53 protein-coding genes (1 of these 53 only partly in view) are annotated in these 55593 nt (G+C 70.4%); 29 read left to right on the top strand and 24 right to left on the bottom strand.

Annotated elements, in window-relative coordinates; genetic code table 11:
- From CS062_RS04480 to CS062_RS04470, 3 genes are all read right to left on the bottom strand, one after another.
- On the bottom strand, positions 1–163 hold the 5' end (the start) of the coding sequence (locus tag CS062_RS04480) for a tRNA-uridine aminocarboxypropyltransferase (RefSeq protein ID WP_099860287.1). The gene continues 506 nt to the left of window position 1, outside the view; only the first 163 of its 669 coding nucleotides appear in the window; it begins with the start codon at positions 161–163; its stop codon lies off the left edge, out of view.
- Positions 164–195: 32 nt separating this feature from the next.
- Positions 196–1041 (bottom strand): ProQ/FINO family protein, encoded by an 846-nt coding sequence (locus CS062_RS04475; RefSeq protein ID WP_099860286.1) that lies wholly within the window; start codon positions 1039–1041, stop codon positions 196–198.
- 129 nt (positions 1042–1170) lie between these two features.
- Entirely contained in the window at positions 1171–1374 is a 204-nt protein-coding gene (locus tag CS062_RS04470; RefSeq protein WP_091728034.1) for a hypothetical protein, read from the bottom strand.
- A 200-nt stretch (positions 1375–1574) separates the two neighbouring features.
- On the opposite strand from CS062_RS04470, the gene CS062_RS04465 reads away from it, so the two are divergent.
- A complete protein-coding gene (locus CS062_RS04465; protein ID WP_099860285.1) occupies positions 1575–2135 on the top strand; it encodes a thymidine kinase in 561 nt (186 codons plus the stop codon).
- 37 nt (positions 2136–2172) lie between these two features.
- On the opposite strand, the gene CS062_RS04460 is transcribed toward CS062_RS04465, so the two are convergent.
- Positions 2173–2412, bottom strand: a complete 240-nt coding sequence (locus CS062_RS04460) for a hypothetical protein (protein WP_091728029.1) — start codon at positions 2410–2412, stop codon at positions 2173–2175.
- A 298-nt stretch (positions 2413–2710) separates the two neighbouring features.
- Between CS062_RS04460 and CS062_RS04455 the strand changes: the two genes are divergently transcribed.
- On the top strand, positions 2711–3268 hold the full coding sequence (locus tag CS062_RS04455) for a GAF domain-containing protein (RefSeq protein WP_143742250.1): 558 nt from the start codon (positions 2711–2713) through the stop codon (positions 3266–3268).
- Positions 3269–3325: 57 nt separating this feature from the next.
- Here the strand turns inward: CS062_RS04455 and CS062_RS04450 are convergent, their stop codons facing one another.
- Positions 3326–4084, bottom strand: coding sequence for an enoyl-CoA hydratase/isomerase family protein (locus CS062_RS04450; protein WP_099860283.1), 759 nt, complete (start codon positions 4082–4084; stop codon positions 3326–3328).
- A 265-nt stretch (positions 4085–4349) separates the two neighbouring features.
- Here CS062_RS04450 and CS062_RS04445 point away from each other — a divergent pair, with 265 nt between their 5' ends.
- Genes CS062_RS04445 through CS062_RS04435 form a run of 3 tightly spaced genes read left to right on the top strand, consistent with a single transcriptional unit; the run spans position 4350 to position 7954 of the window.
- Positions 4350–5384: a branched-chain amino acid ABC transporter permease gene (locus CS062_RS04445; protein WP_099860282.1), complete on the top strand. Its 1035-nt coding sequence runs from the start codon at positions 4350–4352 to the stop codon at positions 5382–5384.
- A 22-nt stretch (positions 5385–5406) separates the two neighbouring features.
- Positions 5407–7221, top strand: a complete 1815-nt coding sequence (locus CS062_RS04440; RefSeq protein ID WP_099860281.1) for a branched-chain amino acid ABC transporter ATP-binding protein/permease — start codon at positions 5407–5409, stop codon at positions 7219–7221.
- 1 nt (position 7222) lies between these two features.
- Positions 7223–7954: an ABC transporter ATP-binding protein gene (locus CS062_RS04435; RefSeq protein WP_099860280.1), complete on the top strand. Its 732-nt coding sequence runs from the start codon at positions 7223–7225 to the stop codon at positions 7952–7954.
- 52 nt (positions 7955–8006) lie between these two features.
- On the opposite strand, the gene CS062_RS04430 is transcribed toward CS062_RS04435, so the two are convergent.
- Positions 8007–8480, bottom strand: coding sequence for a VOC family protein (locus tag CS062_RS04430; protein ID WP_099860279.1), 474 nt, complete (start codon positions 8478–8480; stop codon positions 8007–8009).
- A 171-nt stretch (positions 8481–8651) separates the two neighbouring features.
- Here CS062_RS04430 and CS062_RS04425 point away from each other — a divergent pair, with 171 nt between their 5' ends.
- The gene (locus tag CS062_RS04425; protein ID WP_099860278.1) at positions 8652–9776 is read left to right on the top strand and encodes an HDOD domain-containing protein; all 1125 of its coding nucleotides are present in this window, start codon (positions 8652–8654) and stop codon (positions 9774–9776) included.
- Between the two features lie 15 nt (positions 9777–9791).
- Here the strand turns inward: CS062_RS04425 and CS062_RS04420 are convergent, their stop codons facing one another.
- Both CS062_RS04420 and CS062_RS04415 read right to left on the bottom strand, forming a co-directional pair.
- Positions 9792–11375, bottom strand: a complete 1584-nt coding sequence (locus CS062_RS04420) for a glycine betaine ABC transporter substrate-binding protein (protein WP_233217908.1) — start codon at positions 11373–11375, stop codon at positions 9792–9794.
- Positions 11372–12268, bottom strand: coding sequence for a LysR family transcriptional regulator (locus tag CS062_RS04415; RefSeq protein ID WP_099860326.1), 897 nt, complete (start codon positions 12266–12268; stop codon positions 11372–11374). The genes CS062_RS04420 and CS062_RS04415 overlap by 4 nt, the downstream gene beginning before the upstream one ends.
- A 214-nt stretch (positions 12269–12482) precedes the next feature.
- On the opposite strand from CS062_RS04415, the gene CS062_RS04410 reads away from it, so the two are divergent.
- Together CS062_RS04410 and CS062_RS04405 are read left to right on the top strand one after the other, a co-directional pair.
- Entirely contained in the window at positions 12483–13466 is a 984-nt protein-coding gene (locus tag CS062_RS04410) for a DMT family transporter (protein WP_368372847.1), read from the top strand.
- 136 nt (positions 13467–13602) lie between these two features.
- Entirely contained in the window at positions 13603–14175 is a 573-nt protein-coding gene (locus CS062_RS04405; RefSeq protein ID WP_099860276.1) for a hypothetical protein, read from the top strand.
- A 70-nt stretch (positions 14176–14245) separates the two neighbouring features.
- Here the strand turns inward: CS062_RS04405 and CS062_RS04400 are convergent, their stop codons facing one another.
- Positions 14246–14791, bottom strand: coding sequence for a proline racemase family protein (locus CS062_RS04400; protein ID WP_099860275.1), 546 nt, complete (start codon positions 14789–14791; stop codon positions 14246–14248).
- Positions 14788–15453 (bottom strand): GntR family transcriptional regulator, encoded by a 666-nt coding sequence (locus CS062_RS04395; protein WP_099860274.1) that lies wholly within the window; start codon positions 15451–15453, stop codon positions 14788–14790. The genes CS062_RS04400 and CS062_RS04395 overlap by 4 nt, the downstream gene beginning before the upstream one ends.
- Before the next feature lie 216 nt (positions 15454–15669).
- Between CS062_RS04395 and yajC the strand changes: the two genes are divergently transcribed.
- The 4 genes from yajC to CS062_RS04375 all read left to right on the top strand — a co-directional run bounded on the left by yajC (position 15670) and on the right by CS062_RS04375 (position 21530).
- Positions 15670–15999, top strand: a complete 330-nt coding sequence (gene yajC, locus CS062_RS04390) for a preprotein translocase subunit YajC (RefSeq protein ID WP_099860273.1) — start codon at positions 15670–15672, stop codon at positions 15997–15999.
- Between the two features lie 158 nt (positions 16000–16157).
- Positions 16158–18062, top strand: coding sequence for a protein translocase subunit SecD (gene secD / locus CS062_RS04385; RefSeq protein WP_099860272.1), 1905 nt, complete (start codon positions 16158–16160; stop codon positions 18060–18062).
- Between the two features lie 39 nt (positions 18063–18101).
- Positions 18102–19136, top strand: coding sequence for a protein translocase subunit SecF (gene secF / locus CS062_RS04380; protein ID WP_099860271.1), 1035 nt, complete (start codon positions 18102–18104; stop codon positions 19134–19136).
- 33 nt (positions 19137–19169) lie between these two features.
- Positions 19170–21530 (top strand): DUF1631 family protein, encoded by a 2361-nt coding sequence (locus CS062_RS04375; RefSeq protein ID WP_099860270.1) that lies wholly within the window; start codon positions 19170–19172, stop codon positions 21528–21530.
- 85 nt (positions 21531–21615) lie between these two features.
- Here the strand turns inward: CS062_RS04375 and CS062_RS04370 are convergent, their stop codons facing one another.
- The 3 genes from CS062_RS04370 to CS062_RS04360 all read right to left on the bottom strand — a co-directional run bounded on the left by CS062_RS04370 (position 21616) and on the right by CS062_RS04360 (position 24471).
- The gene (locus CS062_RS04370) at positions 21616–22068 is read right to left on the bottom strand and encodes a Smg family protein (protein ID WP_091727970.1); all 453 of its coding nucleotides are present in this window, start codon (positions 22066–22068) and stop codon (positions 21616–21618) included.
- A 78-nt stretch (positions 22069–22146) separates the two neighbouring features.
- Positions 22147–23271: a DNA-processing protein DprA gene (gene dprA / locus CS062_RS04365; protein WP_099860269.1), complete on the bottom strand. Its 1125-nt coding sequence runs from the start codon at positions 23269–23271 to the stop codon at positions 22147–22149.
- Positions 23272–23313: 42 nt separating this feature from the next.
- The gene (locus CS062_RS04360; RefSeq protein WP_099860268.1) at positions 23314–24471 is read right to left on the bottom strand and encodes a LysM peptidoglycan-binding domain-containing protein; all 1158 of its coding nucleotides are present in this window, start codon (positions 24469–24471) and stop codon (positions 23314–23316) included.
- A gap of 226 nt (positions 24472–24697) precedes the next feature.
- Between CS062_RS04360 and def the strand changes: the two genes are divergently transcribed.
- The 9 genes from def to CS062_RS04315 all read left to right on the top strand — a co-directional run bounded on the left by def (position 24698) and on the right by CS062_RS04315 (position 33207).
- Positions 24698–25210, top strand: a complete 513-nt coding sequence (gene def, locus CS062_RS04355; RefSeq protein ID WP_099860267.1) for a peptide deformylase — start codon at positions 24698–24700, stop codon at positions 25208–25210.
- A gap of 26 nt (positions 25211–25236) precedes the next feature.
- Complete coding sequence (fmt, locus tag CS062_RS04350; protein ID WP_099860325.1) at positions 25237–26193, top strand: methionyl-tRNA formyltransferase; 957 nt, start codon at positions 25237–25239, stop codon at positions 26191–26193.
- 298 nt (positions 26194–26491) lie between these two features.
- Positions 26492–27337 carry a zinc metalloprotease HtpX gene (gene htpX, locus CS062_RS04345; protein ID WP_099860266.1) on the top strand — a complete coding sequence of 282 codons (846 nt, stop codon included), beginning with the start codon at positions 26492–26494 and terminating at the stop codon, positions 27335–27337.
- A gap of 169 nt (positions 27338–27506) precedes the next feature.
- Positions 27507–27959 (top strand): hypothetical protein, encoded by a 453-nt coding sequence (locus CS062_RS26755; protein WP_233217907.1) that lies wholly within the window; start codon positions 27507–27509, stop codon positions 27957–27959.
- A gap of 135 nt (positions 27960–28094) precedes the next feature.
- The gene (locus tag CS062_RS04335) at positions 28095–28874 is read left to right on the top strand and encodes a head GIN domain-containing protein (protein ID WP_099860265.1); all 780 of its coding nucleotides are present in this window, start codon (positions 28095–28097) and stop codon (positions 28872–28874) included.
- An 81-nt stretch (positions 28875–28955) separates the two neighbouring features.
- A complete protein-coding gene (locus CS062_RS04330; protein ID WP_233217906.1) occupies positions 28956–29717 on the top strand; it encodes an AzlC family ABC transporter permease in 762 nt (253 codons plus the stop codon).
- Positions 29714–30043 carry an AzlD domain-containing protein gene (locus CS062_RS04325; protein WP_099860263.1) on the top strand — a complete coding sequence of 110 codons (330 nt, stop codon included), beginning with the start codon at positions 29714–29716 and terminating at the stop codon, positions 30041–30043. The genes CS062_RS04330 and CS062_RS04325 overlap by 4 nt, the downstream gene beginning before the upstream one ends.
- A 156-nt stretch (positions 30044–30199) precedes the next feature.
- The gene (locus tag CS062_RS04320; protein WP_099860262.1) at positions 30200–31393 is read left to right on the top strand and encodes a phosphoglycerate kinase; all 1194 of its coding nucleotides are present in this window, start codon (positions 30200–30202) and stop codon (positions 31391–31393) included.
- Between the two features lie 155 nt (positions 31394–31548).
- Positions 31549–33207: a M48 family metallopeptidase gene (locus CS062_RS04315; protein WP_099860261.1), complete on the top strand. Its 1659-nt coding sequence runs from the start codon at positions 31549–31551 to the stop codon at positions 33205–33207.
- Positions 33208–33228: 21 nt separating this feature from the next.
- Here CS062_RS04315 and pstS read toward each other — a convergent pair whose 3' ends face one another.
- Complete coding sequence (gene pstS, locus CS062_RS04310; protein WP_158238664.1) at positions 33229–34332, bottom strand: phosphate ABC transporter substrate-binding protein PstS; 1104 nt, start codon at positions 34330–34332, stop codon at positions 33229–33231.
- A gap of 349 nt (positions 34333–34681) precedes the next feature.
- On the opposite strand from pstS, the gene CS062_RS04305 reads away from it, so the two are divergent.
- The 3 genes from CS062_RS04305 to CS062_RS04295 all read left to right on the top strand — a co-directional run bounded on the left by CS062_RS04305 (position 34682) and on the right by CS062_RS04295 (position 39318).
- Positions 34682–37000, top strand: a complete 2319-nt coding sequence (locus CS062_RS04305; RefSeq protein ID WP_099860259.1) for an NADP-dependent malic enzyme — start codon at positions 34682–34684, stop codon at positions 36998–37000.
- Between the two features lie 118 nt (positions 37001–37118).
- Complete coding sequence (gene pyk / locus CS062_RS04300) at positions 37119–38549, top strand: pyruvate kinase (protein ID WP_099860258.1); 1431 nt, start codon at positions 37119–37121, stop codon at positions 38547–38549.
- A 16-nt stretch (positions 38550–38565) separates the two neighbouring features.
- Complete coding sequence (locus CS062_RS04295; RefSeq protein WP_099860257.1) at positions 38566–39318, top strand: substrate-binding periplasmic protein; 753 nt, start codon at positions 38566–38568, stop codon at positions 39316–39318.
- 28 nt (positions 39319–39346) lie between these two features.
- Here CS062_RS04295 and CS062_RS04290 read toward each other — a convergent pair whose 3' ends face one another.
- The gene (locus CS062_RS04290) at positions 39347–40366 is read right to left on the bottom strand and encodes an STAS-like domain-containing protein (protein ID WP_099860256.1); all 1020 of its coding nucleotides are present in this window, start codon (positions 40364–40366) and stop codon (positions 39347–39349) included.
- Between the two features lie 356 nt (positions 40367–40722).
- On the opposite strand from CS062_RS04290, the gene fba reads away from it, so the two are divergent.
- The 4 genes from fba (at position 40723) to CS062_RS04270 (ending at position 44417) form a co-directional block, all read left to right on the top strand.
- Positions 40723–41787, top strand: coding sequence for a class II fructose-bisphosphate aldolase (fba, locus tag CS062_RS04285; protein ID WP_091727920.1), 1065 nt, complete (start codon positions 40723–40725; stop codon positions 41785–41787).
- Between the two features lie 46 nt (positions 41788–41833).
- Entirely contained in the window at positions 41834–42259 is a 426-nt protein-coding gene (locus tag CS062_RS04280) for a gamma-glutamylcyclotransferase family protein (RefSeq protein WP_099860255.1), read from the top strand.
- Positions 42260–42376: 117 nt separating this feature from the next.
- Positions 42377–43273, top strand: a complete 897-nt coding sequence (locus tag CS062_RS04275; protein WP_099860254.1) for a phosphoribosylaminoimidazolesuccinocarboxamide synthase — start codon at positions 42377–42379, stop codon at positions 43271–43273.
- Between the two features lie 7 nt (positions 43274–43280).
- Complete coding sequence (locus CS062_RS04270; protein WP_099860253.1) at positions 43281–44417, top strand: hypothetical protein; 1137 nt, start codon at positions 43281–43283, stop codon at positions 44415–44417.
- On the opposite strand, the gene CS062_RS04265 is transcribed toward CS062_RS04270, so the two are convergent.
- The gene (locus CS062_RS04265; protein WP_099860252.1) at positions 44407–45477 is read right to left on the bottom strand and encodes an extracellular catalytic domain type 1 short-chain-length polyhydroxyalkanoate depolymerase; all 1071 of its coding nucleotides are present in this window, start codon (positions 45475–45477) and stop codon (positions 44407–44409) included. The genes CS062_RS04270 and CS062_RS04265 overlap by 11 nt on opposite strands.
- A gap of 131 nt (positions 45478–45608) precedes the next feature.
- Between CS062_RS04265 and CS062_RS04260 the strand changes: the two genes are divergently transcribed.
- Complete coding sequence (locus CS062_RS04260; RefSeq protein ID WP_099860251.1) at positions 45609–46436, top strand: ferritin-like domain-containing protein; 828 nt, start codon at positions 45609–45611, stop codon at positions 46434–46436.
- A gap of 16 nt (positions 46437–46452) precedes the next feature.
- Here the strand turns inward: CS062_RS04260 and CS062_RS04255 are convergent, their stop codons facing one another.
- The 8 genes from CS062_RS04255 to CS062_RS04230 form a co-directional block, all read right to left on the bottom strand.
- Positions 46453–48339 (bottom strand): M48 family metallopeptidase, encoded by a 1887-nt coding sequence (locus CS062_RS04255; RefSeq protein WP_099860250.1) that lies wholly within the window; start codon positions 48337–48339, stop codon positions 46453–46455.
- 139 nt (positions 48340–48478) lie between these two features.
- Positions 48479–50272 carry a glycoside hydrolase family 15 protein gene (locus tag CS062_RS04250; RefSeq protein ID WP_099860249.1) on the bottom strand — a complete coding sequence of 598 codons (1794 nt, stop codon included), beginning with the start codon at positions 50270–50272 and terminating at the stop codon, positions 48479–48481.
- Positions 50273–50401: 129 nt separating this feature from the next.
- On the bottom strand, positions 50402–51412 hold the full coding sequence (locus CS062_RS04245) for an ABC transporter ATP-binding protein (RefSeq protein ID WP_099860248.1): 1011 nt from the start codon (positions 51410–51412) through the stop codon (positions 50402–50404).
- Positions 51403–52215 carry an ABC transporter permease subunit gene (locus CS062_RS26110; protein WP_158238663.1) on the bottom strand — a complete coding sequence of 271 codons (813 nt, stop codon included), beginning with the start codon at positions 52213–52215 and terminating at the stop codon, positions 51403–51405. Before CS062_RS26110 ends, CS062_RS04245 begins: the two co-directional genes overlap by 10 nt.
- On the bottom strand, positions 52212–53060 hold the full coding sequence (locus CS062_RS26105) for an ABC transporter permease (protein WP_158238662.1): 849 nt from the start codon (positions 53058–53060) through the stop codon (positions 52212–52214). Before CS062_RS26105 ends, CS062_RS26110 begins: the two co-directional genes overlap by 4 nt.
- On the bottom strand, positions 53051–53197 hold the full coding sequence (locus CS062_RS26100; protein WP_158238661.1) for a hypothetical protein: 147 nt from the start codon (positions 53195–53197) through the stop codon (positions 53051–53053). The genes CS062_RS26105 and CS062_RS26100 overlap by 10 nt, the downstream gene beginning before the upstream one ends.
- Positions 53194–54288, bottom strand: coding sequence for an ABC transporter substrate-binding protein (locus tag CS062_RS04235; RefSeq protein ID WP_099860247.1), 1095 nt, complete (start codon positions 54286–54288; stop codon positions 53194–53196). Before CS062_RS04235 ends, CS062_RS26100 begins: the two co-directional genes overlap by 4 nt.
- The coding region (locus CS062_RS04230; protein ID WP_099860246.1) for an alkaline phosphatase D family protein at positions 54288–55593 on the bottom strand (1306 nt) is incomplete at its 5' end. The genes CS062_RS04230 and CS062_RS04235, both read right to left, overlap by 1 nt.

Below are 55593 nucleotides of genomic sequence, written 5' to 3'. Positions count from 1 at the left end.
TCTGTTCGGCCTCGTCCGGATCCTGGAGGATCAGCAGCGGGGTGAGGTTGTCGACCGGTCGCACGCAGGCGCACCAGCAGCCGACCAACGGTCGGCCGCAGCCATGGCAACGGGCACGACGCCCGGCGAGGCCACCGCGCTGGGGGCGCTCGTCGGCAGCCATCGTGGTGGGCGCGTCAGCGCGTGGTCAGCCGATCAGCGCGGCTGGCGCGGAGGCTTTCGGCCTTCGTTCGGACGGCCGTCACGGCGTGGGCCATCGCCGCGCGTGGCCTGGCCAGGACCGCCAGGACGTCCTTCACCACGAGGGCCGCCACGGCGATGCTCCTGGCCTCTGGGCGGCCGGTCGTTGCGCTCCTGGCGCGGCGGCTGTTGCGCCTCTTCCTCGCGTGCCAGCTTCAACTGGGTGTCGAGCTGCTCCTGCGTCAGGCCCTTGAGCGCGCAGAAGTTCGCAGGAGTGAGCGTGGTGCGCGAGAAGTCGCGCAGCAACTGTGCGCGCTCCTGGCGGCCGCGGTCTTCCTCGGCGCGGCGCGCCTCGGTGATGCCCCGTCGGCGAGTCAGCTCTTCCTGCGCGGCGTTGCGGTGCTCGTCGCTCAACTCGCCGGCGGGTTGGCCGTCCAGGTCGAAGCGGGTCTTGGCACGGGTCAGCGCGATCAGGTAACCGGTGCCGCCGGTGTAGCGCCGCAGGAAAGCCGACAGCTGTGCCTTCGTGAACTGACCTGGCGCACGCTGCTGGATGTCGGCCTGGACCCGCAGCTTCAGTGGCTTCGCGCCGCCGCCGAACAGGGCAGGGAAGAGTTCCTTCAGCTTGGCGGCGACCGCCTGCACGTCGACGCGTCCGCCTTCGGCGGGTTTGGCCGAACTCGACGGGGCGCTCGCATCGGACGGGCTGGCCTCGGCGGCTGCATCGCCCGCTTCCGGGGAGGGCTCGGCGTCAGCTTGCGGCGCGGTCAGCGCGGCGTCAGTCGTCTCGGCGACGGGAGCCTTCGGGTCCGGGATTTCGGGGGAGGTCACTTCGCCTTGCGGCGGGGTGCTGGAGGACATGCATCAAGCGGCGCGGGGCCGGCCTTCGGGAAAAAGGGGGATTGTGCCCATAGCCGCGCGGGCGTGGCAATTCGCGCCGATCGACGGCGGCCGTCCGTCCTGCCTGAGAACAGCCGCCGGGAAGGGGAATCAGGTCTTCGGTTCGCAGGCGGGCTTGCAGACCAGTTCGGTCCGGCCCAGGATGCGCTTGGACTGCAGGCTGCTCGGAGGACGGTGCCGACCGCACTTGAAGCAGGAACGGGTCTGGCCGCTACCCTGAAACGGCGACCCTCCCAGCTTGGAGGCGTAGCGCAGGCCGTCTTCCCGAACGGCGGTGCTGGTGTCTTTGCTCATGGTCTCGCTTCGCTTGGCGCTCTTGTTCGCACCGGCGGGGTCGTGTCCCGGCGGTGCATCGATTCCCTCGCGATCCATATTAGGTGGGGCGTATGACGCCCCGCTACATCGCTTGCCCGGGGGTGAAAGCACCGGCCGACGAACGGTCGCAATTGCGCCGACAATCGCCCGCTCCCGGGCGGGCCCGGTGTTCGAGGACCATGGCCAAACTGTTTTTCCGCTACGCCGCGATGAATGCCGGCAAGTCCACCGCCCTGCTGCAGGTGGCGCACAACTATGAAGAGCGCGGCCATGCGGTGCGCCTGTTCACCGCCGGCGTCGACGACCGCTATGGCAAGGGCTTCATCACCTCGCGGCTGGGGCCGCAGCGCGTGGCGGAGGTGTTCACCGCCGAGACGGACTTCCGCGCGCTGATCACGCAGTCGCCGGGCATCGCCTGCATCCTGCTGGACGAGGCGCAGTTCCTCACGCAGGACCAGGTCTGGTCGCTCCATGAGATCGCGCACATGCGGCATGTGCCCGTGATCTGCTACGGGCTGCGAACCGACTTCCGGGGGGCCTTGTTCACCGGTTCCGCGGCGCTGCTGGCGCTGGCCGACGAGATGGACGAGATGAAGACCATCTGCGACTGCGGCCGCAAGGCGACGATGAACATGCGTGTCGACGCCGCCGGCCGGAAGCTGACCGAGGGCGCGCAGGTCGAGATCGGCGGCAACTCCCGTTACCGCGCGGTCTGTGGACGCTGCTTCAGGGCGTCCTGAGGACATGGCGTCCTACGGACGCCGGGTAAGCCTGGGCTTACTTCTTGGTCGCCAGCTGCTCTTCCAGTTCCTTGCAGGACGGAGCGCAGACCGGCTGGGACTTGCCCAGCAGCTTGCGGGACTTCAGCAGCGCACGGGGGCGATGCTTGCCGCAAAGGAAGCACGACATGGTCGCCGCGCCAAATGACGAGGTCGCCGCGAAGGGCGAGCCGGGAGCTTTAGAGCGATAGCGCAGACCATCGGCTTCGATGGTCGTCTTGGTCGTATCCTTGGCCACGCTGATCCTGATCCTGATAAGAGTTTGAAATGCCGCGCCGACCGTCCCAAGTTCCCCCCAGGGACAGACGGCGAAACCCGTATTTTCCTATAAGCCGGACCCTCCCCGTACCGGGGCATCGCTAATGACCTCGCGCGAAGGTCGCCCGAATCGGTTGCAAGAGACATTCGTCGCACCGGCGGGCCTGTAACACAGGCTCGGGGCCGCTTGGCAGCGTTTAGGGAAAACACCTAGAATGCCGCCCGCGCCGTTCACCGTGGCGTCAATCACAAGGACACATGAGGGAGCGAGCGCAGCGATGGAAAGGATCGAGGGGCTGTTTGCCGCCATGCGGGCGGCAAGTCAGGAACTGGAATGGCCGGCGACCGAAGCTCGCGACAGCGGCCTGGAGACCGCCGGCGATCTGGCCGAGCGCTACGCGCTGGCCATCAGCGAGGCCCTGTGCGGTCACTTCCGCAGTTCGCACGCGAGCCTCTGGCTGCTCGACGGCGAACCGGGCGCCTACCGCCTGCGCTGCCTCGGCGCCCACGCGATCGACGGACCGAGCCGCCAGCCGCCGGTTTGCGAGCAGCGCGCCTATCCCGGCTATTTCGACGCCTTGCTGTCCGAAGGCGTCTTCAACTGCGCCGATGCGCGCGTCGACCCCCGTTTGAGCGCCCTGCAGCCCCCGCCGACCTGGCGCGCGATGCTGGACGTCAGCGGCCAGATCAACGGCCGGACCTTCGGCGTGATCGCGCTGGGGGAGCGAGATGAGGCCCGGGTGTGGACCAAACGTGAGGAACTCGACCTACGCCGCGCCACCGCGAAGGTCTGCCTGCACCTGCACACCTGGCGCCACGAGTTGGAAACGGTCTGACGGCCGCCTGACGCAGGCGGCGACCATCCTGCCCTCGTGCCCCCGTCAGGGCGCCGATCAGCGGCCCTTGAATTTGGGCGCGCGCTTTTCCTGCCAGGCGCGGACGCCCTCCGCCAGATCCTCCGACGCGTTCGATACCGCGATGTCCGCCAGCAGCGCCTCCGCGTCGAGTCGGCCGTTGGCGATCGCGTTCAGATGGCGTTTCATGCCGGCCAGCGCCAGCGGCGCGAAGCCGCAGAGCCGCTCGCACAAGGCCTGCACCGCCGCATCGAGCGCTTCGCCGTCGTCGAGCAGTTGATCCAGGAAGCCGCTGGCGCGCATCGCCTCGGCGTCCAAGGTTTCGCCGGCCAGCAGCACCCGCTTGGCCATCGACAGCCCCAGCCGGTTCACATACCGCTCCATGCCGCCGCGATAGAAGTGCAGCCCCAATCGCGCGGCGGGTACGAACATCTCGCATCGCTGCACGCCGAGCCGGAAATCGCAAGCCAGGGCGAGGTCGGTGGCGCCGCCGTAGACACCGCCCTGGATCGCAGCGACGGTCACGGGCCGGGCCTGTTCCCAGGCGTCGGCCAGCGATTCGAACAAGGCGCCCGCGTCCACGCCGGGCACCGCGTCGATGTTGAAGCCGCTGCAGAAGTGCCGGCCCTCGGCGCACAGCAGCAGCACGCGGACCGTCGGCGTGGCCTCGACCTCGCGCAGGTGGGCCTGCAGCGTCTGCAGGTCGATCAGCTCGAGCCGGTTGGCGACATGCGGTCGACGCAGCGTCACCCGGGCGAGCGGGCCGTCGATCTCCAGCGCGGGCAGGTATTGGGGCATGGCGGCGCAGTCTAGCGAAGCGGCGCCTAGCACAAGCCGTCCTCCCGAGCCTCAACTTCGACCGACCGGTCGGATTAATCAATTGCGAAATGTCAATGCGGCATCCACTGACAGAGCGCTGGGGGCTTCCCGCTAGAGTCGGTCGCCACACGTCGCATGAACGACCAACCCCCGGGCGATGGCCTTCGGAGCGGTCGCGACGCCCCCGGCAAGCATCGGTGGCGCGCGATCAACGGCCTCGCCCGGTACCACGACAGGAGACAAGGTGGACGGGGCGATTGCAAGCATCCTGGTGCTGGACGGGGTCACCAACGGCGCGGTCTACGCGCTGCTGGCACTGGCCCTGGTCCTCGTGTTCGCGGTCACGCGGGTGATCTTCATTCCTCAGGGGGAGTTCGTCGCTTTCGGCGCGCTGACGCTGGCGGGACTGCAGCTCGGCCACACGCCGATGACGATCCACTTCCTGATCGCGATGGCGTTGCTGGCCGCGGTGCTGGACCTGATCGCCGCCGCGCGCGCCGGCCGCCTCGGGGCGGAACTCGCGCCGATCGCGCTGCGCGCCTTGCCCGGCGTGGCGATCGGGCTGTGCGCGCTCTGGCTGGCGCCGATGAAGCTGCCGCTGGTGGCGCAGGCGCTGCTGACGCTGGCGGTGGTCACGCCGATGGGCGGGCTGTTGTACCGCCTGGCCTACCAGTCGCTGGCGGACGCCTCGGTGCTGGTGCTGCTGATCGTGTCGGTCGGGGTGCACTTCGCGCTGACCGGATTGGGCCTGGTGTTCTTCGGCGCGGAGGGCTCGCGCAATCCGAGCTTCTGGGACGCGAGCTACGCAGCCGGGCCGCTGATGTTCTCGGGCCAGACGCTGATCATCGTGATGGCCTCGGCGGCGCTGATCGTGGCGCTGTGGTTGTTCTTCGACAGGAGCCTCTACGGCAAGGCGCTGCGCGCGACCGCGGTGAACCGGCTCGGCGCGCGGCTGATGGGCATCTCCAGCACCTCGGCCGGGCGGCTCTCGTTCACGCTGGCGGCCTTCATCGGCGCGCTGTCCGGCATCCTGATCAGCCCGACCACGACGATCTTCTACGACAGCGGCTTCCTCATCGGCCTGAAGGGCTTCGTCGCCGCGGTCTTCGCCGGACTCTCGAGTTATCCGGGCGCGGCCCTGGGCGCGCTGCTCGTCGGCCTGATCGAGTCCTTCAGTTCCTTCTGGGCCAGCGCCTTCAAGGAGGTCATCGTCTTCACCACCATCCTGCCGGTGCTGCTGTGGCGCAGCTGGCGCGACCCGCACCATGAAGAGCATTGACGTGACCTCCGATCGAGCCGCCATGAATGCCTCGTCCCCTGCGTCCGCCGCGGCGCGTCCGTGGTCGCGTCGCCTGGCGCCGGTGCTGCTGCTGGCGGTCCTGGCGGTGCTGCCGCTGTTGCCGGTGCCCGAGTTCTGGATCACGCAGCTGAACTACATCGGCATGTTCGCGCTGGTCGCGCTCGGCCTGGTGCTGCTGACCGGCGTCGGCGGGCTGACCTCCTTCGGCCAGGCCGCTTTCGTCGGGGTGGGCGCGTACACGACGGCGCTGCTCAGCGCGCGCTACGGCCTGTCGCCCTGGCTCGGCCTGGCCGCGGGCCTGGCGGTCACGCTGGCGATCGCGCTGGTGCTGGCGCTGATCACGCTGCGGATGTCCGGCCACTACCTGCCGCTCGCGACCATCGCCTGGGCGCTGAGCCTGAACTTCACGATCGCCAACATGGAGTCGCTGGGCAAGTACGACGGCCTGCTCGGCGTGCCGGCGATCGAGCTCTTCGGAGTGAGCCTGGCCGACGGCCGTGCCATCTACTACCTGATCTGGCTGTTCGCGATCCTCGGCGCGCTCGCCGTGCGCAACCTGCTGGATTCCCGCCCCGGGCGGGCCATCCGCGCGCTCGGCGGCGCGACGGTGATGGCCGAGTCGATGGGTGTCTCCACCTTCCGCTACAAGGTCGTGATCTTCCTGATCGCGGCGCTGCTGGCCTCGGTGTCCGGCTGGCTGTTCGCGCATGTCCAGCGCACGGTGAACCCCAGTCCCTTCGGGCTGAAGATGGGCATCGAATACCTGTTCATGGCCGTCGTGGGCGGCGTGTCCAGCGTCTGGGGCGCGTTCGTCGGCGCGGGCGTGTTCAAGATCATCGAGGACCAGCTCAAGGAGCTGCTGCCCGCGCTGCTCGGCAGCAACGGCAACTTCGAGATCATCGTGCTCGGTGTCGTGCTGGTGCTGATGCTGAAGTACGCGCCCAAGGGGCTGTGGCCGTCCCTTCAGGGGCTGCTGTCGCGCTGGTGGCCGCCGGCTCGCCGCGAGCGGGACTGGGAGGGCGCCGCCGCGCTCGAGGCGCGGCCCAAACCGCAGGCCGGCTCGGTGCTGCTGCGGGTCGACAAGCTGCGCAAGCAGTTCGGCGGGCTGGTCGCCGTCAACGACGTCAGCTTCGAGCTGCGCGCGGGCGAGATCATGGGACTGATCGGCCCCAACGGCGCCGGCAAGTCCACGACCTTCAACCTGGTGTCCGGCGTGCTGCCGGCGACCAGCGGCGAACTGCGCTTCGCGGGCGAGTCGATCACCGGACTGCCCGCGCGCCAGATCGCGCGTCGCGGCCTCTCCCGGACCTTCCAGCACGTGAAGATGATCGCGGACATGACGGTGCTGGAGAACGTCGCGCTGGGTGGCTATCTGCGCTCGCACAGCGGCACGGCGAAGGCGATGCTCCGGTTCGATCGCGCCGAGGAGCGGCGCCTGTTCGCCGAGGCCGAATCGCAGCTGCGCCGCATCGGCATGCAGGACCACCTGCACGAGCTGGCCGGCAACCTGGCGCTGGGGCCGCAGCGGCTGATGGAGATCGCTCGGGCGCTCTGCGCCGACCCGTCGCTGCTGCTGCTCGACGAGCCGGCCGCCGGCCTGCGCCACAAGGAGAAGCAGGCGCTGGCGGCGGTGCTGCGGCAACTGCGGACCGAGGGCATGAGCATCCTGCTGGTCGAGCACGACATGGACTTCGTGATGGGCCTGACGGACCGCATCGTCGTGATGGAGTTCGGGACCAAGCTGATCGAGGGCACGCCCGCCGAGGTGCAGGCCAGTCCCGAAGTGCGCGCGGCCTACCTGGGAACGGAACACTGAGATGAGCGAGTTGTTGAAGGTCAACGGCCTGCATGCCGGCTACGGGCGCGCGGAGGTGCTCACCGGGCTGGACCTGCGCCTGCGCCAAGGCGAGGTGGTCACCGTGATCGGACCCAACGGCGCCGGCAAGAGCACCACGCTGAATGCGCTGATGGGCGTGCTGCCCGCGCGCGGGCAGGTCCTGTTCGACGGCGAGGAGGTGAATGGGCTGGGCCTGGAGGAACGCGTGATGAAGGGCCTCGCGCTGGTGCCCGAGAAACGCGAGTTGTTCACGACGATGTCGGTCGAGGACAACCTGGTGCTCGGCGGCTTCCGGCCGATGCGTCTGGGCGTGAAGGACTGGCGGGATGAGCTGGAGCGCGTCTATGCGTTGTTCCCCCGCCTGAAGGAACGCCGCGCGCAGCTGGCCGGCACACTGTCCGGTGGCGAGCGGCAGATGCTGGCCGTCGGGCGCGCGCTGATGGCGCGCCCCAAGCTGCTGATGCTCGACGAGCCCAGCCTCGGGCTGGCGCCGCTGATCGTCAAGGAGGTGTTCCGCATCGTCGCGCAGCTGCGCGAGGCCGGCGTGTCCATCCTCCTGATCGAGCAGAACGCCCGGGCGGCGCTCGAGGTGGCCGACTATGGCTATGTGCTGGAGACGGGCGAGATCGCTCTGGAAGGCAAGGCCGCGGACCTGGCCAAGGATCCGCGGGTCATCGAGACCTACCTGGGCGCGAGCCGCAAGCAGCACTGAGCCGGCGGCGCGCCCGCGGACCGGGCGCGGCGGCGCATGCCGACCGGCTGTATCAGCCCGGCTGGCCCTCGGCGAACATCTTGGCCATGCGCGCCTTGAGCTCGGCCTCGGAGACGTCCTCCTTGTGGGTGGCGATCATCCACTTGTGGCCGAACGGATCGGCGATCACCCCCATGCGGTCGCCCCAGAACTGGTCGGCCACCGGCATCTCCACCTTGGCACCGGCGCCCTCGGCCGTCTTCACCGTCGCGTCGACGTCAGGCACGTAGATCACCACCGTCGTGGCGCTGCCGTTCAGGCTCAGGGGGCTCAGCGCGCCGCAGTGGGAGCGCTCCTCGGTCAGCATGAACTTCGCGCCGCCGACGCTCAGTTCGGCATGCATCACGCCATCCGGCGCGTCGAGCCGCAACTCGAGCCTGGCGCCGAAGGCGCGCTGGTAGAAGTCGATCGCGGCGCCGGCGCCGCGGATGGTGAGGTAGGGCGTCGCGCCGTTCGCGGCGGGGACGGCAGGTACGGAAGCAGTCATCGCAATCTCCTTCAGTCGAGGGTGGGTCACCTGCAGACGACGAACGGCCCAAGCCGGAATCGACACGCGGCATCGGCGGCGTGCCCGGCCCACTCGAATCGGGGGGCGTGGCGTGACCTGGCCGAAACATGAGCGCGGGGGCTGCCCACCATAATCCGCCGACATCCCACCATGGCGCTGCTGTCCTCCCTCCGCAAACTGCTGTCCGGCTCCGGCGATACCGCGCCGGCCGGCCGACCTACCGCCGCCGCTGGCACGCCCGCGCGACCGGCGGAGCCGTCCGCCGCACCGGCCGGACCGGGCGCGGCCGCCACACTGCCGTCGCAGCCGCTGGCGTCGGTGCACTCGCACGGGCCCAGCCAGTTGTCGACCCAGACCGCCGTCTACACCGGGGGCGAGATCGTCTTCCCCGCGCTCGAGGCCTCGCCGGAGTGGCTGCAGTTCAGCGCGCGGCTGCTGGGCCTGTCTCGGCTCAAGGACGTGCGGCCGTCCGCTGGCGAACAGGGGCTGATGCAGCGCCTGCAGGCGCTGCGCGGCTCCCAATGGGCCGACCAGCTGCCGCGCCTGCCAGCGGTTCTGCCGCAACTGATGCGGCTGGCGCGTCGGCCGGACGTGGCAAGGGCCGAACTGGTGCAACTGCTGTCGCGCGACCCCAGCCTGGTCGGCGAGCTGATGCGGCTGGCCAACTCGCCGCGCTACCGGACCGAGCGCGAGATCACCGATCTGTCCGGCGCGGTGACGGTGCTGGGCCAGCAGGGGCTGGATCAGCTGGTGATGGGCGCCGCGATGCGGCCGATCTTCCATCAGGGCAAAGGCCGCTACGGCAGCCGCGCCGGCACGCTGCTGTGGGACTTGAGCGAGCGCACCGCGTTCGCCACACGGCAACTGGCCAATGCCGGGGACGACGAGTTCGCCGCCTACCTGGCCGGGCTCAGCTCGCAGCTCGGCATGATGGCCCTGCTCCGCGTGCTGGACGGCATGTCCGCCCCGTCCGTCCCGCCGCTGGACCGCGAAGGGCTGCATCGCCAGCTGCTGCCGCTGACGGCCACCTGGTCGGCGCAGATCGTCGAGCACTGGGGCTTTCCGCCCCAGGTCGCCGAGGCGCTGGCGCCTCGGCCGGGGCGCGGCGCGGAATCGGCCGTCCTCGCGCATCTGGTGCGGCAGGCCCAGGCCGTCGCGCTGCGCCAGCTGATGCAGCCGGGGCTGCAGCCCGCCCAACTGGGCGACTGGTCCGCCGCGCAGCAGCGCTGTTATGCAGCCATGGACCGCGAGTTCGCCACCGGCACGCCGCCTTGAGCGCCCGGTCGTGGATCAGCCGCGACGGCGCCTCGCCAACCACCAGCCCATCACGCCGAACCCGCCCTCGAGCGCCAGCGCCAGCGCCGCCGCGGGCAGCGCGCCGGCGAGCAGCAAGGCCTGATCGTTCAGCGCCAGGCCGGTGACGATGCGCTCGCCATAGCCGCCGGCGCCGATGAAGGCGGCCATCGTCGCGGTGCCGACCGAGAGGCTGGTCGCGGTGCGCAGGCCCGCCAGCATGACGGGCAGCGCCAGCGGCAGCTGGATCGAGCGCAGCACCTGCCCACGGGTGAGGCCGAGCGCGCGCCCCGCGGTGGTGAGCCCCTGCGGCACCTCGCTGAGCCCGACGGTGCAGTTGCGCAGCACCGGCAGCAGCGCATAGAGCGTCAGCGCGACCAGCGCCGGCACCGGCCCGATCCGGTCCATCGCCCAGATCAGCAGCGCCAGCATCGCCAGCGATGGCACCGTCTGCAGCAGCGCGCAGGCGGCCAGCAGCGCTTCGCGCCAGCGCGGCCATGGATGCAGCGCGACCGCGAGCGGCACGCCGACCAGCGCGGCGAGACCGACGGCGCCCAGCACCAGCGTCAGGTGCTGCACCGTGAGCCGGCCGAGATCGGGCCCCGCGATCCGAGCCCACAGGCCGGACGTCGATCGCGTGGTGGCCGGCTCGAGCGTGGCCGAGGACGTCGACGAGGACGCGGCAGCGGGCGCACCGCTCGCCGGGCCGCGCGGCTTGGCGAGGAAGCCTCGTGCGATCGCGTCGAACGGCTGCCGCTGGATCTCCGCCTGCGCATTCATCGCGATCATCGCGGCCTCGTCGATCCGTCCCCGCAGCGTCTGCAGCGCCGCCCAGGCGCGCGGATGCCGGCGAGGCAGGTCGAGGCGATACAGCAGCACGGCGTCATAGCGCGGGAAGAAGCCGGCATCGTCGTCGAGCACCGTCAGGTCGAGCGCCGCGATCTGCGCATCGGTCGTATAGACATCGGTGAGGTCGATCTGGCCCTCCGCGAGCGCGCGGTAGGCCAGCCCGTGATCCAGTCCGGTCGGCGTCTGCGGCAAGGCGTAACGCCGCGACAGGCCGGGCCAGCCGTCGGCGCGCCCCAGGAACTCGTTGCTGAGCCCCAGCCGCAGCGCCGCTTGTCCCTTCAGCTGGGACAGTGCCCTGAGCCCGAGCGCACGCGCCTGGGCCGATCGCATCGCCAGCGCATAACCGTTGTTGAAGCCCAGCGGCACGTCGATCGCCAGCCCCAGGGGGCGCAACTCCGCCTGCAACTGCGCCAGCGGCGCGCCGGTCGTCGCATGGCCGAGGATCTCGCGCTCGATCGTGCCGAGGTACTCGGCGTAGACGTCGATGCCGCCGGTCCGGAGCGCCGCATGGACGATGGCCGTGTTGCCCAGCCCCTGCTTCACCTCGACTGCGGCGGCCGGGTCGCCGGTCCGCGCCGTCTGCGCGAGGATCTCGGCCAGGATGTAGCTTTCGGTGAAGCGCTTCGAGCCGATCCGCAGCGGCTCGGCTGCCCAGGCGCGGGATCCGGTCGCCAGCGCCGCGCCGGCCAGCAACAGGAAGAGGAGCGGCCGCAGCCGGCGGAGCAGCATCATCGGCGCAGCATAGTCGAGCCGCTCCGGCTGCGCGCCAGCGTGCGCAAGACCTGGCTCGCGAAGGCGTCCGCCGCCGCCGATCCGGCCGAGGCCTTGCTCCGCATCAGCACCACCGACATCGCCGGCAGCGAGGTGGCCGGCGGCATGCCATGGCGCTCGTCCAGCAGCTCCATGCCGTCCGGCACGCTGCAGCGCGTGAACAGCGCGATCGCCAGACCGCTCTCGACGGCCGCGAGCATGCCGGCCGGGCTCGCGCTGTCGCAGACGATGCGCCAGGGGCGCTTCAATGCGGCCAGCGCCGCCAATGCCGCCTTGCGCGCGAGGCTGCCCGATTCGTACACGGCCACCGGCAGCGGCGTCTGCCGCCAGGCCTCGAAGCGCGGGGCGCCGAACCACGCGAGCGGCTCATCGAACAGCGGCTGTCCACGACCGGCGCGATCGCGCGTGACCACGGCCACGTCGACCTCGCCGCGCGCGAGCCGCGGGATCAGCACCGTCGACTGCTGGCAGACCAGCGTCAGCTCCACCGCGGTGTGCCGGCCGGCGAAGTCGCGCAGCACCGGCGTGAGGTAGGGCACCGCGTAGTCCTCCGGCACGCCGACGGTCAGCCGCCCATGCAGCGTTTCGCGCCGCAGCGCCTGCACCGCCTCGTCGTGCTGCGCGATCAGCCGTCGCGCATGGCCGAGGAGCTCGCGGCCGGCGGGCGTGAGGTCGAGCCGGCGCGGCGTCCGCACCAGCACCGGCTGTCCGACCGCCCGCTCGAGCTTCGCGATCTGCATGCTGAGCGCCGACTGCGAGCGATGCACCCACTGTCCCGCAGCCGTCAGCGAGCCCGCGTCCACGGCGGCGACGAAGGCGCGCAGCCAGTCCAGTTGAAGATCGGTCGAGGGCATCCTGTCCTCCGCCACGCGGGCGAGCATTCGATTCCCTGATGCTAAGCGTGATGAGGATTCGCTTTGCTGTCGGACATCCGCGCCGCAGACTCGAAGCATGACTTCACTCGCCCCCTCAGGCATCGCCGCGACGCCCGCCAGCACCGACGGGGCGCCGTCCGCGGCCCAACCCTCGCCCGGCGCGACATCCGCCGTGACGTCCGGTATGACGCCCGTGAGCTCAACGAGCTCAACGAGCGCCACGAGCGCCACGAGCGTCACGAGCGTCACGAGCGTCACGAGCACGGGGCCCGGCGCGCCCGAGGCGGCCCGGCGTCTGCGCGAAGGCCAGGTGCTCATGGTCGGCGGCGGCCTGCTGCTCGGCACCATCGGCGTCTTTGTCGAAGAGGCCGCGCAGGACCCGGCCACGACCGTGTGGTTCCGCTGTGCATTCGGGCTGGCCGCGCTGTTGCTCTGGGGGGCCGCGCGCGGCCGGTTGGGGGAGCTCTTCCGGCTGCGCGGTCGGCCGCTGGCCGCGGTGATCGCCGTCGGCGTGCTGACGGTGCTGAACTGGGGACTGTTCTTCGCCGCCATCCCGCGTTGCTCGATCGCCGTGTCCACCGTGGTCTTCCACCTGCAGCCGTTCTGGCTGATGGCGATGGGCGCGTTCTGGTTGCGCGAGCGCGTGGACCGCGCGCAGTGGCTCGCCACGGCGGTGGCGCTGTGCGGGCTGGCGCTCACCACCGGCGTCGCGGACGACGCCTTCGGCGCCACCGCCGGCGGGCGCGCGACCGAGCTGCCCGGCTACGCAAGCGGCGTGCTGATGTGCCTGCTGGGCTCGCTCAGCTATGCCGCCGCCAGCTTCATCGCCAAGATCGAGGCCGATCGCGCCGGCTCCTTCGCGTTGTCGGCGGGGCAGTGCGTCGTTGGTGTGCTGGTGCTGCTGCCGTGGCCGCTGATGCACGGCTGGCCGGCCTTCGGCGCCGCCTGGGGATGGCTCGCGGGCCTTGGCGTGCTGCACACCGGCCTGGCCTATGTCGTGCTCTATGCGGGCATGGCGCGCCTGGGCACCGGGCGCATCGCGGTGCTGCAGTTCGTCTATCCGGGCACGGCGGTGCTGGTCGACTGGCTCGTCTACGGACGCGCGCTGGGGCCGGCGCAACTGGCGGGCGTCGGACTCATCGGCGCGGCGCTGTGGACGCTGCGCCGGCGCGGCTGAGCCGCGGCGGCGTGTCGCGGGCTCTCCCTCAGGACTGCGGTTCGTCCCGCCGGTCGCGCAGTCCGTCGCCGCGAGGACGCCGCGCGTCGCGTCGGTTCGTAGAGTGCGCCGCATTCAGCGAACCAGGGAGCGCCCGATGTCCACCTCTTCCGACCTCCACGCCGTGCCCAGGCCCGCCGGCTGGCATCGCCGCAGCGTGTTGCTGCTTGCGGCGGTCACGCTGGCGCTCGGCGCCTGCGCCCAGCCCGCGCCGCCGCCGCCGCCGCCAGCCTCGGACGGCTTCAGCGCCGGCATCACCTTCGACGCGAAGGCTGACGGGGTCGATCTCGAGACCCCGCTCTACCCCGGTGCCGTGCCTTACAAGGACCGGGACGAGGACAAGTCCGGCGTGCGGATGAGCCTGTGGGGCGGGCTTTTCGGCCTGCGTCTGGCCGCGGGCAAGTTCCAGAGCCAGGACGACGTCGACCGCATCGGCCGTTTCTACCGCCGCGCGCTCGCGCGCTACGGCACGCCGCTCGACTGCGGCGCGGCCGATGCGCCGCGCGGCAAGCCGCGTGACAGCGGCCCGCTGACCTGCGACGACGACAAACCCGATGCCGGCGGCCGGCTCTACAAGGTCGGCCTGCCGAAGGACTTCCGGGTCGTGGCGCTGAAGCCGCTGCCCGACGGCACCACGCAGATCAGCGTCGCTCGGGTGAGCCTGCGATGAGCCGCCCGGGCAAGACCGCCGTCCGGCGCGGCCCGGGTCGGCTGTCCCACCGGATTCCGATCAGGCCGGTTCAATCGCCGCCGACCGCGGCCGCGTCCGGCGATGCCGACACCGGCGCGCCCCAGGCCAACGGGTCGTCCGGTTCGGCGACCCAGGTGCCGTCCAAGAGGATGTGACCGCGCCCCTCGCGCTGCTCAAGCGCCGGATCGTCGAAGCGCACGGTGCCGTCCAGCGCGAAGCTCGCGGCGATCGTGCCCTCGGGCGTGTCCAGTCGCACCGGTCCCGGCCGCAGGCGTCCCACATGGGCCAGCGCGGCCAGCACTGCGATCAGGCTGTCCGGCGTTGCCGCCACCGGACCGGTGGACGCCAGGAACAGCACGCCGGCCAGACTGCCGGGACGCTCCGGGTCGGTGAGCAGCGCGGCCTGGGTGCCGGGCGCGCTGCGCGGCGCGCCGGTCAATGCAAGGCGCCAGGCATCGTGACCGGCGGCGAAGGCGGCCAGCCGGTCGGTCATCGTCGCGCCGGCCAGCGCGGGACCGCCGCTGACGACCACGCGAGTCAGCACGCCGCCGACATGCGCGTCGATCAGCCGGGTCGGGGTGGGCAGGACATTCATGCGATCACCTGTAGCGTGAAGTTGCGCAAGTGCGCCATCAGGGCATCGGACGCCTCGGCGGCCGCCACACCGTCCCCGCTGGCGATCGTCTCGGCCAGGCGCTGGTGCGCCCGGGCGCCGCTGGCGACGTCGCCCAGGTGCCGGTACGCATACCAGAAGCGCCGGCACTGGATGATCATCGGCAGCACCGCCGCCACCGCATAGCGGTTGCGGCAGGCCGCATGATTGACGCGGTCCAGGGCCTGGTCCACCCGCATGTAGGCCTCCAGGTCGTGGCGCTCGGCCGCCTCCGCCATGCGGGCGGCGCAGGCCAGCAGCGCCGAGCGCTGCGCCGGCGAGGCCCGCCGCGCCGAGCAGCAGGCGATCAGCCGCTCCAGCGGACGGCGCGCCTCCAGCAGGTCCAGGTGCTCGGCCAGCGGGATGTCGCTGACCAGCAGGCCGCGCCGCGGCTGCTGCGCGATCAGGCCGCTGGCCACCAGCCGCATCAGCGCCTCGCGCGTGGGCGTGCGCCCCAGGCCGATCCGGGCGATCAGCTCCGACTCCACCACCGGCGCCCCCGGGCGCAACTGCAGCGTCGCGATCAGGGTCTCGATCGCGTCATAGGCCTGGTCGGCCTGGCGGCGTTTCTCGACGTCCTGCAGTTCGAGGGTGTCTGAAGTCATGGGTGCGGATCATCGCAGGTCCACCCGGCGGGCTTCCGGGGACGGTATTGGATTGACTTTGCGGAGGTCAACCCCAGTTAAATCCGCGTCCGGCGGGCGCCGGGCCGGCCGGACGGGCCGCATACAATCACCGGTTCTTCCGTACGTCCGGGCCTCGTGCCCGGCGGCGCTCCGGCTTCCGGGCTCGCGCCAACGCCTTTCCTGAGGGATATCGACGTGTTTATTTCCAACGCTTTTGCCCAGACCGCGGGCGCCGCCTCGGCCGATCCGACCAGCGGCTTCCTGCAGATGCTGCCCCTGGTGGCCGTGTTCGTCGTCATGTACTTCGTGATGATCCGTCCCCAGATGAAGCGCCAGAAGGAGCACAAGGCGATGGTCGAGGCCCTGTCCAAGGGCGACGAGGTCATCACCGCCGGCGGCATGCTCGGCAAGGTGAGCAAGATCGGCGAGCAGTACCTGAGCGTCGAGATCGCCGCCGGCGTCGAGATCCAGGTCCAGCGCACCTCGGTCGTGCAGGTCCTGCCCAAGGGCACCGTCTCGAAGTAATTCGACAACCCGACCCGGAGCGGCCCGCGCCATCCGCGTGACCGCTCCCTGACGACCCGGCCCGTGCCCCGCACCGGCCGGGTCCGCTTTCAGTGGCGCCCGCCGGCCCGACGCCGAGCGCGGAAGGGCGAGGCGCCTGGTTTGCAGAGGATCTCCTCATGAACCGTTATCCGCTGTGGAAGTACGCGCTGCTCGTCGTGGCGCTGCTGGTGGGCCTGATCTACACGCTGCCCAACCTGTTCGGCGAAGCGCCGGCGGTGCAGGTGTCCAGCGCCAAGGTCACCGTCAAGGTCGACGACGCCGTCCGGCAGCGCGTCGAGCAGGCGATCAAGCAGGTCGGCGTCACGCCCGACTTCGTGCACCTGGAAGCCGGCTCCGTGCGCGCCCGCTTCCATGACACCGACGCCCAGATCAAGGCCAAGGACGCGATCGCCAAGGCCCTCAACGGCAACGAGACCTCCGACCCGACCTTCATCGTTGCGCTGAACCTGGTCTCGCGCAGCCCCGCGTGGCTGACCTCGCTGCATGCGTTCCCGATGTACCTGGGCCTGGACCTGCGCGGCGGCGTGCACTTCCTGATGCAGGTCGACATGAAGGCCGCGCTGACGAAGAAGGCCGAATCGATGGCCTCCGACGTCCGCACCATGCTGCGCGACAAGAACATCCGCCACGCCGGCATCACCCGCGAAGGCAACGACGTCGCCATCAACTTCCGCGACGAGGCCACCCGCACGCAGGCGCTGAACCTGCTGCGCGAGCAGGTGCCCGACTTCGCCTGGACCGCCACCGGTGCCGGCACCGAGCTGCGGCTGAACGGCTCGCTCACGCCGCAGGCCGAGATCGCCGTCCAGGACGCCGCGATCAAGCAGAACATCACCACGCTGCACAACCGGGTCAACGAGCTGGGCGTGGCCGAGCCGGTGATCCTGCAGCAGGGCCGCGATCGCGTCGTCGTGCAGCTGCCGGGCGTTCAGGACACGGCCAAGGCCAAGGACATCATCGGCCGCACCGCGACGCTCGAGCTGCGCATGGTCGACGACAGCGCCGAGGCGCAGGCCGCGCTGGCCGGCACCGGACCGGTGCCGTTCGGCACCGAGCGCTTCACCGAAAGAGACGGCGCCCCGATCATCGTCAAGCGCCAGGTGGTGCTGACCGGCGACAACCTCAACGACGCCCAGCCCGGCTTCGACGAGAACCACCAGCCCTCGGTCAACCTGAAGGTGGACGCCAAGGGCGCCCGCATCATGAAGGACGTGTCGCGCGAGAGCATCGGCAAGCGCATGGCCATCATCCTGTTCGAGAAGGGGAAGGGCCAGGTCGTGACCGCGCCGGTCATCCGCGGCGAGCTGGGCAACAGCTTCTCGATCACCGGCGGCAACATGTCGGCGCAGGAAGCCAGCGACAGCGCGCTGCTGCTGCGCGCCGGCTCGCTGGCCGCGCCGATGGAGATCATCGAGGAACGCACCATCGGCCCGTCGCTGGGCAAGGACAACATCGACAAGGGCATCGCGTCGGTCACCTGGGGCTTCGTCGCCGTGGCGGTCTTCATGTGCCTGTACTACATGATGTTCGGCGTCTTCTCGGCGGTGGCGCTGGGCTTCAACCTGCTGCTGCTGCTGGCGGTGCTGTCGATGCTGCAGGCCACGCTGAGCCTGCCCGGCATCGCCGCCATCGCGCTGGTGCTGGGCATGGCCATCGACGCCAACGTGCTGATCAACGAGCGGGTGCGCGAGGAACTGCGCGCCGGCATGGCACCGCAGCAGGCGATCCACGCCGGCTACGAGCGCGCCTGGGCGACCATCCTGGACTCCAACGTCACGACGCTGATCGCGGGCCTGGCGCTGCTGGCCTTCGGCTCCGGCCCGATCAAGGGCTTCGCGGTCGTGCACTGCCTGGGCATCATCACCTCGATGATCTCGTCGGTGATGTTCTCGCGCGCGCTGGTCAACCTCTGGTACGGCCGCCGCAAGCGCCTGAAGTCCGTGTCCATCGGCACCGTCTGGAAGCCGGACGCCACCCCCGGCACGCCGGACGGCGACGCCCCGGCCGCCGAGGCGCGCTGAGCGCCCCGGCCCCTCGAAGAGTAGAGAGCGCACAACGCCATGGAATTCTTCCGAATCAAGCGGGACATCCCGTTCATGAAGCACGCGTTGGTCCTCAACGCCGTGTCCTTCCTCACCTTCATCGCCGCGGTGTTCTTCCTGGTCACCAAGGGCCTGCATTTCTCGATCGAGTTCACTGGCGGCACGGTGATCCAGGTCCAGTACGCACAGGCGGCGGACGTCAACCGGACGCGCCACATCGTCGAGCAGATGGGCTTCGGCGAGATCCAGGTGACCAACTTCGGCACCTCGCGCGATGTGCTGATCCGCCTGCCGGTGAAGCCGGACGTCAAGCAGACCGAGCTGGTCGATCGCGTCTTCGGCGAGCTGTGCAAGGCGGAGCAGGGCAAGGTCGTCGCCCACCAGGAAGTCACCCCGCAAGGGGAGTCGGTGAGCAAGCAGGCCTGTGCGGTCAACGGCGCCGAGCCGCTGAAGCTGACCAGCAGCGAGGTCGTCGGGCCGTCCGTCGGCGCCGAGCTGGCCCACGACGCCGCGATGGCGCTGGGCTTCACCGTGATCGGCATCATGCTGTACCTGGCCTTCCGCTTCGAGTGGAAGTTCGCCGTGGCCGGCATCATCGCCAACCTGCACGACGTGGTGATCATCCTGGGCTTCTTCGCCTACTTCCAGTGGGAGTTCTCGCTGGCGGTGCTGGCGGCGATCCTGGCGGTGCTGGGCTACTCGGTGAACGAGTCGGTGGTCATCTTCGACCGGATCCGCGAGGCTTTCCGCAAGTACCGCAAGCTCAACACCCACGAGGTCATCGACCACGCGATCACGTCCACCATCAGCCGCACGATCATCACCCACGGCTCGACGCAGATGATGGTGCTGTCGATGCTGCTGTTCGGCGGCCCGACGCTGCACTACTTCGCGGTCGCGCTGACCATCGGCATCCTGTTCGGCATCTACTCGTCGGTCTTCGTGGCTGCGGCGATCGCGATGTGGCTGGGCGTCAAGCGTGAGGATCTGGTCAAGGCCGGTCCCGCCAAGCAGGGCGATCCCGACGACCCCAACGCCGGGGCGGTCGTGTAGTAGAGTCGTCCGCACTCCTCAACCTCACGCTCGATGACCGCCGCCGACGCAAGATCCCAGGCCCTGGCTTCGCAAGCGCGGCGCGTCCACACGGAGGTGCTGCTGCGAGGGCTTCCTGCCATGGTGGCGATCCTGACCACGGCGGTGCAGGACCTGCTCGCGCAGCCGGCCGAGCACTCGCTGCAGATGGCCCGCCGGGATGCCTACGACGCCTGGCAGCGGTCCTCGACGCCCTGGCATGCGCGGCTGGGCAAGTCGCTCCGGCATGCGTATCACCACGGCGCGGGCGATTCGCGATCGGCCTCGCTGTCGTCGCGGCCCCAGAACCTGTCCCTGGTCAGCGACGACACGATCGAGCGCGAGATCATCGCCTCGCGGCTCGCGCTGGCGATGATGGACAAGGCCAGCTGGGAATTCAGCGACCTGCGCAACCGGATGCAGTCGCTGGAGCGGGTCGAGGACCTCGCGCAGCAGGACCTGCTGCGCGCGCAGGTGCTGGCGCGGCTGGTGCTCGATGCCTGGTTCGAGGCGGGACTGAGCAGTTCCGTCTGGCAGATGCTGCAGCGCTGGTTGCACCACGAGTTCTCCCAGCTGCTGAACGAGGCGTATCACGAAGCCAACCACTGGCTGATCCAGCAGGGCGTGATGCCCGAGGTGGACCTGCGGCCCTTCATCCGTCGCAACGCGCCGGCCGGTGGGATGACGCAGGCGGCGCCGCTGGCGCCGGCCACCGCGCATGGCGGCATCGCGCCGCAGGCGACGCCGCATGGCGCGCAGGCGTTTGGCGCCGGTGCGCCAGCGGTCCCAGTCGGCACGCCGGCCAGCCAGTCGGCCCAGCAGGTGATGGCGCAGTTGCAGCGGGTGCTCGCGCGCCATGTGCCGGAGCTCGCCCAGGCGCCCGCGCGGCCCGGCATGCCGATGCCTGGACCGGCGACCCGCAGCGGCCTGCCGGCGGCGCCGATCGGCGCATCGGTTGGCGGGCCGACGACCCGTGGCGGCTCGCCGCGCCTGAATGCCGCGATCAATCACGCCCAGGAAGCGGTGCAGCGTCGGGCCGACCAGGTCGCCACGGTGGATCAGCAACTGACGGCGCCGCAGGCGCTCGATGAGATCCGCCATCGCAACCAGGCGCTGAAGCAGGTCCTCAAGAGCGCCGCCGACACACCGGCGGAGCGCGCGACGATCGAGCTGGTCGCGCTGCTGTTCCAGGCCATCCTGCAGGAAGAGCGCATTCCGCCGGCGATCCGGGTCTGGTTCGCGCGGCTGCAGATGCCCGTGCTTCGGGTCGCCGTCGGCGAGCCGGATTTCTTCGCCACCGACGACCATCCCGCGCGCCGCTTGATCGACCGGATGGGCTCCTGCGTGATGGGCTTCAGCACCTCCACCGCCGAGATTGGCGACGCGCTCGAGCGCGAGATCAAGCGCGTCGTGCAAGTCGTCGAGGCCTATCCCGATACCGGCCGGCGCGTGTTCCAGACGGTGCTGACCGAATTCGAGAAATTCCTCGACCACTACTTCGAGCAGGAGAACGAGGTCTCGAAGAAGGGCGTGTCGCTGGCGCAGCAGGTCGAGCAGCGCGAGACGCTGGCGATCCAGTACACGATCGAGCTGCGCAAGATGCTGTCAGAGGTGCCGGTGCAGGATGGCGTGCGCGACTTCCTGTTCCAGGTCTGGGCGGACGTGCTGGCGGTGACCGGCGTGCGCTATGGGCCGCAGGCGGAGCAGACCAAGGCGATGAAGCGCGCCGCGGCCGACCTGATCTGGTCGGCCAGCGCGAAGGTGTCGCGCGAGGATCGGGCCGAGGTGATCCGGCGGCTGCCGCCGCTGCTGAAGACGCTGCGAGACGGCATGGGCCATGCGGGCATGGGTCATGAGCGGCAGGATGAGCACATCCGTTCGCTGAACAATGCGCTGGCAGCGGCCTTCACCGCCAAGACCGCCGCGATCCCGCGCGAGCGCCTGGACGACCTGATGAGCCAGCTCGAGACGCTGGAGGCGATGCTGCCGTCGCCCGAGGCTGGCGAGATCAACGAGACGCTGGTGCGCGACCTGTCCAGCCACGAGTGCGACGGTCTGGAAGTGGTGGCCGAAGGCGGCGCCGCGCCGACGCCGGCGATGCTGGCCTGGGCGCGCGAGTTGCAGGTCGGCAGCTGGTACATGCTGGACTACCGTGGCCGGGTGGAACCGGTCCAGTTGGTCTGGCGCGGCCTGCGGCACCACTTGATCCTGTTCGTCTCGCCGCAGGGGCGGGGCGTGCTGTTCCAGGTGAGCCGTCTGGCGGCGTTCCTGCAGGCCGGGCTGATGCTGCCGGCCCAGGATGAATCGCTCACCGTCAAGGCGACGCGCAACGCGCTCGCCAAGCTCGAGGTCGATCCGAGCCGGCTGCTCGCCTGACGCCCCGGCGCTGTTCCCGGCGCCCATGAAAAAACCGGCGCCGCGTCATGCGGGGCCGGTTGCCGTATGAGGGCGTGGGCTCGGTTCAGTGGATCAGACGCTCTTCCGGCGCGACGAACAGCTCGTCGAGGATCAGCGCGTCAGGCTCCTCGCCCAGGCTCCAGAACACCATCAGCACGATGATCTTCAGATCCTCCAGGTCCAAGGGGCCGCCGGGGATCGCCATCGCGCGGTCGATCACCATCTCCCGCATCGCGGTCGGCAGGACGCCGGCCGAGGCCAGGAAGCTGATGAAGCCGACCGAGCTTTCGCCCAGGTGCTCCTGCTCCTCGCGGGTATAGATGCGCAGGCTGCGCTCGCCGGGCTCGCCGTGGTGCGACTGGGCCGAGGCGGCCAGGCCGTCCAGCCAGGACAGCGCGTCGCGGATTTCGTCATCCTCGAAGCCGACTGCCGACAATTTCCGGGTCAGCTGGGCATGATCCGGGCAGGCGTCGGGCCGCCAGTAGGTTTCGTACAGATAGACGAGCACGTCGAACATGGCGGGCACTATAACCGACCGCCCGAAAGCCCTTCCGGCCGAAATGAGCGCCGGCGGACGCCGAAATCCGAGGATGCTTCAGGCACGGCGGCGGCGCTGGAACAGCGCGCCGGGAAGCCGGGCGACGAGGCCGTCGAGCTCCAGATCCAGCAAGGTGGCGTTCAGTTCGTCCTGCGGCCAGCCGCTGCGCTGAGACAGCTGTTCGAGCGAGACGGTGTCCCGGCCGATCGCCCGCAGGAGCGGGTGTTCGTCCTGCGCCGGGGAGGGTTCTGGCGCCGCCTCGGCCTCCGGTTCCGACGCCGGATCGACCGCCGCCTGTCGTGGCGACCCATGGGCCGGCAACTCGGCGAGCAGGTCGTCCAGATCCTGGACCAGGCAGGCCCCCTGCTTCAGCAGGTGGTGACAGCCCTTGGACTGTGGGGAGTGGATCGGTCCGGGCACCGCGAAGACCTCGCGGCCCGCTTCCGAAGCCTGCCGCGCGGTGATCAGCGAGCCGGACTTCAGCGCCGCCTCCACGACCAGGCAGCCTTCGGACAGGCCCGCGATGATGCGATTGCGTTGAGGGAAATTCGGCGCCATCGGTGGCGTGCCGACGAAGTATTCGCTGACCAGCAGACCACGTCGGGCGATGTGGCGGGAGAGTTCGGCGTGACCGAGCGGGTAGACCTGGTCCGGCCCGGTGCCGAGCACGGCGATCGTGCCACCGCGCGTGTACAGCGCCGCCTCGTGCGCGGCGCCATCGATGCCCTGCGCAAGGCCGGAGACAACGCAGAAGCCGGCTTCGCCCAGGCCGGCGGCGAAGTGGCGCGCGTTCTCGTCGCCCTGGAGGCTGGGTCGGCGGCTGCCGACCACAGCGACGCAGCGCTGACCCAGCAGTTCGCGTCGGCCGTCGAGGTACAGCATCAGCGGCGGGTCCGCGGTGTGGAGCAGTGGCGCGGGGTAGTCGGCGTCGCCGAGCAGCAGGATCGAGCGTCGTTCGCCGCCCGACAGCCATTCCTGCGTCCGGCCCACGAGGCGGTCCAGCTCCGTGGGCTGGCTGCGCAGCCGCTCAGCTTCCTCGGCCGAGACCGCCGGACCCCAGCCGGCTCGACCGGCCGCCAGGGCGGCACCAGGGTCGCCGTGACGCGCGAGCAGTCGGCGGGCGGCTCCGCGTGAGACGCAGGACAGCAGCCGGAGCCAGTCGCGCAGGTCCTCGGGGCTCATCCGTTCGGTCCTGACTGCGACCTGGTCCGGAGAGCCGCTCGATCACGGCTGGGTGAAGCGGTCGCCCGGGACGACCGGTTCCTGGACCGACAGGATCAGCGCGTACGACACCCGGTCGAAGACCTGGAAGACGAACAGCTGGCCGTGGCGCTCGTCGGGGAGCTTCACTTCCTCGCGGCGCGGCGTCGTCGGGTCGCGCACGACACGGCCGCTGTGCCAGAGCGCCAGCACATGACCGCGCTCGAGGCCGTCCCGGCTGCCCTTGTTGAGCGCGACGATCTGGTTCTGGCCCGCGGTGATCGCGTCGCCATAGATGGAAATGATGTAGCCATCGATCGCGCCAGCCGGCGCGTGGGGCACATAGTTCGTGTAGGCGCGCGGCGGAATCGGCGCGATCCGGTCGCCGGGCTGCGCCTCCAGGCGATTCAGCGTCAGCGTGAGCGTCGCCGGAACTTCCTGGCTCTTGTTCGTCGCGGGGCTGCCTGCACGGGTCAGGTCCGCGGTACCGACATAGACGGCCTCGTAGCCGAGCACTTCCTTCGACACCGGGTCGCGCAGCGGGCGCGGCTCGCGGAACACGCGGAAGGCGTCGACGTTCGGTGCCAGGTTGCCCCGCACGTAGGCCCGGTCGCCCTTGGTCATCCAGACCCGGTTCTCCTGCGCCGAGACGATGCGCGGGGCCGTGGCCAGTTCGTTGCCGTTCAGGACGACCGCCTCGTTGAGGAAGGGTTCGATCAGGTGCTGCGGGATCGCGGCGATGGAGCCGTCGTACAGCGACTCGGCGCGCACGCGCGGCGACAGCTTGACCGTGCCGCCCGCCGCGCCGCCGACATCGCGGCCCACCTGCAGCCGCGCGCGCCCGTCGGACTTGATCAGCATCAGCACCTGGCCCGGATAGATCAGGTGGGGGTTGCGGATCTGGTCGGTGTTCATGCCCCAGAGCTCGGGCCAGCGCCATGGGCTCTTCAGGAACAGGCCGGAAATGGCCCACAGCGTGTCGCCCGACTTGACGGTGTAGGTGTCAGGCGCGTTGGGCGCCAGTTCCGACAACGGCACACCGGCCTGCGCGACCTGCTGGGCGGTCTGGCGCTGCTCCGGCGTGATGGGGTAGTTGCCTGCCGCGAAGGACGTCGCGGCGGCAGAGGCCGCCAGCAGGGCTGCAGAAATCGTCGTCAAGCCCAGCGGCCGCCTTTGCGTCATTACTTGTTCTCCCGCGCCGAGATCGAAGGCCCCTCGTGGCCAATGGCGCTTTTGTGACGAGGGCCGTGCAGTCCGCCAAATCGGCGAAAATCGACCTTCTCGCTGGCGGCGATTCTGCCCCGGTTCAGGGGCACCCGCAATGAAGGTGCCCGCCGTCCCTTGCAAGCCCTTACAAACAGGCGTTGTGCGCCGTCCACAGCGGTCCACCACCCTTCGCGTCCCCACCATGGCGAAACTTTCCATTCTTCGATACCCCGATCCGCGCCTGCATACCGTCGCCAAGCCGATCACCGCCGTCGACGATCGCATCCGCGCATTGGCCGACGACATGCTGGAGACGATGTACGACGCTGACGGCGTCGGCCTCGCCGCCACCCAGGTGGACGTGCACGAGCGCCTGCTGGTGATGGATGTCTCCGAGGAACGCAACCAGCCGCTGGTGCTGGTCAACCCGGAGCTGGTCGCGCGCAGCGAGGAAATGATCGAAGGCGAGGAGGGTTGCCTCTCCGTGCCGACCATCTACGACAAGGTCATGCGCCACAAGAAGGTCACCGTGCAGGCGCTGGACCGCGACGGCCATACCTTCCAGTTCGACGCCGAGGGCCTGCTGGCCGTCTGCGTCCAGCATGAGATGGACCATCTGGCCGGCAAGGTGTTCGTCGAGTACCTGAGCCCGCTCAAGCGCGAACGCATCAAGACCAAGCTGGTGAAGAAGGCCCGCGAGGACGCCAAGCGCTGATGGCCGACGCCCCGATCCCCGGCGGCCTGCGCGTCGCTTTCGCCGGTACGCCCGAGTTCGCGGCCGTCGCGCTGCAGGCGCTGCTCGACGCGCGCTTCGAGGTGCCGCTGGTGCTGAGCCAGCCCGATCGCCCCGCCGGCCGCGGCATGAAGCTGCAGGCCTCGCCGGTGAAGCAGCTGGCCGTGGCGCACGGTCTCACCGTCGTCCAGCCGCGCAGCCTGCGGCTGGACGGCAAGTTCCCCGACGAAGCCCAGGCCGGCCGCGATGCCTTGCTGAACGCCCGTCCCGACGTGCTGGTGGTCGCCGCCTACGGGCTGATCCTGCCGAAATGGGTGCTGGACCTGCCGCGCCTGGGCTGCCTGAACATCCACGGCTCGATCCTGCCGCGCTGGCGCGGCGCCGCGCCGATCCACCGCGCGATCGAGGCGGGCGACGCCGAGACCGGCATCACCATCATGCAGATGGACGAGGGCCTGGACACCGGCGACATGCTGCTGATCGAGCGCCTGCCGATCGCCGCGGCGGACACGACCGCGACGCTGCACGACAAGCTGGCAGCGCTCGGCGGCCGCATGATCGTCGAGGCGCTCGAACTCGCCGCCTGTGGCGGTTTCCGCCCAGTGAAGCAGCCCGAGGCGGGCGTCACCTACGCCCACAAGATCGAGAAGGCCGAGAGCCAGATCCGCTGGTCCGACGACGCCACGCAGATCGCGCGGCGGCTGCGCGCCTTCGATCCATTCCCAGGCGGCGTCGCCCAGCTGGACGGCGAGCCGCTCAAGGTCTGGCGCGCCGACGTCGTCCAGGCCGACGGCATGCGCGGCGAACCCGGCCGGGTGCTGGCGGTGTCGCACGACGGCCCGGTCGTGGCCTGCGGCAACGGCAGCGTTCGCCTGACCGAGCTCCAGCGCGCCGGCGGCAAGCGCCTGCCGGCGGCTGCGTTCCTTCAGGCGCGGCCGTTGCAGGTGGGTGAATTGCTCGGTTGAGCTGGGCTGCTCGGGAGACCGAGCGGCTCGCGGGCGATGCCCATGCCCCTTTCCGCTCAATCGCCTCCGCACGCTCGGCATTCGCTTCAAGGGGCATGGGCATCGCCCGCGTGCGGGAGGGCGCCTTCCTTTGCGCGACGCGGGGCGGAGGCCCGGGTTCGCTTAACTCTGACTGAATTGGCGGTGAAACCGCCTTGAATGCGCCGACCCCGCCGTCAGGTGGGACGACCTGGACGGTGTACCGTTCAGACTGATTTCCGATCGCGGCTCCGGCCGCAGCTTTCCGAGGAGTGATTGCATGTTCAACCTGATGAAGACCGCCATCCTGATGGCCGCCATCACCGCGCTGTTCATGGCGATCGGCTCCGTGCTGGGCGGCCAGACGGGCATGCTGATCGCACTGGTGGTCGCGGTGGGCATGAACTTCTTCAGCTACTGGTTCTCCGACAAGCTGGTGCTGAAGATGTACAACGCCCAGGAAGTCGACGAGCGCAGCGCGCCGCAGTTCTACAACATGGTCAAGGAGCTGGCCCAGCGCGCCCAGCTGCCCATGCCCAAGGTCTACCTGATCCAGGAAGAAGCGCCCAACGCCTTCGCCACCGGCCGCAACCCGGACAACGCCGCGGTCGCCGCGACGACCGGCATCCTGCGCGTGCTGTCGGAACGCGAGTTGCGCGGCGTGATGGCCCACGAACTGGCGCACGTGAAGCACCGCGACATCCTGATCTCCACGATCAGCGCGACGATGGCCGGCGCGATCTCGATGCTGGCCAACTTCGCGATGTTCTTCAGCCCGCGCGACAGCGAAGGCCGGCCGGCCAACCCGATCGTCGGGCTGCTGGTGGCAATCCTGGCGCCGATCGCCGCCTCGCTGATCCAGATGGCGATCAGCCGCGCCCGCGAGTTCGAGGCCGACCGCGGCGGCGCGGAGATCTCCGGCGACCCGCAGGCGCTGGCCTCGGCGCTGGACAAGATCCATCGCTACGCCCAGGGCATCCCGCTGGAGACGGCGGAACGCCATCCCGAGACGGCCCAGATGATGATCATGAACCCGCTGTCCGGCGGCGGCCTGCGCGGCCTGTTCAGCACCCACCCGTCGACCGAGGAACGCATCGAGCGCCTGATGGCGATGGCCCGCCGCTGACTACCGGGTCAGCGTCCGGCCGGACGACCCGGCGCACCGGTGCCGACGAAACACCGCCTCCGGGCGGTGTTTTTCATTCGACCGGCGAGCCCGGGTGCGGCGGCACAATGGCCCGTTCCGCCGGCCTGCCTGATTCAAGCGTTCGTCCCGGCGGCCGATAAAGGACAGCATGAAGGCCTCTCTCCGCTCCCTGACCGCTTCGGCAGCGCTGCTCGGCGCCGTCGCGCTGCTGGCCGGCTGCGACCAGCTCGGCATCGAGGACCCCGCCAAGGTGGCGGCGGCCAAGCAGGCCGAGGGCAAGGCCATCGGCGGCGCCTGCCGCAACGCGCTGCGCGCCATCGAGGACTGCTACGCCCTGAACCCCAAGGCCCAGAAGGCCGCGGTCTACGACGGCTGGCGCGAGATGGACGAATACATGCGCGAGAACAAGCTCGAGGGCACCCGCCCCCTGGTGGCGAATCCGCAGGCCAGCCGGCCGGCCGCCGCCGACGAGGAGGAGCCCTCGCCGCGTTCCGCGAAGGGGCAGGTCGGCGGTTCGGACAAGGCGGCGGACAAGGGCGCCGAGAAAGGCTCCGAAAAAGGCTCGGACAAGGACAAGGCCGGCGAGAAGGGTGGCCACTGAGCCCGGATCGGTTCGATCGGGCCATCGGACAGCTGCGCAGCTGATCCCCCGGTTGGTGCAGTTCGTCTTGCGCCGGTCGCCGGCGGGGGGCGTCGCGACGAAGATGCGATCATCCGAAAGATCAGGAGATCGCCCATGACCACTTCGTCCTTCCGTGCTTCCCGCCGTCTGTTCGCCGTCGCCGCGCTGGGCCTGGCCGCCGCCGGTGCGGTAGGCACCGCCCACGCCTGGTCGCTGAGCTTCGGCAGCTCGCAGCGCATCGAGGGCAACGGCGACGTCGCCGCCGAAGCGCGCGACGTCGGCGCCTTCGACGCGGTGGCGCTGTCGGGCGACTTCAAGGTCTTCGTGCGCCCGGGCGCATCCGACAAGGTCGAGGTGAAGACCGACCGCAATCTGCTGAGCTACATCGAGACCAAGGTCGTCGACGGCAGCAAGGGCCGCACGCTGGAGATCTCGCCCAAGCGCGGCTACAGCCTGAACGCCAAGGGCTCGCCGGTGATCACGCTGGACATGCGCCAGCTGCGCGGCCTGTCGATCGCCGGCTCCGGCGATATCCGCGTCGAACCGATGAAGACCGGCAACCTGGAGGCCAGCATCGCCGGCAGCGGCGACCTGCGCGTGCAGGGCCTGGAGGCCGACCATGTGACGCTGCGCGTCGCCGGCAGCGGCGACATGCAGGTCCACGGCAAGGCCAATGCGCTGTCCGTGTCGGTGGCGGGCAGCGGCGACGTCAAGACCCGCGAGCTGGTCGTCGACGAAGCCAAGGTCAGCATCTCCGGCAGCGGCGATGTCACCGTGGCGCCGACCCGCAAGCTGGACGTGCGGATCGCCGGTTCCGGCGACGTCGGCTACGTCGGTAGCCCCGAGATCAGCCTGTCCAATGCCGGATCGGGCTCGGTCCGCAAGCTGAAGTAAGCACCGGGCGCCGGCTGCGCCGGGCGCTCTGTGGACGCCCCTCGCCGCGACAGCGGCCGAGGGGCGCTTCGTTTCCGGACCATGCCGACGACAATCGCGGCCATGGTGGAAGGACTCGCGGCGCTGGTGCGCCACCCGGAATTCAAGCGCGGCTCGCGCGACATGCTCGGCATCACACTGGGCATCTCGGCCTGGGGGCTGGTGACCGGCGTGGCCATGGTCAAGAGCGGCCTGGGCGTCGGGCTGTCCCTGCTGATGAGCCTGGTGGTCTTCGCCGGCAGTTCGCAGCTGGCGTCGCTGCCGCTGCTGGCCAGTGGCGCGCCGCTCTGGGTGCTGTGGGCCACCTCCTTCTGCGTGAACCTGCGCTTCGTCATCTTCAGCGCGCAGTGGCGCCTGTACTTCGAGCCGCTGCCGCGGGCGCAGCGTCTGTTCATCGGCTACTTCGCAGCCGACCTGAACTACGTCGCCTTCCTCAAGCGCTTCCCGGACCTGAAGCCCGACCCGGCGAACCAGCTGCCGTACTTCTGGGGCGGCGTCGCGACCAACTGGGTGGCCTGGCAGGTGCCGGCCATCGCCGGCATCCTGCTGGCCGACACCATCCCGACGACCTGGGGCCTGGGCTTCGCCGGTGTGCTGGCGCTGCTGGGCCTGAGCTACTCGCTGCTCAAGGACCGCAACACCTGGGTCTCCGGCGCGGTGGCCGGCTGCGCGGCCGTGGCCGCTTACGGCCTGCCGCTGCGGCTCAACATCCTGGTGGCGATCGCCGCGGCGGTGGCCGTCGGCCTGCTGATGGAGAAGTGGCTGCCACCCTCGACCCCGGCCGCCGGCGGGAGGTCCGCATGAGCGTGTGGGAAGCGGTGCTGGGCATCCTCGGCATGGCGGCGATCACCGTGATCACGCGCAGCTTCTTCATGATCCCCGAGCGCGAGATCCCGCTGCCGCAGTGGGTGCGCGACGGCCTTCGCTACGCGCCGCTGGCCGCGCTGGCGGCGGTGATCGTGCCGGAGATCGTCATGACGCAGGGCGAGCTGATCCACACCTGGAAGGACGCCCGGCTGTATGCGACGGCCGTCGGCACCGCCTATTTCTTCTGGCGGCGCGGCATCCTCGGCACCATCGTCAGCGGCACGGCGGTCATGCTGGCGCTGCGCGTCGGCCTGGGCTGGTAGGCCCCCGCCGGGGCCGTCCTGACGCCGGTTCCAGCGGCGTTCCGTAACCATCCCGGACAGGGCCGCGCCCGGCCGGCTGGTAAGCTGCGCCCCGATTCGCCGGGCCCGATCGCCGCGCCCGGACCACCGCTTTCCAACTACTCGAAGCTCAAGCCCATGAACGTCCTGCGATTCGCCGATCTGATCGCCGCCGGCAAGGTGGCCGACCAGCGCGTGTTCATCCGCGCCGACCTGAACGTGCCGCTCAACGATGCTGGCCAGATCACCGAGGACACCCGCGTCCGGGCCTCGATTCCCGCGATCGAGATGGCGCTGAAGGCCGGCGCCGCGGTGATGGTGACCTCGCACCTGGGTCGCCCGACCGAAGGCGAGTTCAAGCCCGAGGACTCGCTCGCCCCGGTGGCCCGGCGCATGGGCGAGCTGCTGGGCCGCGACGTGCCGCTGGTGGCGAACTGGGTCGACGGCGTCGAGGTGAAGCCGGGCCAGGTGGTGCTACTCGAGAACTGCCGCGTCAACAAGGGCGAGAAGAAGAACAGCGAGGAGCTCGCGAAGAAGATGGCCGCGCTGTGCGACATCTTCGTCCACGACGCCTTCGGCACCGCGCACCGGGCCGAGGCCTCGACCTACGGCATCGCCCAGTTCGCGAAGGTGGCCTGCGCCGGTCCGCTGCTGGCCGCCGAGATCGATGCCATCAGCAAGGCGCTGGCCGAGCCCAAGCGCCCGCTGGTGGCGATCGTGGCGGGCTCCAAGGTGTCGACCAAGCTGACGATCCTGCAGTCGCTGTCGAAGAATGTCGACGGCCTGATCGTCGGCGGTGGCATCGCCAACACCTTCATGCTGGCGGCCGGCCTGAAGATCGGCAAGTCGCTGGCCGAGCCGGACCTGCTGGGCGAAGCCAAAGCGGTGATCGAGTCGATGAAGGCACGCGGCGCCGCGGTGCCGATCCCGGTGGACGTGGTGACTGCCAAGACCTTCGCGGCCGATGCGCCGGCGACGGTGAAGGCGGCCGACGAGGTGGCCGACGACGATCTGATCCTGGACATCGGCCCGCAGACCGCGGCCCTGCTGGCCGAGCAGCTGAAGGCGGCCGGCACGATCGTCTGGAACGGCCCGGTGGGCGTGTTCGAGTTCGACGCCTTCGCGCACGGCACCGAGACCATCGCCCGCGCGATCGCTGCGTCGGAGGCGTTCTCGATCGCCGGCGGTGGCGACACGCTGGCGGCGATCGCCAAGTACGGCATCGAGCAGGACGTGGGCTACATCTCCACCGGCGGCGGCGCCTTCCTGGAAGTGCTGGAAGGCAAGACCCTGCCGGCGTTCGAGATCCTGGCCAAGCGCGCGCAGGGCTGAGCGCGACGAGGCGAGGAGTGGCGGCGACGGCCGCCGCGCGACGCAAGGGGCGCTTCGGCGCCCCTTTGCATATCGATGGAGCGATCGCCGCGCAGCGGTCGCACGATGAGGACAGGCCGACGGCCCGGAGTGCGCCGCGGCGGCAGGGAGGACGGATGGATACCAAGGCCCGAGCGCAGTCGGATCTGCATGCGAACCAGGCGGAGGGGATGGGGGCCAAGGAGGTGGACCTGCGGTCGTCCGCGCTGGCGGACGCAGGGATCCCGGACGATCACGCGCCACCGCGATGGTTGCTGGCGATGGCCGCCTTGGCCGCCGCCGCCTTCTTCCAGCTGATGCTGCTGCTGCCCTGCGCGGTGGTGATGGCCTTCCCGATCTTCTTCTATGGCGCCAACACCACGGTACTGGTCTGGGGCGGCCTGGGTTTCCTGATCCTGGCCTGGCTGGTCCAGCCGGATTGGCGGAGCGCGCTGAAGACGCTCCCGCGCGATCAGGCGCCGGCGCTCTACGCGAAGGTGGACGCCCTGGCCGACGCCCTGCAGGCGCCGCGCGTTCATGAGATCGCGCTGGACAACTCGATCAACGCCGGCGCCTTCGAACGTCATCGAGGCCTGTCGCTGCGGCCGACTCGGCGCGTGCTCGTGCTGGGCCTGCCGCTGCTGCGGCTGCTGGACACCGATGCGGCCGAGGCCGTCATCGCGCATGAGCTGGGCCACTTCTCGCGGCGTCACGGCCGGCTCGGACACTGGATCTACCGCACGCGTGCCGCCTGGATGAACTGGGCACGCGCAGAACGGCTGGGCGGACACGACGACGTCGAGAGCACCTCGCCGTGGGAGCGCGCGGGCCGCAACTTCGCCGCGATGTTCCTGCCATGGTTTCGACGCGCCAGTGAGGCCCACTCGCGTCGCTGCGAATTCGAGGCCGACGCTCAGGCCGCGCGATACGCGTCGCCAGCGGCCCTTGGCCGCGCGCTGCTGCTGATCGAGCGGGCATCGCAGCGTCAGGAGGAGTCGCTGGCGGCGATGGTGCGCGAGCGCTTGGCGCTGGACGCCGAGCCGCCGGCCGACTGGGTCGAATGGACGCCGCGCCTGCTGGCGCAATCGCCGGTGACCGAGGCCGAGCGCGAGGCGCTGTTGCGCCATCGCCAGCCGCGTGGCAGCCATCCGCCGCACGCGGCTCGGCTCGAGGCATTGGGCTGCGATGCATCACAGCTGACGCTGACACCCGCCCGCTTCGAGGATTGCGCCGCGGCGCACTGGATGAGCTCCGCTGCCTGGCAGGCGGTGTGCCGCGAACATTCACCGTGGGCCGGGGAATCGCGACGGCTGCGCTGGGCGATGGGACACGCGGCGCTGGCCGGTACAGACCCGGCCCAATGGCCGGCGCCCGCGATGGCGGCGCCCCGGCGCGAAGAGGCGTCGCGCCGTCGTCGCCAGCGGCGGCTATCGGCCGCGGGGGAGGCCCTGCAGCACGGGCGGGTGCGGCCACACACGCTGACGCCCTGGCAACGGGACGCCCTGGCTCAGGCGCTGGCGGCAAACCCGCTGATCGGCCAGGCCTGGGCCTTCGACGCGACACTGCCCGAGGCGGATGGCGGTGGCGCGATGCTGTGCCTGGTGATGCGCATCGACCCGGTCGGCCTGCGCGAGCACCATCTGACCGAGGACGATGTGCTGGACCAGGTCCAGTCGACGGCGGACCTGCTGTGGCCCGCGGGTCGGGAGTGGGGCGCGCGCCTCAGCTACCTGACCGAGGGACTGCCGCCGGAGTTGCAGGCGCGCGTCGACGCGACGCCCCGCCTGAAGGGGTGAGGGCCCTCCCGCTCGAATGCCTCAGAGTCCCAAGTAAGAAGGCAGCTTGCCATCGAGCGGCTTGACCGCCGCGAAGCGCGCGGCCAGCTTGGACTGCAGCGCCACTGGCAGCGGCGCGAAGCCGGTGCCGCGGGTCAGGTCGTCGCCGTGCATGAAGCACCAGTAGAGGAAGCTCATCACCGGCGTCGCATCCGCGCCGCGCGCGGGCGTCGCGTCGATCAGCACGAAGCTGGTCATCGTGATCGGCCAGCTGTCGGCGCCGTCGCGGTTCATCAGCGAGGCCAGGTCGTCGCCCTTGCGCGAGAGCTCGCTGTTGGCGATCGCCGACCTGAAGCCGGTTTCGCCCGCGCTCACCCACTGGCCCGCGGCATTGCGCAGCCTCACCGCCTGGAGCTTGTCGCGCTGCACCCGGTCGTAGCTGACGTATGCGATGGTGCCGGTGGCCGCCTTGAGGGCCTTGACCATGCCGTCATTGCCTTCCGCGGCCTCGACCTCGCCCGGCCATTTCGGCTGCGCCTGGATGCCGAGGTCCTGCGCGAACGCCGGCGAGACGGCGGCCAGGTAGCGGGTGAAGCCCTCCGTCGTGCCGGACTTGTCGGCCCGCACGATGCGCCGCACCGGCAGCGCCGGGAGGGCCAGGCCCGGATTCAGCGCGGCGATGCGGCCATCGTTCCACTTCGCGACGCGGCCCAGCATCAGCTCGGCGAGCAACTCGCCGCTGAGTTGCAGGCGGCCTTCCGGCACGCCCGGCAGGTTCACCACCGGCACGATGCCGCCGACCAGCATCGGGATCTGGACCAGCCGGCGCTTGCCGAGCTCGTCCGCGGCCAGCGGCGAGTCGCTGCCGCCGAAGCCCACACCGCGCGCGGTGATCTGCTTGAGACCGTCACCGGAGCCGGTGGGCTTGTAGCGCACGACCTGCCCCCTGGCCTGCTCGTAGGCGGCGGCCCAGCGGGCATAGACCAGCGACGGGAAGGAGGCGCCGGCGCCGGTGATCGCGGTGGGCTGGGCGAGCACATCGCGCAGGGCACCGACGCCCAGGGCAGCGGGCAGGCAGGCGGTCAGCCGGAGCAGCGCGCGGCGGCGAGGGACGGCGACAGGGAAGGAGGAGGGGACGGAGGACACGGCGTCAGGCACGGCAACGGGCTCGGGTGGGTGGATCGACGGGCGGCGCGCATTCTAGTGAGCGCGTTCCTCGCACGCGGCGAGCCGGGCGCGGCGAAGCGCAATTGGGCACGGTTCCCGGGCGAACGCCCGGACTTGAGGGCAAATCCCGATGCGGACCGTCATTGCGCGCATGAGCGATTGCCATCTTTGCATGGCAGTTAAAGCTGAATTCATCGCGCCGCGCGACCCGGAGGATTAAGCTTTGCGCCCCCCGGGCCCTGTTACCGGGCGATTACGGCACCGGTTCGTCGCCGCGATCGCCACGCCGGGAAAGGCGCCGGGCCCCTTCATCGCGACGGAGATTTGCATGACCGACAAGAACGACGGCCTCGGCCTGAGCCCTGCCGAAGCCGCACTGCGCGAGGCGGCGCTGGACTATCACCGCACCCCGACGCGCGGCAAGATCGCCGTCACCCCCACCAAGCCGCTGGCCAACCAGCGCGACCTGTCGCTGGCCTACTCCCCGGGTGTCGCCTATCCCTGCCTCGACATCGAGAAGGACCCGACGCTGGCCGCCGAGTACACCTCGCGCGGCAACCTGGTCGGCGTCGTCACCAACGGCACCGCGGTGCTGGGCCTGGGCGACATCGGCCCCCTGGCCGCCAAGCCGGTGATGGAAGGCAAGGGCTGCCTGTTCAAGAAATTCGCCGGCATCGATGTCTTCGACATCGAACTCGCCGAGCGCGACCCCGACAAGCTGGTCGAGATCATCGCGGCGATGGAGCCGACGCTCGGCGGCGTCAACCTCGAGGACATCAAGGCGCCCGAATGCTTCTACATCGAGAAGCAGCTGAGCGCGCGGATGAACATCCCCGTCTTCCACGACGACCAGCACGGCACCGCCATCATCTCCAGCGCCGCGCTGCTCAACGGCCTGGAGCTCGTCGGCAAGGACATCGGCGCGGTGAAGGTCGCCGTGTCGGGCGCCGGCGCCGCCGCCATCGCCTGCCTGGACGTGATGGTCGGCCTGGGCGTCAAGCGCGAGAACGTCTTCGTCGTCGACTCCAAGGGCGTGGTCCAGAGCGAGCGCGCCGATGCCGCCAAGCTGGACGAGTCCAAGCGCCGCTACTGCCAGATCACGCCGGCCCGCACGCTGGCCGACGTCGTCAAGGACGCGGACGTGTTCCTGGGCTGCTCCGCCGCCGGCGTGCTGACCGGCGAGATGGTCAAGACGATGGCGCGCCAGCCCATCATCCTGGCGCTGGCCAACCCCGAGCCCGAGATCCGTCCCGAACTCGCCAAGGAAGCGCGCCCCGACTGCATCGTGGCGACCGGCCGCTCGGACTATCCGAACCAGGTCAACAACGTCCTGTGCTTCCCCTACATCTTCCGCGGCGCGCTGGACTGCGGCGCGACCAAGATCACCGAGGCGATGAAGCTGGCCTGCGTGCGCGAGATCGCCGCGCTGGCCAAGGCCGAGACGCCGCCGGAAGTCGCCGCCGCCTATCCCGGCCAGGACCTGGCCTTCGGTCCCGACTACCTGATCCCCAAGCCCTTCGACAACCGGCTGATCCTGCGCATCGCGCCCGCGGTCGCGAAGGCGGCGGAGGACTCCGGCGTCGCGACGCGTCCGATCACGGACATGGCCGCGTACCGCGAGCAGCTCTCGCGCTTCGTGTACCAGACCGGCATGTTCATGCGCCCGGTCTTCGCCGAGGCCAAGGCCCATCCCGCCCGCGTGATCTACGCCGAGGGCGAGGACGAGCGCGTGCTGCGCGCGGTGCAGGTGGCGCTCGATGAAGGCCTGGCCAAGCCGACGCTGATCGGCCGCCCCGAGGTGATCGCGATGCGCCTGAAGCGCGCCGGCCTGCGGCTGAAGCTGGGCGAGGATGTGGCCGTCATCGATCCCGAGAACGACCACCGCTTCCGCCAGTACTGGGAGGCCTACCACCAGGCGATGGGCCGCAACGGTTTCACGCCGGAGATGGCCAAGTCGGCGGTGCGCCGCTCCAACACGACGATCGGCGCGCTGGCGATCCAGCTCGGCGACGCCGACGCGATGATCTGCGGCATGGTCGGCCGCTTCGACTCGCACCTGGAGCACATCCAGAACCTGATCGGCCTGAAGCCGGAGGTGTCCAACTTCGCGACGATGAACGCGCTGATGCTGGAGCAGCGCACGCTGTTCATCGCCGACACCTTCGTCAACGAGGACCCCAGCGCCGAGCAGCTCGCCGACATCGCCTGGCAGGCTGCCGAGGAACTGCAGCGCTTCGGCCTGCCGCCGAAGGTCGCCTTCCTCTCGCACTCGATGTTCGGCAGCAGCAAGCGGGCCTCGGCGGTCAAGATGCGCAAGGCGCGCGACCTCTTCGCGGCGGCGCATCCCGAGGTCGAATGCGACGGCGAGATGCACGGCGACGCGGCGCTGTCGGAAGACGTGCGCAACAACTTCCTGCCGGACTCCACCCTGTCCGGTTCCGCCAACCTGCTGGTGCTGCCCACGCTGGACGCCGCGAACATCCTGTTCAACGTGCTGAAGGTCGTCGGCGGGCAGGGCGTGACCGTGGGGCCGATCCTGCTCGGCGCCCAGCGGCCGGTGCACATCCTCACGCCGTCGGCCACGGTGCGTCGCATCGTCAACATGACCGCGCTCGCCAGCGCGGACGTGAAGGCGTCGCAGGGCTGATCGGCCCACCGGGAGTCGCGGCGTTGGAAACTTCGCTGTAACTCCCGGAAACTGCGCCGGGGGCCCGCGAGCCCCTCATAATCGGCGGCTGTAACTAAATTTCAGACAGAGACAAGTCATGTCCCGTGCCACCAAGATCGTCGCCACCCTCGGTCCCGCTTCTTCGTCGCCGGAGGTGCTGGAGCAGATGATCCAGGCCGGCGTCGACGTGGTGCGGTTGAACTTCTCGCACGGCAAGGCGCAGGACCACATCGACCGGGCCCGCATGGTCCGCGAGGCCGCAGCCCGTGCCGGCAAACAGGTGGCCATCATGGCCGACCTGCAGGGCCCCAAGATCCGCGTCGGCAAGTTCGAGAACGGCAAGATCGAGCTGGTGAACGGCACGCCCTTCGTGCTGGACGCCGACCGCACCGAGCCCGGCAACGAGATGGTCGTGGGCCTGGACTACAAGGAACTGCCCCGCGACGTGAAGCCCGGCGACACGCTGCTGCTCAACGACGGCCTGCTGGTGCTGACGGTCGAGGCGGTGCGCGGCTCGCAGGTGCACACGATCGTCAAGCAGGGCGGCGAGCTGTCCAACAACAAGGGCATCAACAAGCAGGGCGGCGGCCTGACCGCGCCGGCACTGACCGGCAAGGACATGGAGGACATCAAGACCGCGATGTCCTTCCAGTGCGAGTACCTGGCGGTGAGCTTCCCCAAGAACGCCACCGACATGGAGATGGCCCGCCAGCTGGCCAACGTCGCCGGCGAGCCCTATCGGCACAAGCCGGGGATGATCGCCAAGATCGAGCGCTACGAGGCGATCCCGCACCTGGAGACGATCCTGAAGGCCTCGGACGGCATCATGGTCGCGCGCGGCGACCTGGCCGTGGAAGTGGGCAACGCGGCGGTGCCCGCGCTGCAGAAGCGCATGATCAAGATGGCGCTGGAGCTCGACAAGGTCTGCATCACTGCGACGCAGATGATGGAGTCGATGATCGTCAACCCGGTGCCCACCCGCGCGGAGGTGTCCGACGTGGCCAATGCGGTGCTGGACGGCACCGACGCGGTGATGCTCTCGGCCGAGACCGCCGCCGGCCGCTTCCCGGTCGAGACCATCCAGCAGATGGCCGTGATCGCGCGGGAGGCGGAGAACGCCGAGTTCGTGACGCTGGACACCGACTTCGCCAACCGCCAGTTCGGCCGCATCGACCAGTCGATCGCGATGGGCGCGCTGTTCACCGCCCACCACCTGGGCTGCAAGGCGATCGTCGCGCTGACCGAGTCGGGATCCACCGCGCTGTGGATGAGCCGTCACCGCATCCACGTGCCGATCTTCGCCCTGACCTCGCAGGTGCTGACGCAGCGCAAGATGGCGCTGTACCGCAATGTGACGCCGCTGCTGATGCCCAACTTCAGCGATCGCGACCAGGCGTTGAAGGCTGCCGAGGACCTGCTGATCGAGCGCGGCGTGCTGATGCCGGGCGACACCTATGCCATCACCTGCGGCGAGCCGATGGGCTACCCGGGCGGCACCAACATGCTGAAGGTCTGCCGGGTCGCCTGAACCCCGGCCCGGTCGCATGATGCCGCTGCGTCGCCGAGACCTGCTGATCGGCGGCGTGGGCCCGGCGGCAGGCTTCGGTGGCGCGCTCGCCAAGCCGGACGCCTCCGCCGTGGGGGCGCCGGCACCGGTCCGCCTGGCCATCAACGAACGGACCCACAAGCCCTTCGTCCTGCCGCTGCTGCGGCTGATCGCCGAGGCGGCCAACCTGCAGTGGGAATTGCAGCTGCTGCCCTGGCCGCGCGCGCTGCTGGGCGCGGAACTCGGCCATCACCTGACCTTCGGGCTGTCGCGCAGTCCGGCGCGGGACAAGGTCTTCGCCTACAGCCAGGCGGCTTTCGTCAGCCGGGGCTGGCTGGTCGTGCCCAAGGCAAGGCCCATCGCCTTCGAGCGGCTCGAGGACCTGCGCGGTCTCACGCTGTGCGTGTCGCGCGGCGCGACCTATGGTGCCGCCTTCGAGGAAGCCCGCCGGCGGCTGTTCCGTGTCGAGCACGGCGGCAATGACCTCGGCGGCCGCGCGCGCATGCTGGTGGCGGGACGCTGCGACGCGATGCTGGCCACCCACCGCGGCAGCGCGGCCGCCTTGGAGCGGCGCCTGCGCACGCTGCGCGACGGTGCCCAGTTGCAGGTGCTGCCCCGGCCGCTGGTGGAGGAAGGCATCCTGTTCGCCGCCGCCAAGGACAGCGAGCCCGCCGCATTGCTGCCGCGGCTGGACGAGGCGATCCAGCGCAGCCGCGGCGCGATCCAGGCGCTGGTCGACAGCGATCTCTGACCGGCACCGGCAGGCGGCGGTTCGGCCCTCAGGCGTTGCGTGCCGCCTGCACCAGCGCGGCGATGCGCGGCGTCATGTTCAGGGGCACCAGCTCCACATCCTGGTGCGCACGCGCGAAGACCCGGAACAGCTCGTCGGCGAAGGCATGGCCGACATCGGTGACGCCGGCGAAGTCCACTTCCGCCCGCTTGAACTGCGGCAACCGTGCCGCGACGCGCCGGGCCTGTGCCCGCGAGTCCAGCATCTGCCCCGCGCCGACGACCAGGTTCAGCATCACCCGCGTCTGGTCGAAGGCGATGCCGCTGCCGTCCACGCTCCACTGCTCCAGCACCTGTTCCAGCGTGCGGGTGCTTTCCAGGGCCATCGCCATGTAGATCGAGCTGCCCTGGCGCGGCAGGCCCTTGCCGTCCTTCCAGGCATTGCCTTCCCAGGCCCGGCGCTGGAAGGCCCTGCCGTTGGCGTGGATGTCGAAGACGTCGGCCAGTTGCGAACTGAAGAACAGCCCGCGGCCGGTGTGCGCCTGCGGCTGCGTGGTCAACCGGCCCTTGCTCAGCTCCAGCATCGCGTGGCGGGCGTCGGTCAGCTCGTAGGTGTCGCAGATCTTGTCGAAGACGCCGCAGCCGTCGTCGGAGACCAGCAGCTGCGCGTGGGTCGGCGTCTGACGCAGCGACACGGTGACGCTGGTGCCGCCGCTGTGGTCGATGGCGTTGTTCACCAGCTCGGTGAAGCCGTGCTGGACCATGCGCGCGACATGCCGCGGCAGCAGGAAGTGGGGGGCGAAGTCGCGTTGCCAGACCACGTCCTCCATCAACCCGTGCAAGGTGTAGCTGCGCGCCACCTGCCGCAGCGCGCCCGGGCCGAAGACCGGCCGGCGCGTGGTGCCCGAGCGAGTCAGCCACTGGGCGTCGACCAGGCGTCGCAGCGCCGCGAGCGTCGCGCGGTGGCTGGCGCCGGTGCGCTCTTCGACATAGGCGGGCAGGTCCAGCGAATGCTCGTTGGCGGCGGCGGTGATCCACAGCGTCAGCTGATCGATCGCGAGACGGGTCATGAAGGTCCTGGCGGGCGCGACGCGGCGCGCGAAGGGAAGTCGTGGGCGATCCGCGCCGGCCGCGGCCGGACAAGGCACGAGGCTTGCTCCCACCGGAGTCGGGCCGCCCGGGCGAGAGCCTACCGGCCGCTTCCGCCGCCGCGCAACCGCAATCACCCCTGTCCGAGGGGGCGGGGCCGGCCCGGGCTCCGCTGGCGATGGGCGCTGGTATGGCACCAGTTCGGGGGGAGCCCCAGGTTGGTTACAGAGCCGGTCATGGGGGCTGGCTAGAATCCCGCCCCAGTTACGGCGCGGTTACGGCATGGTGTTGGCGCCGGTCCGCGGCCCAGGATTTTTCACTTCCTCGGAGAACTCTCATGGCACTCGTCTCGATGCGCCAGTTGCTGGACCACGCGGCCGAACAGGGCTACGGCATTCCAGCGTTCAACGTCAACAACCTGGAGCAGGTGCAGGCCGTGATGGCCGCCGCCGACGAGGTCGGTGCCCCGGTCATTCTCCAGGCCAGCGCCGGCGCCCGGAAGTACGCCGGGGAGCCCTTCATCAAGCACCTGATCCAGGCCGCTGTCGAGGCCTATCCGCACATCCCGCTGGTGATGCACCAGGACCACGGCACCAGCCCCAAGGTCTGCGAGGGCGCGATCAACCTGGGCTTCGGCTCGGTGATGATGGACGGCTCGCTGATGGATGACGGCAAGACGCCCGCGAGCTTCGACTACAACGTGGACGTGACCCGCCGCGTCGTCGAAATGGCGCACAAGGTCGGCGTCACCGTCGAGGGCGAACTGGGCTGCCTGGGCAACCTGGAGACCGGCGACGCGGGCGAGGAGGACGGCATCGGCGCCGCCGGCAAGCTGGACCACAGCCAGATGCTGACCGACCCCGAGGAAGCCGCGGTCTTCGTCAAGGCCACGCAGCTGGATGCGCTGGCCATCGCCATCGGCACCAGCCATGGCGCCTACAAGTTCTCGCGCAAGCCCACCGGCGACATCCTGGCGATCTCCCGCGTCAAGGAAATCCACAAGCGCATCCCCAACACCCACCTGGTGATGCACGGCTCGTCCAGCGTGCCGCAGGAGCTGCTGGCGATCATCAACCAGTACGGCGGCAAGATGAAGGAGACCTTCGGCGTGCCGGTCGAGGAGATCCAGGAAGCCATCAAGCACGGCGTGCGCAAGATCAACATCGACACCGACATCCGTCTGGCGATGACCGGCGCGGTGCGCAAGTTCCTCGCCGAGAACCCGGACAAGTTCGATGCCCGCGAATGGCTGAAGCCGGCCCGCGAGGCCGCCAAGCTGGTCTGCAAGGCGCGCTACCTCGAGTTCGGCTGCGAAGGCCAGGCGTCGAAGATCAAGCCGCGTCCGCTGACCGAAGTGGCCGCCGCCTACGCGCGGGGCGAACTGGCGCAAGTCGTCCAGTGATCGACAGGGACCGGCCTCGCGCCGGTCCTTTCCCATCGGGGACGCCATGGCGCATGTCTTCACCTACGGCACGCTGATGTGGCCCGACATCATGGCCCGCGTCTGCGGTCCGGCCTGCGCGCCGCTGGCGCCGCCCCTGGCCGCGACGCTGGCGGGCCACGCGCGCCATCCGGTGCGCGGGCAGGACTATCCGGCGATGATCCCGGCGGCCGGGCATCAGGTCGTCGGTCGCCTCTACCTCGACCTGCCCGAGGCCGCGTGGGCGCGGTTGGACCTGTTCGAGGGCGACGAGTACGAGCGCCACGAGGTGCTGGTCACGCTGGCCGACGGCAGCTGGCAGCGCGCCTGGACCTACCTCTTCAAGCCGGGCCATGCGGCGCGGCTCGAAGCCGGCGACTGGGACGAGGCCGCCTTCGAGCGCGAGGGCAAGGCCCGCTTCGTGTCGCGCTACGTCGGTTTCGACGCGATCTGACGCGGTCGCAGGCGCGCCGGCGCGGCGTGAAGCGGATCGCGGGGGCGCTCGCGGCCGAGGGATTTCCCCTGCCGCCCCTAGAATCCCGGCTTTGCCGTTCCGTCCGACCGCACGCCCATGACCGCCGCCCTGCACACCTCGTCGATCACCTCCCTTCCCCTCATCGCGCGCGGCAAGGTGCGCGAGAACTACGCGGTCGGCGAGGACCGCATCCTGATGATCGCCTCGGACCGCATCTCGGCCTTCGACGTCATCATGAGCGAGCCGATTCCGGGCAAGGGCGCGCTGCTGACGAAGATGGCGCTGTTCTGGTTCGACAAGCTCGACGGCATCGTCCCCAACCACCTGACCGGCGACGATCCGCTGTCCGTGGTGAGCGACGCGGAGAAGGACCAGGTGCGCGACCGCGCGATGCTGGTCAAGCGCCTGAAGCCGCTGCCGATCGAGGCGGTGGTGCGCGGCTACCTGGCCGGCAGCGGCTGGTCGGAATACAAGGCCGGCGGCAAGGTCTGCGGCGTCGCGCTGCCGGCGGGCCTGCAGAACGCCAGCAAGCTGCCGCAGCCGATCTTCACGCCGGCCACCAAGGCCGAGATGGGCGACCACGACGAGAACATCGATTTCGAGCGCTGCGCGCAGATCATCGGCCGCGAACTGGCCGAGCAGGTCCGTGACATCGCCATCCGCCTCTACCAGCGCGCCGCCGACTATGCGCTGACCAAGGGCATCATCATCGCGGACACCAAGTTCGAGTTCGGCCTCGATGCCGACGGCACGCTGACGCTGATGGACGAGGTGCTGACGCCCGACTCCTCGCGCTACTGGCCGGCCGAGAGCTACGCGGTCGGCAGCAATCCGCCGAGCTACGACAAGCAGTTCCTGCGCGACTGGCTGGAGCAGGCCACGGTCGACGGCCAGCCCTGGGGCAAGGTCGCGCCGGCGCCGACGCTGCCGGCGGAGGTGATCGCCAACACGGCGGCGAAGTACCAGGAAGCGCTGGACCGCCTGACGCGCTGAGGCTCCCATGCAAGACGCCTCGCCCGACGCGACTCCTTCCCCGGCGATCAAGTCGCGGCTGCTCAAGCACCTCGAGAAGGAGATCGCCGCCGCCGCATCGCCGATGGCGTCGGCCGCCGCGCGAGCCAAGCGCGCGATGCTGCTGGCGCGGCATGGCGCGGTGGGCGAGGCCCGCGAAGCGCTGACCGCGCTGCATCAGCTGTCCTTCCAGCATCCGCATCCGGAGATCGGCGCGTGGCTGCACATGGCCGAAGGCCTGATGAGCTACTACAACGGCTTCGTCGCGCAACAGGCCTGGGACCGCATCCAGCGCGCCCAGGCGATCGCCGGCAGCGCGCCGTCGCTGGGCGAGGTGCGCGTGCTGGCCGCGGCCTGGCTGGCGCAACTGGCCTTCATCCGTCACGACCCGGCTGCGCTGGTCGAGCATGCGCGGCGCTGTCTCGACGAAGCCCGGCCCGACCATCACGTCGCGCTGGCCCGCGTGGCCATGGCGATGGGTGTGGGCTGGCATTACGCCGGCGATGTCGAGTCCGCGCAGCGCTGGTACATCCGGGCGCGCCACCATGCGGCCGTGGAGGGCGACGATGCCTCGCTGTCGGCGCTGATGTTCAACATGGCCGGCATGCGCGCCTCGCAACTGCGGCGCGAGAGCCTGTCGGCCCACGCGGCCCGCGGGTCGGACCTGCTGCTGACCGTCGATTCGATGCACCACTTCGACGAGGCGGTCGGCGCGCAGATGATGGCTGAGCTGACGCCGGTGCTGCGCGCGCAGGTGCTGACGATGCAGGGCGGCTTCGACGAGGCCCGCCGGCTCTACGAGGAGCACCTGCCGCAGGCGATGTCGCTCGGGCTGGAGCGGTTGGGCAGCAGCCTGCTGTCGGACCTGGCCTGGTGCCGGGCCAACCTCGGCCAGCATCAGCATGCGCTGCACCAGGCGCGCGAGGCCGAGATCGAGCTCGATCCCGAGTGCGAGCTCGACGACCGCGCGATCACCCACAGCCGGCTCGCGCAGACCTTCCGCCTGCTCGGCGAGACCGCCGATGCGGACCGCCACCAGGCGCTGGCCGACGAGGCCTGGCAGCAGTTCGCCGACCAGCAGCGCCAGTGGCGCGACCTGCTGACGGCGAGCGGGCTCACGCCTTGAGGGCAAGGCGCTTCGCGACGAAGCGCCAGATCATCGCCGTCGCGTCCGGTCCGGCCGGGTCGCTGAAGGCCTCCTTCGCGGCGCCGCCGCTCCACGCATGCGCGAGGCCGTCGATCTCCACCAGCGTGGCCGCGACCGCGCGGCCGCGCTTGAAGTCGACGACCGTCATCGGCCAGCGACGGCCGCGTTGCACGAGGCGCGCGGGTGCCGGCTTGGCGCCCGCGGCCTCCGCCCATTGCCGCGCGGCCTCGTAGGCATTCGACGAGCCGACCACCCGGTCCCGCGTACCGTGGATCACCAGCAGGGGCGGCCAGGCGCTCGCCGCATTCGACGTTGACATCGAGGCCGGTGCCGGTGCCGCCGTCGCAGGCCCCACCGAGCCGCGCATCGCGCGCAGCGCATTCGTCGCCGAGGTCGCGAGGCCGGGCGGGACGCCGGAGTGCATCGCGACGGCCTTGAAGCGCGAGGGGTAGAGCGTCGCCAGCAGCGCCGCCATGCCCGCGCCCGCGGAGAGTCCGACCAGGGCGACGCGCTCGCGGTCCGCGCCGTGCAGCAGGCAGACCTGATCGATGGCGGCGAGGATCAGCGCGGCTTCGCCTTGCGCGCGCCCGGACTCGGTATCGAACCAGTTCCAGCAGCGCTGCGGATTGGCGAGGCGGCTCTGCGCCGGATACAGCACCAGGAAGCGTTCGCGCGCGGCGAGCCGGTTCATCCGCGTGCTGCGCGCGAAGTCGGCCGGATCCTGCCCACAGCCGTGCAGCATCACCAGCAGCGGCAGGCGCTCGCCCACGGGAACCCCGGACGGTCGGAAGAGCCGGAATCGGCGCATGCCCGCGCGCCCCGAGGCGAGACCGGCGATCCAGTCGCCGAGTCCGGGGGACGGATGGGCAGGCGTCTTGCGCATCCCGTGCACCAGATCGGGCACCAGGTCGGAGGAGGCGCTGCGCTTGGCCTGGCGCGCCGCATCGCGGGCGGTGCGCAAGACCTGGCCCGTCACGGTGCTCAGGCCCTTGCGCCAGGCTCGACGCAAGGCCGCGGTGGCGGACGGACGTTTCGGCATCACGCCAGCCTAACGGGATTTGATGGCGGGCGTACGACCCCGTGGCCATCGTGTGTTTGGCGCGTGACGGGGGCAGGCGACGGACCTCCCTCCGCACACCGATTGCCGCGTTTCGCGGCATGATCGCCCCCATGTCCCCGACGCGCTGGTCGCTGACCGACCTGAACCTGTCGCGCCTGCAGCCGCATCGCGTGCGCGAGCACGACGCGCTGTTCCTGCTGGTCTGCAGTGCCTCCTTCATCGAGAGCGGCAGCGACACCTACACCCGCAACCTGATCGAGCGTTTCGACGATGACCCGGAGGTCGCCACCTGGTTGCGCGACCACTGGGAGCCCGAGGAACTGCAGCATGGCGCCGCGCTGCGTGCCTATGTCGAGGCGGTGTGGCCGGGCTTCGATTGGGCCTCCGCCTACGCGGACTTCTTCGACGAGTACTCGCGGCTGTGCACGATGGACCAGCTGGAGCCGACGCGCGGCCAGGAGATGGTGGCGCGCTGCATCGTCGAGATGGGCACGACGACCTACTACCAGGCGATGCACGAGGCGTGCGACGAGCCGGTGCTGCGCGACCTGTTCTGGCGCATCCGCTGCGACGAGGTGCGCCACTACAAGCACTTCCTGTCCTACTTCATGAAGTACCGCGGCATCGAGGGGCTGCACCGCGGCCGCGTGCTGACCGCGCTGGTGCGACGCGCACTCGAGCTGCGCAAGGAGGACGCGTCGATCGCCTTGCGGCATGCGGTGAACGGGCGGCTGCGCAGCGGCGCGCCCGATGGCGGCCCGGCGCCGATCGCGCAGGCTGAGGCCCTGGCGCGCGAGGCGATCGGACTCGTCGGTGCGCACCTGCCGATGGACCTCGCGGTGCGCATGACGCTGAAGCCGCTGATGCTGCGGCCGGCGCTGCAGCGCGCGGTCGAGCGGCCGCTCGCCGTGATCGGGCGGCGGGTGCTGCTGACCTGACCGTGCGCCGCGCGGTTCAGATCAGCCGCTCACCCGCCGCGCGGGCGCGCTTGTACAAGGCGGCGTAAGGCGCGTCCTCGGTGAAGACGTGGATCGTCGCGGGCCAGCCCTGGCCGACGAGCGCGTTGAGCGCCTCCTGCCGCTTGCCGGCACGCGACCAGCGCGTGAAGCGCACGACCAGCATCAGCGCCACCGCGTCCGGATCGACCGGGATGCGGCGCCGCGCGATCCAGGCCTCGACGATCTTCGGCTTCACCGCGGCCACCCGCTCGCGGACCTCCGCCAGCGCCTCTGCGGACAGCCCGCTGGACATCGCCTCGGCCTTCGGATCGAGCCGGCCGACCTGTTCTTCGCGGGTGTTCTCCCAGTCGGCGCGCTGGCGCCAGCGCTGCGCATAGTCCTCGGCGCGCGGGTCCTTGCGCCGGACGAGGAAGTCATAGGCACGCTCGCATGCGGGCCGGGTCGCCTCGCTGTCGAGCGTCATCACGCGGTCCAGCAGCGCGAGCCCCGCCTCGTCGTCGCGGTCCAGGCGCAACAGTGCCTCCAGGTAGAGCGCACCGGCGCGGTCGGGATTGGCCGCGTTGAAGGCCGCGACCGCCGGCACATGGTCATCGTCGGGCCGGAGCTGCGCGTCCAGGCGCAGCAGTTCGAATGCTTCGTCGACGCTGCGTTCGGGCAGCGCTTGCAAGGCCTGGAAGCGGGCGCGCAGGTCCGCCCAGTGCTGATGCTGCTCGCGCCAGCCGGTCGCCACGTCGTCGCGCCATTGCTGCTGGATGTCGCGGCGCAACAGCGGCAGCGCGTCGCCCAGCCAGGCGGCGGCGGCCGAGCGCGCGTCGAGCGCTGGCGGCGGCTCGTTCAGCGCGGCCTCCGCGACGCCCAGCGCCAGCAGGCGCTGGCGCAGCGAGGGATGCGTGTCGGCCACGCCCGGATCCCTGGCGAGCGCCTCACCCAGGTCCTTGCTGGCGAGCTCCGCCGCCTGCGGCGCGAGCGCCGTGCGGGCCCAGCGTTCGGACAGGTCGTCCGGCGGCGTGCCTTCCGAACGGGCCGATGCGAAGGTGGTGGAGAGGAAGCGCTCGTAGCTGCCGCCGCTCACGTTCACCCGCTTGAGGGCCGAGGCCGCCGCCGGCGTGCCGACCAGCTCGGCCGAGGCGGCGTCGGCCTGGTATTCGTTGGTGCGGGCCAGGACGAAGGTGTAGGCGTTGAAGTAGGGCGCGTACCAGTCCACCGGTTTGCGCAGCAGCCGGCCGGTCCAGCCGGTCCACTGCCCGGCGATCGCCTGGATCGTGCCCCACGACAGCCGCAGTCGATAGATGAAGGCGCCGAAACGACCATGGGCACCCGCCAGATGGCCGTATTCATGGGCCACGACGGCCATCGCCTCGTCGGGCGTGGCGGACTCCAGCAGCGGCAGGCCCAGCAGCAGGTAGTTGCGCGGAAAGCCGATCAGGCCGAACAAGGGCCGCTGCACGACGGCCGCGTTCATCTCGTTGATCAGCAGGACGTGATGGAAGCGCGGGCCGCGCATGCGACGGCGCATGTCGTCGAGCGCGGCGAAAAGGGCCGGGGCCTGTTCGCGGGTGACCGGCAGGCCCCGGGGCGCGGGCAAGCGCACGAAGAGCGCGGAGACCGAGGCCTTCACCAGAAACCAGAGCGGGAAGGCCAGCAGCACCAGCAGCTTGCCGAGCTTGAGCAGCAGGATGAGCGCGGTGCCCCCGCTGGAGACCAGCAGCCAGGCCAAGCCCGCCAGCAGCAGCAGCCCCAGGCCGGCGAAGGAGAGCAGCACCGCCAGCAGTGCGAAGCCCGCCAGCGCGAGCAGCGCCACCTTCACCTTGTAAGCCTCGGGGGCCTGTTCGCTCTCCCGCTCCAGGCGGGCCACCATCTGCTCGAAGTCGGCAGCATTCATGTCTTGTCCATCCCTCTCGAATCCGGGCCGGATTCTGACGCGGCGCGTGGCGGGAAGCGGCGCGCGAAAGGGGAGGACATTCCCCGGGGGCGGACGGATCGGGGCGATCAGCGCCCGTCGTCCGACCCCGCGGCGAGGCTCAGATCTCCGAGTCCCACGGCCGCGACAGTCGCATCGCGCCGTTGATGATGCCGACCATCGAGTAGGTCTGCGGGAAGTTGCCCCACAGCTCGCCGGTGACCGGATGGGTGTCCTCGGACAGCAGGCCGAGGTGATTGCGCGAGGCGAGCAGGGCCTCAAAGAGCTCGCGCGCCTGGCCATAGCGGCCGATGCGGGCGAGGGCGTCGATGCGCCAGAACGCGCAGATGTTGAAGGAGGTCTCGGGCTTGCCGAAGTCGTCGGGCGCCTCGTAGCGGCGCATGTAGGGACCGTCGCACAGCGTCGCCTCGAGCGCGTCGACGGTCTTCACGAAGCGCGGGTCGCGCGGGTCGATGAAGCCCACTTCCGTCATCAGCAGCACGCTGGCGTCCAGGTCCTTGCCGCCGAAGCTTTCGACGAAGGCCTGGCGCTGCTCGCTCCAGGCGTGGTCCAGGATCTTGCGCTTGATCAGGTCGGCGCGCTCCTGCCAGAGCGCCACGCGCTGCGGCAGGCCGAGCACGCGCGCGATCTTGGCCAGGCGGTCGCAGGCGGCCCAGTTCATCAGCACCGACGAGGTGTGGACGCGGGCGCGGGTGCGCAGCTCCCACATGCTGGCATCGGGCTTGTCGTGGATCGCGAAGGCCTGCTCGCCGGCACGCTCGAGCAGCGCGAACTCATCGATGCCGGCGCGCTGGTGCAGGCGGTGGTCGAAGAAGGCCTGGGCAGAGCCGAGCACGATGTTGCCGTAGACGTCGTGCTGGAAGTGCTCGAAGGCCTGGTTGCCCGCGCGCACCGGCCCCATGCCGCGATAGCCGCGCAGGTGCGGGACCAGGTACTCGGTGAGTCGTGCCTCCAGGCCGATGCCGTAGAGCGGCTGCACATGGCCGTCCTTGGACTGGCCGATGATGTTGCGCATCCAGCGCAGGTAGTCCTCCATCGTGCCGGTCTCGGACAGGCTGTTGAGCGCGCGCACGACGAAGAAGGCATCGCGCAGCCAGCAGTAGCGGTAGTCCCAGTTGCGCTGGGTGTGGGGCGCCTCCGGCACGCTGGTCGTCATCGCGGCGACGATGGCGCCGGTCTCCTCGTAGAGGCACATCTTCAGCGTGATCGCCGCGCGGATCACCGCCTCCTGCCACTCGAGCGGGATCGCCAGGCGGCGCGTCCAGTCGCGCCAGTAGCTGATGGTCTTCTCCTCGAGCAGCCGGGCGGTGTCCTCGACGGCGCGGTCCAGCGTCTCGTCGGGGCCGAAGATGAAGCTCATCGGCATGTCCAGCGCGAAGGGGGTCTCATCCTGGACATAGGTGAGCGGCGCGTTGGTGGTGAGGCGGATCGTGCCTTCCGGGCCGACGAAGCGCAGGTGGTTGCTGCCGCGCGTGCGCGCCGGATGGGCCGAGCCCCACTGGATGACCGGGCGGAGGACGACGCGGATCCGCGGATGGCCCTGCAGCGGGCGCATCCGGCGCACCAGCATCATCGGCCGATAGGGCCGGTCGTTGAGGAAGAAGCGCGGCATGAAATCGGTGATCTCGATCGCATTGCCGTGCGTGTCGTGGAGCCGGGTGCGGAGCACCGCGGTGCCGTGGTCATAGGCCTGCTCGCTGTGGGAGAAGTCCTCGAGCACGACCTGGAAGGTGCCGTCCAGGCCGATGCCGTCGGGCGAGTCGATCAGCGCATGGAACACCGGATCACCGTCGAAGCGCGGCGCGCAGCACCACACGACGCGGGCGCGGTCGTCGATCAGCGCGCTCACGGCGCAATTGCCGACGAGACCGAGTTTGAGCGAGGCGGCGTCCATCGAGTCCTCCTTCTTCGTCGTTCTGGCGATGTTGCTCAGGATGGGCCCCGGGCTCAAGGCAAAGGCCGTTCCTGCGGTGGGGTGGACGGAGACGGCCCGTTACGATGTCGCCCCTCTCGTTGCCGCTGGCTAGTCCGCGATCCAGCGCAGCGCCGGCTCGGCGATTGCCACCTCGAGGCGCGATCCGGGCGTCAGTTCCGGATCGTCGTGTCGGCGCCAGAGGGTGAGCACCAGGCCATCGGGCCCGATCAGCTCGCAGGTCACCCGCTGTTGTCCGGGATAACTCGCGCGCAGCGTGGCTTGCAGGCGCAGCGCGTCGCCGGAAGCACCCTCCGCCAGCATCAGGGCCTCCACCGGTGCGATCCATTGGCCGCCGTCGCGGCGCCAGGCGCCGTCGAGCGTGCGCGCGTCCAGGCGATTGAACAGGCCCAGGAAGTCGGCCACGCGCCGGTTGGCTGGCGCGCGTCGCAGCTCGCGCGGGGATGCGCATTGCGCGATGACGCCATCGAACATGACCGCGATGCGGTCGGCGATCTCGAACGCTTCCTCGCGGTCATGGGTCACGATCACGCAGCTCTGGCCGAGCGTCCGCTGCAGCTGGCGGAACTGCCGCCGCAGCGGCAGGCGGAAATGCTCGTCCAGCGCCGAGAAGGGCTCGTCCATCAGCAGCAGCATCGGCTGCGTCGCCAGCGCACGCGCGAGGGCCACGCGTTGCCGCTGGCCGCCGGACAGGGCCGATGGCAGCCGGTCGGCGAGCGCCTGGAGCTCGACCAGCGCCAGCAACTGCTCGGCGCGCTCGTCGGCCACCGCGGGCTCCTCGCCCCGCGCGAGCGGACCGAAGCGGATGTTCTCCCGCACCGTCAGGTTGGGAAACAGCGCGTAATGCTGGAAGACCATGCCGATGTCGCGCAGCTGCGGCGGCAGTGCGTGCACCTGCTGTCCGCACATCGTGATCGTGCCTGCATCGAGTCGCTGCAGCCCGGCGATCGCGCGCAGCAGCGTCGTCTTGCCGCAGCCCGACGCGCCCAGCAGCGCGACCACCTCGCCGCGCGCCAGCGACAGGTCGATGCCGCGCAGCACCGGCCGGCCGCCCAGGACCAGCCGCGCATCACGAATGGAAAGTTGGGAAGTCAGGTCCATCGGCGAGAAAGTCTGGATACGGCCACCACGACCGCGCCGACGCCGGCGAAGGTCATCACCATCAGCGCCGCCGCCTGATGGCCGTTGGCATTGCGCAGGCTGTTCATCAGGGGCTGCAGCAGTTCCAGCTGACCGCCGAGCAGCAGGTTGGCGATCGCGAACTCCATCGCGGCCGTCACCCAGGCGAGCAGGAAGGCCGCGAGCAGCGCCGGCGCCAGCATCGGCAGCAGCACACGGCGCAGCGTGTGGCCGTCGCTGGCGCCGAGCGTGCGACCGGCTTCGATCAACGCCGCGGCCTGGAGCTGCGCGAGTGCCGATTGCAGGGTCTTGTGCACCAGCGGGAACAGCGTCGGCGCCACGACCGCGATGTAGACGAGCGGCAGCGGCAACCAGCCGCCCCATTGCCCGACGAACAGCTCCAGCGCGCTGATCGCGATCACCACCGGCGCGATCGCGAAAGGCAGCAGCGCGATCAGGTCCAGCGTGCGGCGCAGCGGGGCGCCGTTCCGAGGCTCGAGCTGCGAGGCGATCGCCGACGGGATCGTCGCCAGCGCACCGCAGACGAGCGCCAGCAGGGCGCTCGCCAGGGCCAGCGCCATCGTGTTCAGCGTCGCGGCCTGCACGCGCGGATCGCGCGCCGCTTCGGCGATCCAGCGCAGCGTCGGATCCTCGGGCCACCAGTGGCGATCCCAGCGTTCGGTCAGGCCGTAGAGCAGCAGCGTGAGCACGGGCACCAGCACCACGATGCCGAGCGCCATCAGCGCGAGCGCCGAGATCGGCGGCGGGGTCGAGCGCCGGTTCATGCGGCGCTCTCGCTTGAGGGCGCGCGCAGTCGGGCCGCGATCCAGCGCGTGAGCCCGATCACGGCGGTCAGCATCGCGAAGAGCAGCAGCGCGAGCAGCGCGGACAACTCCGGCTGCGCGAAGATGTCGCCGCTGACCAGCGCGGCGATGCGCACCGCCAGGACATGCGCCGCCGTGCCGCTGAGCGCGAACGGCGTGGCGAAGGCCGCGGCCGCGTTCGCGAACAGCAGGCCGAAGACCTCGACGAGGCTGGGCAGCAGCAGCGGCAGGCCGATCCGCCGCCAGTACAGCGCCGGGCTGGCCCCCAAGGTGGCCGCCGCGTCGGCCAGTGTCGCGTCGAGCATCCGCACCGGCGCGACGAGCAGCAGCGTCGCGAGCGGGGCCTGGAAGCAGACGTAGGCGAGCAGCAGCCCGCCCAGCCCCTGCAGATCGATCCAGGGCGACAGTCCGAGCGCCTGCAGCGAGGCGGTCACCACCCCCTGCGCGCCGAAGAGCAGCAGCAGGGCCACCGACAGCGGCACGCCGGAGAAGTTGGCGCCGAGGCTGGCCAGCAGCGTCACCGGGCGTTCCAGCCGCGGCAGGCGCAGCAGCGCGATCGCCGCCCCGGTGCCGATGGCCAGACCGATCAGCGCCGATGCGGTGCTCAGCCATCCGGTGTTCCAGGCGGCCTCGAGGTAATAATAGCCGTCGGCGGTCAGCTCGCCCAGGGCGCAGCCATCCCCGCGGCCCATGCAAGCGCCGAGCACGGACACCGCGCGCCAGCCGAAGGGCAGCAGCAGCGCCACGCCGGTCAACAGCAGCAGCGGCAGGGCCGAGCGCCAGGCCGTGCGCGCGTTCAGTGCCATGCGTCCACGCTCATGCGCGGCCATGCGGGCGGCACGGCGACTCGGCGCCGCGTGAGCGCCTGCATCAGTCCGAAGACACCGGCGGCCGCATCGGCGGGCGCAACGCCGCCCGACGCGCCGAGGCCGGCGACCGTCATCGGGCGCCTCCGAGCACCTCCCGCTGCCAGGCACGCGGCAGTTTCTTGACTTCCTCGGTCCAGATCGCCGGCTTGAGCGCGCGGGCCTTCGCGTACTGCGCTTCCGGCACCAGGCGGTCCTTCAGTTCCGGCGGCAGCGGCAGCTTGGCGATGCGGATCGGCCGCGCATGGCCGCGGGCCAGGTTCATCTGGCCGGCGTCGCTGAAGATGTACTCGCGCGCCAGCATCGCCGCGTTCGGATGCGGCGCCCAGCGATTGATCAGGGTCGTGTAGCCGCTGGTGATCGAGCCGTCCGACGGGATCAGCACCTCGTAGTCCGTCGCGTTGGGCAGCTTCGCGCGGTAGGACAGCGCATTGAAATCCCACAGCAGGAAGACGTCGGCCTCGGCACGCTCCATCAGCGCGGGCGTGGCATTGGTGCCGATCAGGCGCCGGTCCCTGGCCACTTGCGCGAAGGCGTCCAGCGCGGGCTGCAGGCGGGTCTCGTCGCCGCCCAGCGCCACCGCAGCGGCCAGCACCGCCGCGTTGGACTGCGCCGCCCGACCGACCTCGCCGATCATCACGCGGGCCTTGGACGCGAACAGCGCCCGCCAGCTGCGAGGTACCTCCTTCAGGCGCTTGCGATTCACCGCGAAGGCGATGGTGCCGGTGTAGGCCAGCGCCCAGTGCCCCTCGGGATCCTTGGCCCACTCGGGCACGTCGGCCCAGGTCGTCGGCCGGTAGGGCTGCGTGATGCCGCGCGCCTTGGCGATCGCGCCGAACTCGAAGCCCACGTCGCCGATGTCGGCGCTGGCATTGGACTTCTCGGCCTCGATCTTGGCGATCTCCTCGGCGCTGCTCATGTCGGTGTCGACATGCGCCAGGCCGTAGAGCCGCTGCAGGTCCGCCCAGGTGGCGCGCCAGTTGGCCCAGTCGTCGGGCATGCCGAGGCTGTGCACCCGGCCTTCCTTGCGCGCGGCGGTCATCAGCGCGTCCAGCGCCACCGATGCCGGCTGGCCGCCCTGCGCGGCCGCCTGGGAGGCGGCAAGCCCGCCGAAGGCCGGCAGGGTGAGCGGCACGGCCTGGAGCAGCGTGCGTCGGGTCAGCGTCATCAGGTCTTCTCCTCGGCGGCGGGGCGCGCGATCGTGGCGCCCGCGGCCCTGGCGCGGTCCGGCCAGCGCAGGTCGGACAGGCGCAGTTCCTTCGTGATCTTCGCGCGGCCGTTCACGTCGCACAGCGCGAAGCGCAGGCGCAGATCATGCGCTCCTTCGCCGTCGAGGGGGGCGGCGACGGCCACCGTGCCGTCGGGCGCGACCGGCTCGATGTCCAGCAGGCCGAAGTTCAGTTCCGCCATCACCGCCGAGCGGCGGTTGCGGTTGGGCGTCGGGATGTCCCAGACCTCGGTCAGTCCGCTGGAGGTCGCATCCCAGAGCGGGTAACCGCCTTCGACGTCCACCGAGGACAGCTCCGCATAGTGCATGTCGCCGCTGAGGAACACCACGCCCTCGGCGCGCGTCGTGCGCAGCAGGTCGACCAGCCGGGCGCGCTCGCGCGGGAAGTTGGCCCAGCCCTCCCAACCGCTGCCGTCAGCGGCGAACTGCACGCTGGAGCCGATCAGGCGCACATCCGCCGGTACACGCAGCTGCGCTTCCAGCCACTGCCATTGCGCCTCGCCCAGCAGCGTGGCCTCGGGCCGCGAATCAGGCAGGTACCAGCCGGTCATCGGCTGTCCGCTGAGCCTGGCCCGCAGCACCATCGCCGCATAGCTCGACTTCAGCGACGGGTCCGCCGTCAGCATCGTGCGGTTGAAGCGCAGATCCGGCAGGATCACCTGGATGCGCCGCCCGAAGGCCTCGATCACCTCGGCGTGATAGATGCCGTCGGCGCGTCGGCGCGGCGAGTCCGCCGGCTCGCCCCAGGCGTCGCAGAACAGCTGCTGGGACAGGCGCTTGAGCGGGTAGTCGGCGCCTTCGTCGTCGTCACCGAAGTCGTGGTCGTCCCAGATCGCGACATGGCGCGTCGAGCGCCGGAAGGCCTGCAAGGGCGCGACCGCCATGAACTCGGCATAGCGCTGGCGCAGCGTGGCTTCGTCGCGGGCATCGGCATAGAGGTTGTCGCCCAGGAAGACGAACAGGTCCGGCCTGGCCGCGCCGACCGCGTGCCAGATCGGCTGCGGCTTGGACTGCTTCGCGCAGGAGCCGAAGGCGACGCGCAAGCGCGGCGGCGCCGCGCCGCCGGCCGGCGCGTCCGGAGGGCCGGACGCCGGCTGGCGCGCGATGTCGGTCGCGCAGCCGTCGAGCTTCAGGCCCTTGCGATGCGCGATGAAGATCGGCAGCTTGGTGCCGTCCTTGCTGGTGACGAAGACGCGCTTGCTCTCGAACTGGCTGGCGTCGAAAGCGGTCTGGGTGCGCTTGAAC

It is taken from the genome of Roseateles chitinivorans, assembly GCF_002761755.1.
Classification (GTDB): Bacteria; Pseudomonadota; Gammaproteobacteria; order Burkholderiales; family Burkholderiaceae_C; genus Roseateles; species Roseateles chitinivorans.
This window is presented reverse-complemented; position numbering and strand designations above follow the sequence as displayed.

Bases quoted from the DNA above. Each gene is read 5' to 3' on its own strand.
- CS062_RS04475 (WP_099860286.1), bottom strand. From the start codon at position 1,041: ATGTCCTCCAGCACCCCGCCGCAAGGCGAAGTGACCTCCCCCGAAATC.
- CS062_RS04470 (WP_091728034.1), bottom strand. From the start codon at position 1,374: ATGAGCAAAGACACCAGCACCGCCGTTCGGGAAGACGGCCTGCGCTAC.
- CS062_RS04465 (WP_099860285.1), top strand. From the start codon at position 1,575: ATGGCCAAACTGTTTTTCCGCTACGCCGCGATGAATGCCGGCAAGTCC.
- CS062_RS04455 (WP_143742250.1), top strand. From the start codon at position 2,711: ATGGAAAGGATCGAGGGGCTGTTTGCCGCCATGCGGGCGGCAAGTCAG.
- CS062_RS04450 (WP_099860283.1), bottom strand. From the start codon at position 4,084: ATGCCCCAATACCTGCCCGCGCTGGAGATCGACGGCCCGCTCGCCCGG.
- CS062_RS04440 (WP_099860281.1), top strand. From the start codon at position 5,407: ATGAATGCCTCGTCCCCTGCGTCCGCCGCGGCGCGTCCGTGGTCGCGT.
- CS062_RS04435 (WP_099860280.1), top strand. From the start codon at position 7,223: ATGAGCGAGTTGTTGAAGGTCAACGGCCTGCATGCCGGCTACGGGCGC.
- CS062_RS04430 (WP_099860279.1), bottom strand. From the start codon at position 8,480: ATGACTGCTTCCGTACCTGCCGTCCCCGCCGCGAACGGCGCGACGCCC.
- CS062_RS04425 (WP_099860278.1), top strand. From the start codon at position 8,652: ATGGCGCTGCTGTCCTCCCTCCGCAAACTGCTGTCCGGCTCCGGCGAT.
- CS062_RS04420 (WP_233217908.1), bottom strand. From the start codon at position 11,375: ATGATGCTGCTCCGCCGGCTGCGGCCGCTCCTCTTCCTGTTGCTGGCC.
- CS062_RS04415 (WP_099860326.1), bottom strand. From the start codon at position 12,268: ATGCCCTCGACCGATCTTCAACTGGACTGGCTGCGCGCCTTCGTCGCC.
- CS062_RS04405 (WP_099860276.1), top strand. From the start codon at position 13,603: ATGTCCACCTCTTCCGACCTCCACGCCGTGCCCAGGCCCGCCGGCTGG.
- CS062_RS04400 (WP_099860275.1), bottom strand. From the start codon at position 14,791: ATGAATGTCCTGCCCACCCCGACCCGGCTGATCGACGCGCATGTCGGC.
- CS062_RS04395 (WP_099860274.1), bottom strand. From the start codon at position 15,453: ATGACTTCAGACACCCTCGAACTGCAGGACGTCGAGAAACGCCGCCAG.
- secD (WP_099860272.1), top strand. From the start codon at position 16,158: ATGAACCGTTATCCGCTGTGGAAGTACGCGCTGCTCGTCGTGGCGCTG.
- secF (WP_099860271.1), top strand. From the start codon at position 18,102: ATGGAATTCTTCCGAATCAAGCGGGACATCCCGTTCATGAAGCACGCG.
- CS062_RS04375 (WP_099860270.1), top strand. From the start codon at position 19,170: ATGACCGCCGCCGACGCAAGATCCCAGGCCCTGGCTTCGCAAGCGCGG.
- CS062_RS04370 (WP_091727970.1), bottom strand. From the start codon at position 22,068: ATGTTCGACGTGCTCGTCTATCTGTACGAAACCTACTGGCGGCCCGAC.
- dprA (WP_099860269.1), bottom strand. From the start codon at position 23,271: ATGAGCCCCGAGGACCTGCGCGACTGGCTCCGGCTGCTGTCCTGCGTC.
- CS062_RS04360 (WP_099860268.1), bottom strand. From the start codon at position 24,471: ATGACGCAAAGGCGGCCGCTGGGCTTGACGACGATTTCTGCAGCCCTG.
- def (WP_099860267.1), top strand. From the start codon at position 24,698: ATGGCGAAACTTTCCATTCTTCGATACCCCGATCCGCGCCTGCATACC.
- htpX (WP_099860266.1), top strand. From the start codon at position 26,492: ATGTTCAACCTGATGAAGACCGCCATCCTGATGGCCGCCATCACCGCG.
- CS062_RS26755 (WP_233217907.1), top strand. From the start codon at position 27,507: ATGAAGGCCTCTCTCCGCTCCCTGACCGCTTCGGCAGCGCTGCTCGGC.
- CS062_RS04335 (WP_099860265.1), top strand. From the start codon at position 28,095: ATGACCACTTCGTCCTTCCGTGCTTCCCGCCGTCTGTTCGCCGTCGCC.
- CS062_RS04330 (WP_233217906.1), top strand. From the start codon at position 28,956: ATGCCGACGACAATCGCGGCCATGGTGGAAGGACTCGCGGCGCTGGTG.
- CS062_RS04325 (WP_099860263.1), top strand. From the start codon at position 29,714: ATGAGCGTGTGGGAAGCGGTGCTGGGCATCCTCGGCATGGCGGCGATC.
- CS062_RS04320 (WP_099860262.1), top strand. From the start codon at position 30,200: ATGAACGTCCTGCGATTCGCCGATCTGATCGCCGCCGGCAAGGTGGCC.
- CS062_RS04315 (WP_099860261.1), top strand. From the start codon at position 31,549: ATGGATACCAAGGCCCGAGCGCAGTCGGATCTGCATGCGAACCAGGCG.
- CS062_RS04305 (WP_099860259.1), top strand. From the start codon at position 34,682: ATGACCGACAAGAACGACGGCCTCGGCCTGAGCCCTGCCGAAGCCGCA.
- pyk (WP_099860258.1), top strand. From the start codon at position 37,119: ATGTCCCGTGCCACCAAGATCGTCGCCACCCTCGGTCCCGCTTCTTCG.
- CS062_RS04295 (WP_099860257.1), top strand. From the start codon at position 38,566: ATGATGCCGCTGCGTCGCCGAGACCTGCTGATCGGCGGCGTGGGCCCG.
- CS062_RS04290 (WP_099860256.1), bottom strand. From the start codon at position 40,366: ATGACCCGTCTCGCGATCGATCAGCTGACGCTGTGGATCACCGCCGCC.
- fba (WP_091727920.1), top strand. From the start codon at position 40,723: ATGGCACTCGTCTCGATGCGCCAGTTGCTGGACCACGCGGCCGAACAG.
- CS062_RS04280 (WP_099860255.1), top strand. From the start codon at position 41,834: ATGGCGCATGTCTTCACCTACGGCACGCTGATGTGGCCCGACATCATG.
- CS062_RS04275 (WP_099860254.1), top strand. From the start codon at position 42,377: ATGACCGCCGCCCTGCACACCTCGTCGATCACCTCCCTTCCCCTCATC.
- CS062_RS04270 (WP_099860253.1), top strand. From the start codon at position 43,281: ATGCAAGACGCCTCGCCCGACGCGACTCCTTCCCCGGCGATCAAGTCG.
- CS062_RS04265 (WP_099860252.1), bottom strand. From the start codon at position 45,477: ATGCCGAAACGTCCGTCCGCCACCGCGGCCTTGCGTCGAGCCTGGCGC.
- CS062_RS04260 (WP_099860251.1), top strand. From the start codon at position 45,609: ATGTCCCCGACGCGCTGGTCGCTGACCGACCTGAACCTGTCGCGCCTG.
- CS062_RS04255 (WP_099860250.1), bottom strand. From the start codon at position 48,339: ATGAATGCTGCCGACTTCGAGCAGATGGTGGCCCGCCTGGAGCGGGAG.
- CS062_RS04250 (WP_099860249.1), bottom strand. From the start codon at position 50,272: ATGGACGCCGCCTCGCTCAAACTCGGTCTCGTCGGCAATTGCGCCGTG.
- CS062_RS04245 (WP_099860248.1), bottom strand. From the start codon at position 51,412: ATGGACCTGACTTCCCAACTTTCCATTCGTGATGCGCGGCTGGTCCTG.
- CS062_RS26110 (WP_158238663.1), bottom strand. From the start codon at position 52,215: ATGAACCGGCGCTCGACCCCGCCGCCGATCTCGGCGCTCGCGCTGATG.
- CS062_RS26105 (WP_158238662.1), bottom strand. From the start codon at position 53,060: ATGGCACTGAACGCGCGCACGGCCTGGCGCTCGGCCCTGCCGCTGCTG.
- CS062_RS26100 (WP_158238661.1), bottom strand. From the start codon at position 53,197: ATGACGGTCGCCGGCCTCGGCGCGTCGGGCGGCGTTGCGCCCGCCGAT.
- CS062_RS04235 (WP_099860247.1), bottom strand. From the start codon at position 54,288: ATGACGCTGACCCGACGCACGCTGCTCCAGGCCGTGCCGCTCACCCTG.